Source organism: Streptomyces sp. NPDC002886 (assembly GCF_042888445.1).
Lineage (GTDB): Bacteria > Actinomycetota > Actinomycetes > Streptomycetales > Streptomycetaceae > Streptomyces.
In genome coordinates this window covers 220850-270739 of record NZ_JBIAPV010000014.1, presented here as the reverse complement: position 1 = coordinate 270739, position 49890 = coordinate 220850, and the positions used below count along the sequence as shown (strand labels likewise).

Here is a 49890-nt window from a genome sequence, read left to right as displayed (position 1 = left end):
AGGGGGGACCCTGTGGGAGAGTAGGACGCCGCCGAACAATCATTGTGGAAAGCCCCGTACCAGGGAACTGGTACGGGGCTTTTCTGCGTTTACGGGCCAATTAATGTGTGGTGTGGAAACTCGGGTGAAGTCGCGGCGGCCGGCTGGTTAGGATCCCGGGCTATGAACGAGTACGTGATACGGCCGATTCGGGCTGAAGAGTGGGACAAGGTGAAGGAGCTGCGTCTCGCGGCCCTGCGGGATCCTGCCGCGCCGGTGGCCTTCCTGGAGACCTTGGAACAGGGCGAGGCAAAGTCTGACGATTCCTGGCGGGAGCGGGCTGCCGGGGGTGCGACCGGGCGGCACATCCGGCAGTTCATCGCCGAGGGACCCGACGGGGAGTGGGTCGGCACGGTGAGCATGATCGTCGAGGCGGCCGGCACAGCGGACTTCTTCGACGGGGAGGTCGAGCAGGACCAGGCACACCTCGTGGGTGTGTTCGTCCGGCCGGCGCAGCGGGGGATCGGGCTGACCGAGGAGCTGTTCGGCGCCGCGCTGGAGTGGGCCTGGGGGCTGGAGGAGCCCGTACTGGCGCGCGTACGGCTCTTCGTGCACGAGCAGAACGCGCGGGCCGAGGCCTTCTACCGGCGGTTCGGGTTCGTGCCCAGCGGGAAGGTCGTGCCGATGCCGACCGACCCGTCCGCGAAGGAGCTGGAGTACGTGTTCCCGCGGCCTGCCTAGCGGGCGGCTACGGGGAGGTCCGCCTCCGGCCAGCGGGAGCGGGCCTGTTCGCGGCTGCGGCACAGGGCGAGGAGCGGGAGCGTCGGGTCCTGCAGGAGCTGCGGCAGTTGGGGGATCGGGGCCACGGCGGCGACGTCCTCGAAGACCAGGGTCAGTGGTGGGTCGAGCCGACCGTCGGATGACCGTGCGGCCATGCGGCGGCCGTGCTCGACCACGCTGGAGGCGAGTGCGGTCAGCAGCGGCATCGCACCCGGGTGGGCCCGGGGGTCTTCAAGGGGTTCGCCCACCACGTAGAGGGTGCCCCCTTCGGAGACGAACGATGCGAGGGAGAGGGAATCGGTTCGGTTCGGGGTGCAGGATTCCCGGATGTGGATCGAGGAGAGAGCCGTCAGGGCGCGGGCCGTGAGGTGTTGGGCCTGTTCGCGGCGGTCCGGGTGGGCGGTGAGGGCGCTCTCGAGCTCGCCGGCCGCGCCGGGGGCGGCCGTTGCCGCCTGGGGGTGGGTGCGGAGGATGCGGACCGGCTCCTGGGCGTTGGTGCCCTGGGCCCAGCGGTGCAGCTGCTTGAAGGGGCGGTTGTCCAGGGCGGCGGCCTGGAGCCAGCTGCGCAGGAGCGTTTCCGCGGTGTCCGCGAGGGCGGAGTCCATACGGGCCTGCGGACGGACCGGGGCGAGCAGCGCGATGGCGCGGGCCGCGGCGGTGGCGCGGTCCGCGCAGCCTTCTGTGGGGCTCCAGTGGATGCGGGCCGGGGTGTCGCAGAGGTGGGAGGGGTCGTAGAGGAGGACGGGGCCCAGCTTGGAGCGGGCGTCCTTGGTGTCCGACCAGAGGGTGGGTGAGGACGTGATCACCAGGACGGCGCCCTGGGCCTCCGCGATGGCCGCTGTGGCGGCCGTGGTTCGGGCCTCGGGTGCCGCGTAGGCGAGGCGGTGGCCTTGCGGTGGGATGGCCGCCGGGGTCGGGATCCTGGTCGGGGCGTAGCCGAAGCCGTAGCGGTAGGCCTCGTCCGTGGGTGCGGCGCCGTTGCCGGGAGTTCTGCCCCCGGGGCCCTGCGCCTCGAACGCCGGCGAGGCCGGGATGGGGTGACCCGCCGGGGAGGCCGGGATCGGTGAGGCCACCGGGTGGGGTTTGGTGGGGATGGGGACCGTGGACGGGTGCGGGGCCGGTGCCGGGGGCCGGACCCCGGACCCCCGCTCCTCGAACGCCGGAGGGGCCGAGTATGCCTGCGTCGTCGGCGGGGACGTGGGGGGCTGCGCCGATGCGGGGGCCGGGACGGGGTGACTCGGCACGGGAGTCGGGGCTTGCCGGCCTGACTGGTCGGGCTGCCCTGACTGGTCGAGCTGCCCCGACTGGCGGGCCAGTCGGCGGCGGGATTTCGTGCGGGCCACGACGCCGAGGGTGAAGATGGTCAGGACCAGGAGGACCAGGAGCTGGCTGATGAACAGGCCCCAGAAGAGGCCCCAGTTGGAGAGGGCCTCGGGGGGTGTGTCCGGCCAGGCGGCCGGGATGTCGTGGGGTTGAGCTATCAGCGAGCGGACCGCGGTCGGGGTGCGGGTGAAGGTGACCTTGCTCGGCCAGGCGCCCTTCGTGAAGAGCGCCGCCAGACCGGTGGCCGTCCAGGTGAGGACGGCCAGGCCGAGGAGGAAGGCCAGGAGGCCTACGAGGAGGCCGTCCGGGATGCCGCCCTGGGGGCGGGGGGCCGGGTGGTCCGTGCGGTCGGGCATGTCAGGCCACCGTGGTGGCCGAGCCGCCGGCGTTGCGGTGGCGTTCCATCAGGAGGGCCCGCTCTTCTGTCTCCAGTTCGGCTGCGAGGAGGTCGTCGGGCAGGCGGTGCTGGACCGAGGATTCCGTCATGGCGCGGTCGGTGAAGACCAGGGGGCGTTCGGCTTCGGTGATCAGGTGTTTGACGACCTGGACGTTGCCGTTCACGTCCCACACCGCGATGCCGGGAGTGAGGGTGGGGATGATTTCCACCGCCCAGCGGGGGAGGCCCAGGACGCGGCCCGTGGCGCGGGCCTCGTCCGCCTTTTGAGCGTAGATCGTGCGGGTCGAGGCCATTTTGAGGATGGCTGCCGCTTCTCGGGCCGCCGCGCCGTCCACGACGTCCGAGAGGTGGTGGACGACCGCCACGAAGGACAGGCCGAGGCGCCGGCCGAACTTGAGGAGGCGCTGGAAGAGCTGGGCCACGAAGGGGCTGTTGATGATGTGCCAGGCCTCTTCGACCAGGAAGATGCGCTTCTTGCGGTCCGGGCGGATCCAGGTGTGTTCCAGCCATACGCCGACGATCGCCATCAGGATCGGCATGGCGATGGAGTTGCGGTCGATGTGGGAGAGGTCGAAGACGATGAGGGGGGCGTCGAGGTCGATGCCCACCGTGGTCGGGCCGTCGAACATGCCGCGGAGGTCGCCGTCGACCAGGCGGTCGATGACGAGGGCGACGTCCAGGCCCCAGGCGCGGACATCGTCTATGGCCACGTTCATGGACTGGGCCGATTCCGGTTCCGGGTGTCGCAGTTGTTCCACGATGTCCATCAGGACCGGCTGGCGGTCCGTGATGGTTTCCACCACGTAGGCGTGCGCGACCTTGAGGGCGAAGCCGGAGCGCTCGTCCAGGCCGTGCCCCATGGCCACTTCGATGATGGTGCGGAGCAGCGCGAGCTGGCCCGTCGCGGTGATCGCCGGGTCGAGGGGGTTGAGGCGGATCCCGTCGTCGTTCGCGGCGATGGGGTCCAGGCGGATGGGGGTTATTCCCAGCTGCTGGGCGATGAGGTTCCACTCGCCGACGCCGTCCTCGCCCTGGGCGTCCAGGACGACGACCTGGCGGTCCCGGAAGCGGAGCTGGCGCAGGACGTAGGTCTTCTCCAGGGCCGACTTGCCGTTGCCGGATTCGCCGAGGACCAGCCAGTGGGGGGCCGGGAGTTGCTGGCCGTACAGCTGGAAGGGGTCGTAGATGTAGCCCTTGCCGCTGTAGACCTCACGGCCGATGATGACGCCGGAGTCGCCGAGACCGGGGGCGGCGGTGGGGAGGTAGACCGCTTGTGCCTGTCCCGTGGACGTGCGGACGGGCAGGCGGGTGGTTTCTACCTTGCCGAACAGGAAGCTGGTGAAGGCGTCCGTCAGGGCGGACATGGGATCTCGCATGGGCGGCCATTCCCTCCAGCTAGCGTCGGATGCCGGTGGCGAACGGCAGGGTGTTGACGAAGGCGCGGTGGTGCTCGCGGTCGCACCACTCGAGCTTCAGGTAGGACTTGCCCGCCGAGGCGCGGATGGTGCGCTTGTCGCGGGCGAGGGCTTCGGGGGAGCGGGAGGAGACCGTGATGTACCCGACCAGGTTGACGCCGGCGGCGCCGCTCGCGAGGTCTTCGCCGCGCTGGTCGAGCCGGCCGTGGGCGGCGATGTCCCGGGGGTCGACGGTGCGGTTCATCTTGGCGGCGCGGCTGGCGTCGGCCTCGTCGTTGGTCTTCTCCGTGAGCATGCGCTCGATGGCGATCTCGGTGGGTTCCAGGTCCATGGTGACGGCGACCGTGCGGATGACGTCGGGGGTGTGGACGAGGAGCGGGGCGAGGAAGTTCACGCCGACCGGGGTCATCGGCCATTCCTTCACCCAGGCCGTGGCGTGGCACCAGGGGGCGCGGGTGGAGGACTCGCGGGTCTTGGCCTGGAGGTAGGTCGGTTCGACGGCGTCCAGTTCGGCGGGCCAGGCGTTGCGCTTGGTCATGGCCTGGATGTGGTCGATGGGGTGGTCCGGGTCGTACATGGAATGCACGAGGGAGGCGAGGCGGCCCTGGCCCAGCGGCTGGCGGACGCGGATGTCGGCCTCGGCGAGGCGGGCGCAGATGTCGGTGAGCTCGCGGGCCATGACGATGGCGAGGCCGGCGTCACGGTCGACCCTGCGGCCCTTGTGGGGGGCCGCGGCGCGGGCGATGGTGTGGGCCTCGGCGGCGAGTTCGCGGGTGAAGTGGATGCAGGCGACGAGGTAGGCGCGGTGCTGCTCCGAGGAGGTCGACACCATCGACTGGAGCTGGTCGTACGAATCGCGCAGCCAGACGGGGGCGTGGGTGTCGCCGCGGGCGGCGACGTCCTTGTCGTGGGCCTCCGGGTCGGCGGGCAGGGTGCGTACGAGCATCTGGAGGCGGGTGACGAAGCCGTCGCCGTTGGCCACGTGCTTGAGGAGGGTGCCGAAGCGGTCCACGAGGGCCTCTTGGTCCTCGCTGTCGCGCAGGCCCACGCCGGGCCCCTCGATCTCGATGGCCGCGGTGACGGTTCTGCGGTCCGCGTGGAGCAGGACGGCGATCTCGTCGGGGCCGAAGGGGGCGGCGAGCCAGTTGATGCGGCCGATGCCGGGGGGCGGGCCGACCTCGACCTCGCGGCCGTCGCCGGCGCGGATGCCGGCCTCCATGGCGCCGGAGCGGAACGTCGTGCCGCGGCGCAGGGTGCGCTTGAAGCTGCGGTTGATCTCGAACCAGCGGTAGAAGGTGCGGCCGCGGTAGGGGACGTACACGGCGGCGAGGGCGAGCATGGGGAAGCCGGCGAGGGAGACGATGCGCAGGGTGAGGGAGGGGACGAGCAGTCCGCTCATCATGCCGAGGAACGCGCCGACGATGATCAGGGCGATCTCGCCGGTCTCGCGGTTCTTGCCGACGATCGCGTTCGGCCGGGCCCGGCCGATGAGATACGTGCGGCGGGGCGTGACCGGGTGGAGCTGGTGGGACTGGGTCGTCACCGCCCGTCACCTCCTGTGTTCCTCGTGCTGGAGCCCGTACGGGGCGGGGGTGCGGCGGCGGGGCCGCCGCTGTTCCCGCCGCCGGAGCGTCGGCTGCTGTGTGCGGCCATGCCTCCGGAGATCTGGTTGTCGCCGCCGGCGCGGTGGGCGCCGCCGCCGCTGCTTCCGCCTCCGCCGCCGCCGCGGCTGCTGTGGGTCTTGATGCCCTGGGAGACGAGGGAGGCCGGAGAGCTGATGACGGCGGCCGCCTGGGCGCCGTCGGTGGCCTTGCTGCGGTTGGTGCGGGCGGAGGCGATCTCGTCGCCGAAGCCGGGGACGAAGCGGTAGATCATCGCGGAGGCGAAGATCGCCAGGAGGATGATCGAGAGGCCGGAGACGACGGCGGAGAAGGCGTTCGGGCCCTTCTCTCCGGCGAGGGCTCCGGCGAGTCCCAGGACGATGACGATGACCGGCTTCACGAGGATGACGGCGATCATGATGCCCGCCCAGCGGCGGACGTGGCCCCAGAGGTTGCGGTCGACGAGGCCGGCGTAGACGACGGTGCCGAGCAGGGCGCCGACGTAGAGGAGCGCGGCGCGGATCACGAGCTCCAGGCAGAGGATGCCGGCGGCGAGGACGGTGACGAGGGCGACGACGATCAGCATGATCGGGCCGCCGCCGATGTCGTCGCCCTTTTTGAGGGCTTCGGCGAAGGAGCCGAAGAAGACGTCGGTCTGGCCGCCGGTCGCGGAGGCGATGACCTCGGTGACGCCGTCGGTGGCGGAGACGATGGTGTAGAGGATGAGGGGGGTGAAGGCGGAGGCGAGGACGGTGAGCCAGAGGAAGCCGATGGCTTCGGACATGGCGGTGGTGAAGGGGACGCCCCTGATGGCTCGTTTGGCGACGGCGAAGAGCCAGAGAACGAGCGTGAGGATGGTGGAGGCGGCGAAGACGATGGCGTACTGCTTGAGGAAGGCGCCGTTGGTGAAGTCGACGTTGGCGGTGCCGTTGACCGCCTTGCTGAGTTCGCCGACGATCCAGGCTGCGGCGTCGGCGCAGCCTCTCGCCAGCGACGTGAGCGGGTTCAGCGCATCGGCCGGGTTGCCGGAGACGCCGGAGCCGGATGCTCCGCCAGTAGCCGCTTCGTCGCCGAGCTCGCAGTACTGCCGGGCAAGCCCGCTGAGCGCGGAACACGGGTCTGCGCTGGGCTGTGGCAATGTCGATGCCGAGGGCGTCGGTGTGGGCGCGGCATGGGCAGCGGATGCTGTGGCTACGAAGGCCAGAAGGGACGAGGCGACGGCGCCGACCCGGAGCCGGAGGCTAGCGGGCATAGGTGAAGCCTCCGAACTCCTTGACGGCCTTGCTGATGTCCTCGGAAGGTGACGCGACCGCATCGCCGGGAACCGGTGCGGGGCCGTCCTGCTGGGTGTCGGAGAGGACCTTCCAGTCTCCGTCCGTCCAGACCAGTTCGAACGTCCAGGTCTTCCACGTCGTGCGTACCGGGTCGGTGGACTTCGGCCCGGACATGCCGATGAGGCCCGTGTACCAGACGGAGACCTTCGCGTTGGCGGGCGTGTAGCTGTCGGTTCGGGTGCCGACGGGGACGGCGCGGGTGACGAACGTGCTGCCTTGTGGAGGGTTGCCGTTCGCGTCGAGCCCGAGCTTGGCGAGGAAGGCGGCCGAGTAGGCCTCGTCCTGAGGGCTTCTCAGTTTCGCGGCCGCGTCCGGTGTGTAGATCCCGTCTACGAGCGTGTGCCGGGTGTTCTTTCTGAACATGCCGTCAGAACCCAGTGCCACCGCGTAGTTCGCCGCTGCCGATTGGGCGCCCTGTTCGGTCTGGGCGTAGCCCTTGGGGATGCCCGCGGACTTGCCGTCCACCGGGGGGACGCCTGTGGCTGCCGTCGGGTTGGTGGTGGTGGTCGGGGGCTTGTCCGCTGTTGGGGGGGCTTCGGGGGTGCGGGACTGGTTGGCGAAGGCGATGGCCGCGATGAGGAGGACCACCACGCCGACGACGGTGATCAGGCCTCGGGGGGTGCGGCGGGGTGGGGCGTACGGGTCCGAGGGCTCCGGGAAGCGGGTACGGGTCTGGCCGGTGCCGCCGACCTCGCCGCCACCGTATTGGTCGTCGGTGCTCATTCGGTGTTCGCCCCCTCCGCGTCGTACGACGGTAGCGCTGGTATCCGCGCAGTGGCGGCGTGGTGAGTCCTCATCAGGGCTCGGGCTAGACGGCCATTCCGTAGACGATCGTGAAGAGGGTGCCCAGTGAGCCGATGATGAAGACGCCCGTCAGGCCGGCCACGATGAGGCCCTTGCCCTGTTCCGCGCTGAAGGTGTCGCGCAGTGCGGTGGCGCCGATGCGCTGCTTGGCCGCGCCCCAGATGGCGATGCCCAGGCAGAGCAGGATCGCTACGGCCATGACCACCTCGATCATGACCTTCGCTTCGTTGCCGAGACTGCCGAACGGCCCCCAGTTCGGGGCGATTCCGCCGATGATGGTGGTGATGTCGCCCTTTTCGGCTGCCAGGATCATGTAACTCACCGCCCCTGTATGGGTAGTTCCGGTAGCCCGTGCCCGGACGGCAGGGGTCACGCCCTATCTTCCCTGATGAAACCGCCGTCGTATGTCGACTTCGCTGCTCTCTTTACCCGATCTGTCGCCCCGGGCGTCGTCCGTATGTCCTGACCTGGGGTCGGGCGGCGTGTGGGGGAAAGAACGTATGGTCACTCTGTGTATCACGAGGTGTGACCGCGGGCAATGATTGTCGTCTCGGTGCGGTGGTGGCTCGGATGGGGCCGCGCCGTTTGGCGCAACGGGTGCCGCGCCCGGGGCGTGAGCGGGCCGGGGGCGGCACCCGTGAGGGTGTGGGCTACGGGACGAGGATGTTCGCGGCGAACGGGGCGAAGCGGGTCTCGCCGGCGTGGATGACGGCGATGGCCGTGCCGGTGCACCAGCGGCCGCTGGTGATGAAGACCGGGCTGTCGGTGTGGTTCGTGACCGCGGCGGGGCCGTTGTGCAGGACGCAGCCGGACGGGTCGTGGATCGGTTGGCCGTTGATGACCAGTTCGCCCGTGGACGCGTGCGCGGAGCCGCCGAGGCCGAGGGTGAGGACGGCGGCGGCCGCGAGGGTGCCGAGGGTCGTGGTCGGGCGTCGCATGGTGGGGGAGCCTCCAGGGGGGTCGGAGCCGGAGTCGGCTCGGATGGCCGGCCTCCGGTTGTGTGGCTCACCGTAGGGCTTTGGTTTCGGGCGGTGGCGTCCGTGGAGGGGCGGATGGATGCGCCGGGGGCGCATGGGTGGGCGGTGTGCGCCGCCGCCGTCCCCGGCGGGCGGGCCCGGACCGCCTCCTACGCGAGCCAGTGCGCGGGGCGGGTGAGGGAGGGCGGGATGCGGGTCGCGGGGTTGCCCCGGGCCGCGTTCAGCTGGGGCTGGGTGAGGAAGAGGGCGCCGGTGAGGTCGGCGTCGCGCAGGTCGGTGTCGCGGAAGTCCGCGCCGATCAGGTCGGCCGTGCGCAGGTCGGCGCCCCTGAGGTCGGCGGCGATCAGGTAGGCCCCGCGGAGGTTGGCTCCGCGCAGGTTCGCGCCGGGGAGGCGGGCACCCATCAGGTCGGCGCCGCGGTGGTTCTTCTTGCGGCCCGCCACCTTGGCCCGTACGAGCTCGCTGGTCTGGAGCAGGAGGGTGTTCGCCTCCTGGCGCAGCGGGGTGATGTCGAACTCCGCGAGGGTTTGGGGGGTGGCCCCGGTCCATCGGGTGGTGTCGGCCAGTGCGGTGCGCAGTTGGGTGCGGAGGGAGTGTTCGGCGGGGAGCGGGAGGGCCTCGGTGAGGGTGAGGGCCTCGGCGAGGTAGAAGAGGAGCTCGTGCAGGTTCCGCATCACCGGGAAGACCGTGAACATCGTGGCCTTGGTGGCGGGGTGGGAGCGCCAGTCCCGGCCGCCGAAGGTGATCTGGGAGACCTGCTGGCCGGCGCCGAAGCAGTCGAAGACGGTGCAGCCCGGGAAGCCCTTGTCGCGCAGCCCGGTGTGGATGCCGCAGCCGAAGTCCTGCCGGAGGTTCTTGCAGGGGGTGCCGGCGGGCTTGTTCACGGCGAAGTCGGTGGATTTGGAGAAGGGCAGGGCTACGCAGCAGAGCGCGAAGCAGTTGGCGCAGTCCGCCCGCAGGAGGGGGAGCGGGGCGGGGGCGCCGGGGCGGGCGGGGCCGGACGGGCCGGCGGGCTGGGGCTTGGGCACGTCCCCATTGTCTCCCCGTGGGGGAGTTGGGTGGTGCTCGGGTGGCGGAAAGGCCTTGATCGCCGTGGGTGGGTCCGGCGAGCATCGCCGTATGACCGAAGTGATCGCAGTAGCCGTCATCACCTTCCTCGCCGTCATCAGTCCCGGCGCCGATTTCGCCATGGTCGTCCGCAACAGCTACCTCTACGGGCGGCCCACCGGCCTGTTCGCGGCGGCGGGGGTCGCGGCCGGGGTGCTGGTCCACGTCTCGTACACGATGCTCGGGGTCGGTCTGCTGATCGCCTCCTCCGCCGAACTGTTCACGGTGATCAAGCTCGCGGGCGCCGCGTACCTGGTGTGGATCGGGATACGGACCTTCCGGGCGCGGACCGAGGTGGCCGTGGACCTGGAGGAGAAGGGCGGGCTGACGCCGTTCGGGGCGCTGCGGAGCGGATTCCTGACCAATGTGCTCAACCCGAAGACCACGCTGTTCGTCGTGTCCACCTTCACGCAGGTGGTCGGGCCGGGGACCCCGGTGTGGCAGCAGGCCGGGTACGGCCTGTTCATGTCGGCGGCGCACCTGGGCTGGTTCGGTGCGGTCGCGCTGTTCTTCTCCAACTCGCTTCTGCGCGACCGGATGCTGAAGGCGCAGAAGACGCTGAACCGGGCCATCGGCTCGGTCCTGGTGGGGCTCGGGGTGGGGCTGGGCTTCGCCCGCTGAGTGCCGCTCGGCGGGCGCCCTGGGGAGGGGAGCGGGGCTGGCGTCGGTGGATTACCAGTCGGTAGCGTGGCCGGCATGGGTGCCGGGAGTGGTGTCGAGAGCGGTGTCGAGGGGTTCTACGAGCGCGTCGACGGGGGGCGGTTCCTGGCGAGCGGTTACACGCGCGGGCCGTGGGATCCCGGGTCGCAGCACGCCGGGCCGCCGGCCGCGCTGCTCGGGCGGGCGATCGAGGAACGGCCGGGTGGGCGCGCCGACATGCGGATCGCCCGGATCACCTACGAGATCCTGCGCCCGGTGCCGATCGGCCCGTTGGAGCTGACGACCAGCGTGCTGCGGGCCGGCCGGGGCACCGAGGTGGTCGAGGCCGCGCTCGCGCCCGCCGGGGCCGCGCCCGTGATGCTGGCGCGGGCGCTGCGGATCCGGGTGGCCGAGGACTCCGTACCGTCCGTGGTGCCCGCGCCGGAGCTGCCGCCGCCGGGTGAGGTGGGGCCGGCGCCGTTCTTTCCGGTGCCGTGGGAGAAGGGCTACCACTCGGCGATGGAGACCCGCTTCGCGCGGGGCGCGTTCGTCGAACTGGGTCCGGGGACCTGCTGGATGCGGATGCGGGTGCCGCTCGTCGCCGGGGAGGAGCCCCGGCCCCTGGATCGAGTGCTGGTCGCGGCGGACTCGGGGAACGGCATCAGCGCGGTCGTGGACTTCGGCCGGTACCTCTTCGTCAACGGCGATCTCACCGTGCACCTGCACCGCCATCCGGTCGGTGAATGGGTGTGCGTGGAGGCCCGTACGAGCGTGGACGCGGCGGGCATCGGGCTGGCGGACGCGCGGCTGCACGACGAGAAGGGCCCGATCGGGCGGAGCGCGCAGAGCCTGTTCGTCGCCCCGAGGGGGTAGGGAGGGGGAGCGGGGCCGAATACTTCGTATCGTCCTATGAGTTCACCCGTCCGCCGGGGTCTGTGCTCCAAGTGCCCCGGCTGCGTTGGTTCCTGTGCCGCCTTGCCGGCGGGATGATTCGACACGGGGTGGCGGGAGCGCCGGGAAAAGCCGTTCGATGGGGGAAGGTTGGCGGGTGCGCAGACTCTGGGTGGTCGGTGGAATCAGCTTCGGGGCGTGCCTGTGCTTTCTCGCCCTGCTCGTGATCGGTACGTACTCGGCGGCCGCGGGCATCGCGACCGGCGTCGGCGGGCGGGCCTCCGGGCTCGCCAAGGGTGCCGTGCCGGGGAAGTACCAGTCCCTCGTGCAGAAGTGGGGAAACCTCTGCCCGACGCTCACCCCTGCGCTGCTGGCCGCCCAGCTCTACTCGGAGAGCGGCTGGAACCCGGGTGCGGTGAGCCCGGCCGACGCGCGGGGCATCGCGCAGTTCATCCCGGGCACGTGGGCGACGCACGGCATCGACGGCGACGGCGACGGCGACCGTGACATCTGGGACCCGAACGACGCGATCCCGTCGGCGGCTTCGTACGACTGCTCGCTGGCCCGGTACGTGTCCAAGGTGCCCGGGGACGCGGTGAAGAACATGCTGGCCGCCTACAACGCGGGTCCCGGCGCGGTGAAGCAGTACGGGGGCGTCCCGCCGTACCGGGAGACCCAGGGGTACGTGAAGACGATCACGACCCTCGCCAAGAGCTTCGAGGCCCCCGTCGGACGGGTCGCGCCCTCCCAGCAGGCCGCCGGGGCGATCTACTTCGCGCAGAAGCAGCTGGGGACCCCGTACTTGTGGGGCGGGAACGGGACGCCCGAGCAGGGCGGGCGCTTCGACTGCTCGGGTCTGACCAAGGCGGCGTACGAGTCGGTGGGCGTCGACCTGCCGCGCGTGGCGAACGACCAGTACAACGCCGGTCCGCATCCCTCGCGCGCGGAACTGCTGCCGGGGGACCTGGTGTTCTTCTCCGACGATCTGACGAACTCCCGGGAGATCCGGCACGTCGGGCTCTATGTGGGCGGCGGATACATGATCAACGCCCCGTTCACCGGGGCCGTGATCCGCTTCGACAAGATCGACACGCCCGACTACTTCGGTGCGACGCGGGTGACGAAGGACGGGGCGGAGGCCCTGCCCCGGCGCGAGGGCGTCGGCAACACAGTGTGAAGCGAAGGCCCTGAGCTGCAACGATGAGTCACTCTTCGATAACGTTGGGGTGATCATTCCGTGGAGAGCGGAACGTAGCCGCCAGAACGAGCGTTCCATGGTCACTGGGGGCAGGACGAGTACGAGGCCGGATTGATCACCGGGGGGCGAAGGGCCGCACACAGGCGTGCGGCCGTACGGGTACCAAGGCAAGGGCAAGGGGCCGCATCACCATGGCTGGACTCACAACAGGTGGGCCGAACGTGGATGTAAGCCTGCTGTACGAGATCAACGGACTGGCGCGCCAGGCCCCCGGCTGGCTGGACCGGACGGTCGCGGTCGTCGGGGAGTACGGGATCCTGCTGGCCCTCGTCCTCCTGGTGCTCTGGTGCTGGCGCGGAGCGCGCCGGCAGGACGAGCCCGCCGCCGTCGAGACCTTCACCGCGCTCGTGTGGGCTCCGCTCGCCGCCTCGGCCGCGCTGCTCCTCAACATCCCGCTGCGCGAGTTCGTGGGCCGGCCGCGGCCGGCCGCGCAGCACGGCGGGGTCGAGGTGCTGGAGCCCGGCGCCGGGATCGGCCACAGCGCCTTCTCGTTCGTCAGCGACCACGCCACGCTCGCGATGGCGCTCGGCGTCGGCCTGTTCGTCGCCCACCGCAAGCTCGGCTTCATCGGCATCGGCCTGGCCCTGGCGGAAGGGTTCACGCGGGTCTACATGGGCTTGCACTATCCGACCGACGTCATCGGCGGTCTCGCCCTGGGCACCGCGGTGGTGCTGCTGCTCGCGCCGCTCGCGATGGCGCTGCTGACCCCGGTGGTACGGGCCGTGGCCCGGTCCCCGCGCCTGGGCGTACTGGTCCGGGCACGCGAGCGGGTGGTACCCCGCCCGGTGGACCTCGCGGCGACCGAGCCCGCGGCGCGCGGGCACGAGAGCGACCTCGCGGCCTGACGCGGCCCTCCGGGGGGTGCCGGCGGAGTCAGCCGATGCGGTACGAGTCCCAGACGCTCAGCACCACGGCCGCCAGCAGGCACAGTGCCGCGGCCCCGAAGCAGACCCGGACCGCGGCCGGGCGGGACCGCGGGGGCGGGGTCACGGATCGCCGCCGTGGTCCGCGGCGTCCGCCTTCGCGTCGGAGCGCCGGTAGCGGGAGCGCAGCCACAGCCCGGTGCCGGTGGCCGCGGCGGCGGTGAGGCCGATGGCCAGGGCGACGTCGCCGGGCCCGTCGGCCGTGCCCACGGGGCTGGCCCGGGCCGGGGTGGCGGGGGCGAACGCGATCAGCAGGGCCCAGGTGAGGGCGGCGAGTCGTGGCGCGGGTCCGGGCATGAGTCAAGGGCAACCGCTCCCGGGCGCGTCGGCCAGCCGGGCCGTCCGATCGGGCGACTCGTGGGCGGGCGACCCGCGGGCGGACCGGATCCGGCCGGGTCGGTGGCGGGCGGGCTTTCGGGCGAGTGCCGTGCCGGTGCCCCCGGCTACTCCGGGGCGTGGCCGGTGGCGTCCTTGCGGGCCAGGTCGCGGGAGCGGCGGGCCGGGCCGCGCCAGCCGCAGGTACAGACGGCCAGGCTGAACGAGCCCCGCTCGGAGGTGCTCGTGGCGTGAGCGGCGTGATCGGTGGAGGGTGCCGGCGCCGGGCCCGAGGGATCGCGGGGCAGCGGCACTGCGGCAAGCGGAGGGGCGAAAGTCGCTTCGGTGTGCGGTTCCACTCCACCAAGGTACCGGGCCGGGGGCGGGTGGGGCACTGGCCCGGGGCGGGGAGGCCGCGGCCGTGACGGGAGGCCCGGGACCTCGTTAAGCGGAGCGGGTGGGGCCTCGGGCAAAAAGCGGTCACGCGTTGGGGGTTGGCAGGCGATGGTGGTGCACCAGCACAGGCGAGGGCGCGCGGGTCGGGCTGCGGTCGCGGTCGGCCTGGCCCTGGCGGTGGCGGCGTTGAGCGGGTGCGGCGGCGACGCCGTCGCGGGCGATGACGGCCGGTCCGCCGCGGGCGGCGGGGCCGGCGACGACGGCCGGGCCTCCGGCGACCCGGCGGCCACGGTCCGCGCGGCCGCCGACGCGCTGGCCAGGACCGGGAGCGCGCAGGCCCGTACGGCCATGGAGATGGCCACGGGCGGCACCCGGGTCACGATCCGGGGCGAGGGCGGGGTCGACTTCAAGAACCGCATGGGGCAGCTGCTCGTCATGCTCCCCGACGACGCCAAGGGCAAGGCCGAGCACCGGCCGATCACCGAGCTGCTGGTGCCCGGCGCGCTCTACATGAAGAACCGGGGCGCGGGCGTCCCCGCCGACAAGTGGGTCCGCGTCGACACGACCGCCCTGGCCGACGGGAACCTCGTCACCGGCGGGGCCACCGACCCGATGGCCGCCGCCGAGCTGCTGCGCGGGGCGCAGGAGGTGACGTACGTCGGCGAGACCGAGGTGGGCGGGACCAAGGTGCGGCACTACCGGGGTACGACCGATATCGCGCGGGCCGCGGCGCAGGCCTCACCGGCGGTGAAGGGGGCGCTGGAGGCGGCGGCGAAAGGGTTCGGCAAGGACGCGGTGCCGTTCGACGCCTACCTCGACTCCGAGGGACTGCTGCGGAAGGTCCGCCACCGCTTCACCTACGTCAACGATGGCGTGATCGATGTGTCCTCCACCACGCTGCTCTACGGCTTCGGGACCCCGGTCACCGTCGTATTGCCCGCCGAACGGGACATTTACGCCGGGAAGATCGCCGATTAGCCGGCCGGGGCCCCCGGGGGCGGCGCGATCGGGTCATGGCGCGGTAGCCGGAAATGGTCCATCCGTGTCATGCGCGCCGCGCCGCGCGCTCCCTACGCTGAGAAGCCGAGCGCCGGCGACCGGACGACGGCAGATTGAGGTGACTCGCGTGACTCCCGCAGGCGGTTCGACGGTGCAGGACCTCGTGGCTCTCGCCGAGATCGAGCTGTGCGGAGAGTTGATCATCGCGGCGTCGGCCGTGGCCGAGGAGAGGCTCAGCCAGGACCGGATCGACGAGGTGCTGATGGGCGTGTGGTCCGGCTGACCTCCCCTGTTCCCCGGGCCGGGGCCGGGGCCGCCCTTCCTGCGCATCGGTCAGGTGCGCAGCAGCCGGGCGATCGCCTTCGTCGCTTCCTCGACCTTGGCGTCGATCTCTCCCCCGCCCTTGAGGGCCGCGTCGGCGACGCAGTGCCGCAGGTGCTCCTCCAGTAGCTGGAGCGCGAAGGACTGGAGCGCCTTCGTGCTCGCCGAGACCTGCGTGAGTATGTCGATGCAGTAGACGTCCTCGTCGACGAGGCGCTGCAGCCCGCGGATCTGGCCCTCGATCCGGCGCAGGCGCTTGAGGTGCTCGTCCTTCTGGTGGTGGTAGCCGTGCACCGGGGCGGCGGCCGTGTCGGCAGCCGTGTCCGTGGTGGCTCCGGAGCCCTCCGCCTGGATGGCAGTCATGCGTCCTCCCGTGGTCCGGAATGGGGGACCTATACCCCTCATGGGTATAGGGTACCGGCCCCCGGCCGAAGGGGCGGGGGCTCGTGGTCCTCACTCTGCCTGATGGAGGACACTGGGGAACGGCCGGTTAGCCGTGGCCGGGGGATGCGCCTAGCATCAGCCTGACCGAATCCAATGCACCCCGAGGACCTCACGTGCGATTTCGTCTGACCCCCAGGGAGACGAGCTTCTACGACATGTTCGCCGCATCCGCGGACAACATCGTCACGGGCTCGAAGCTCCTCATGGAACTGCTCGGAGCGGACTCCTCCGCCCGGGTCGAGATCGCGGAGCGGATGCGGGCAGCGGAGCACGCGGGAGACGACGCGACCCACGCGATCTTCCACCAGCTCAACTCCTCCTTCATTACGCCGTTCGACCGCGAGGACATCTACAACCTGGCGTCCTGCCTCGACGACATCATGGACTTCATGGAGGAGGCGGTCGACCTGGTCGTCCTCTACAACGTGGAGGAACTGCCCAAGGGCGTCGAGCAGCAGATCGAGGTACTGGCGCGCGCGGCCGAGCTGACCGCCGAGGCCATGCCCCACCTGCGCACGATGGAGAACCTGACCGAGTACTGGATCGAGGTCAACCGCCTCGAGAACCAGGCCGACCAGATCCACCGCAAGCTGCTCGCCCAGCTCTTCAATGGCAAGTACGACGCCATGGAGGTGCTGAAGCTCAAGCAGATCGTCGACGTGCTCGAAGAGGCGGCCGACGCGTTCGAGCACGTCGCGAACACGGTGGAGACCATCGCGGTCAAGGAGTCCTGAACCTCGTGGACACCTTCGCTCTGATCGTGACCATCGGTGTCGCGCTCGGCTTTACGTATACGAATGGTTTTCACGACTCCGCGAACGCGATCGCGACCTCGGTCTCGACCCGTGCGCTGACCCCGCGCGCGGCGCTGGCGATGGCCGCGGTCATGAACCTCGCCGGTGCCTTCCTCGGCAGCGGGGTCGCCAAGACGGTGAGCGAGGGCCTGATCGAGACGCCCCACGGCAACCGGGGCATGTGGATCCTCTTCGCGGCGCTCGTCGGCGCGATCGTGTGGAACCTGATCACCTGGTACTTCGGCCTGCCCTCGTCCTCCTCGCACGCGCTGTTCGGCGGCATGGTGGGCGCGGCGCTGGCGGGCGGTACGGAGGTGCTCTGGTCGGGAGTGGTCGACAAGGTCGTCATCCCGATGTTCGTCTCGCCGGTGGTCGGCCTCGTCGTCGGTTACCTGGTGATGGTCGCCATCCTGTGGATGTTCCGCCGGGCCAACCCGCACAAGGCCAAGCGCGGTTTCCGCATCGCGCAGACGGTGTCGGCGGCCGGCATGGCCCTCGGCCACGGTCTGCAGGACGCGCAGAAGACCATGGGCATCGTGATGATGGCCCTGGTCATCGCCGACGTGAACAGCGCGGGCGACGAGATCCCGGTCTGGGTCAAGATCGCGTGTGCCGTGATGCTCTCGCTGGGTACGTACGCGGGCGGCTGGCGCATCATGCGCACCCTCGGCCGCAAGATCATCGAGCTGGACCCGCCGCAGGGCTTCGCGGCGGAGACCACCGGTGCCTCGATCATGTTCGGATCGGCGTTCCTCTTCCACGCGCCGATCTCCACCACCCACGTGATCACCTCGGCGATCATGGGCGTGGGCGCGACCAAGCGGGTGAACGCGGTCCGCTGGGGCGTCGCCAAGAACATCATCCTGGGCTGGTTCATCACCATGCCGGCCGCGGCGCTGGTCGCGGCGCTCAGCTTCTGGGTGGTCAACCTCGCCTTCGTGTGACCGTAGGCGCTTTGCTCGTCGTACACGAGCACCCCAGTGCGCCCCGCCGGATCGGCTGATCCGGCGGGGCGCACTGGCATGTGGGGGCGGGCGGCTCGGGTCAGCCCTCGAAGCGGTAGCCGAAGGTGGAGGCTCCGGCGGCGCCGCCGAGGTGGGTCAGGCCGAAGCGGGTGGCTCCGGTGCCGGTGAGGCCGGTGGCGGGCGCGGTGGCGAGGTTCCAGACGCGGCCGGTGTAGCCGTCCTCGCCGTTGCCGCCGACGTAGACCTCGGGCTTGCCGTTCTTGTCCGTGTCGATCGCGGCGATCGCGGAACCGAAGTGGTCTTCGTTTTCGGAGGCGCTGGGGATGCCCACGGTGTTCTGGGTGAGGGTCTTCGCGCCGGTGGTGGTGATGCCGGTCTTGCTGCCGCGCAGCACGGTGAGGGCGCCGGCGTGAGCGGTGGTGGCCGCGTCGTCGCCGGTCTCGTACGAGGCGCCGATCAGCAGGTCCGCGAAACCGTCGCCGTTGAAGTCCGCCGTGTCCTCGGCCAGGGGCTTCGCCGGGGCGGCGGGTGCGGCCGTGGCGGGGGACAGTCCGGTGACGGCCGGTACGGCCGCGGTGCAGGCGGCCGCCGTCAGGTAAGTGGTGCTACGCAAAGGATCCCCCCGGTGTCCGGCGGCGGCCTCAAGGGCCGCATCCGGTACGCGACTCGTTGTTGGCGTACGTATGACCGACGAGCGGGGGACAGGGGTGATGTGATCCGGGCCACTCGCCGCGGTGGGGGTGCGGGGCCGGGAAAAGGAAGCGGGCCGGTTCCCCCCACCCAGGGGGAACCGGCCCTTTTCTTTCTTTCGCCTTGCGGTGGCACCGCCATGCAGCACCGCAGGACGCTTGTTCACATCTCGGTTTAGCCGAAGCGGCCCGAGATGTAGTCCTCGGTCGCCTGCACGGACGGGTTCGAGAAGATCCGGTCCGTGTCGTCGAGCTCGATCAGCTTGCCGGGCTGGCCGACCGCGGAGAGGTTGAAGAAGGCCGTGCGGTCGGAGACGCGCGCCGCCTGCTGCATGTTGTGCGTCACGATGACGATCGTGAAGCGCTCCTTGAGCTCGCCGATCAGGTCCTCGATGGCGAGGGTGGAGATCGGGTCGAGGGCCGAGCAGGGCTCGTCCATCAGGAGGACCTGGGGCTCGACCGCGATGGCGCGGGCGATGCACAGGCGCTGCTGCTGGCCGCCGGAGAGGCCGGAACCGGGCTTGTTCAGGCGGTCCTTGACCTCGTTCCAGAGGTTGGCGCCCTGGAGGGACTTCTCCACGATGTCCGAGAGTTCGGACTTCTTGAAGGAGCCGTTCAGGCGCAGGCCCGCCGCCACGTTGTCGAAGATCGACATGGTGGGGAAGGGGTTCGGGCGCTGGAAGACCATGCCGACCGTGCGGCGGACCGCGACCGGGTCCACGCCGGGGCCGTACAGGTTCTCGTCGTCCAGCAGCACCTTGCCCTCGACGCGGCCACCGGGGGTGACCTCGTGCATGCGGTTCAGGGTGCGCAGGAAGGTGGACTTGCCGCAGCCGGAGGGGCCGATGAAGGCCGTCACGGAGCGGGGCTCCACGGTCATCGAGATGTCGTCGATGGCCTTGTGGGTTCCGTAGAAGGCGGACAGTCCGCTGACGTCGATTCGCTTCGCCATGGTGGTCACTTCGCTTTCAGTGGTCGCGTCAGCGACCGGTCTTGGGGGCCTTCCAGCGGGCGATGCCGCGAGCCACCAGATTGAGGATCATGACGAAGGCGATCAGGACGAGGGCTGCGCCCCAGGCCCGGTCGTAGGAGGCTTCACTGCCGACCTTGTACTGCTCCCAGATGTAGAGGGGGAGCGAGGACTGGGCGCCTTCGAAGGGGTTGTTGTTGATCAGCTGGGTGCCGAAGACCAGCAGCATGATCGGGGCGGTCTCACCCGCGATGCGGGCCACGGCCAGCATCACGCCGGTGGCGATGCCGCCGATGGCCGTGGGGATCACGACCTTGAGGATCACGCGCCACTTCGGCACACCGAGGGCCAGGGCGGCCTCGCGCAGCTCGTTCGGGACGAGCTTGAGCATCTCTTCGGTGGAGCGGACCACGACGGGCATCATCAGGATCGACAGGGCCAGGGATCCGGCGAAGCCGGAGGGGCCGAAGCCGAGCATCAGGGTCCACGTCGTCAGGATGAACAGACCCGCGACGATGGAGGGGATGCCGGTCATGACGTCGACGAAGAAGGTCACGGCCTTGGCGAGCGGGCCCTTGCCGTACTCGACCAGGTAGACGGCGGTCAGCAGGCCGATGGGGGCCGAGATCGCGGTGGCCAGGGCGACCTGCTCGATGGTGCCGAGGAGGGCGTGGTACACGCCGCCGCCGGGCTCGAAGGAGGTCACGCCGTTCATCGAGTGGCCGAGGAAGTCCCCGTTGAGGACCTTCATGCCGCGGCTGATCGTCGTCCACAGCAGCGAGAGCAGCGGGACGAGGGCGAGGGTGAAGCAGACCCAGACGACGGAGGTCGCGACCCGGTCCTTGGCCTGGCGGCGGTTCTCGACGATCGAGCTGGCCGTGTACGTGATGACCACGAAGAGGAGGGCTGCCAGCAGACCCCACTGGATCTTGCTGTGGAGCCCGAGGACGGCGCCGAGGGCGCATCCGAGGGCGACCGAGAGGACGGCGATGCCGGCCGGGGCCCAGCGGGGCAGGTGGCCCTGCGTCAGGCTGCTGGGGGCGACGGACTGGCGGTCCCGGGAGGGGCGCGGGTCCTGGAGTGCGTGGCTCATCAGGCGTTCGCCCCCGAGAAGTCCTTGCGACGGGCGATGATCAGCCGGGCGGCGCCGTTGACCAGCAGGGTGAGCAGGAAGAGCACGAGACCGGAGGCGATCAGGGCGTCGCGGCCGAACTCGTTGGCCTCGTCGAACTTCGCGGCGATGTTCTGCGCGAACGTGCCGCCGCCCGGGTCCAGGATGTGGCCGGAGATCAGGAAGCTCGGGGAGAGGACGGTCGCGACGGCCATGGTCTCGCCGAGCGCGCGGCCGAGGCCGAGCATCGAGGCGGAGATGACTCCGGAGCGGCCGAAGGGCAGGACCGACATCCGGATGACTTCCCAGCGGGTCGCGCCGAGGGCCAGTGCGGCCTCCTCGTTCATGCGCGGGACCTGCAGGAAGACCTCGCGGCTGACGCTGGTCACGATCGGCAGGATCATGATCGCGAGCAGGATGCCGACGGTGAAGAGCGAGCGGGCGACGCCGACCTGGGTCTTGTCGAAGACGTAGGTCCAGCCCATGTACTCGTCGAGCCAGAGGTTCAGGCCGGCGAGCTGCGGGACGAGGAAGAGAGCACCCCAGATGCCGTAGATGATCGACGGCACGGCGGCCAGCAGGTCGATCACGTAGGCGAGCGGGGCGGCCAGCTTGCGCGGCGCGTAGTGCGAGATGAACAGGGCGATGCCGACAGCGATCGGAACCGCGATGGCCATCGCGATGATCGAGCTGACGACGGTGCCGAAGAGCAGGACGGCGATGCCGAAGACGGGAGGGTTGGCCGACGCGTTCCAGTCGAACGTGGTGAGGAAGTTCCCCTCGTTCTTCGACAGTGCGATCGAGGCGCGGTAGGTGAGGAAGACGGCGATCGACGCCATGATCACCAGGAGCAGGATGCCGGAGCCCTTGGAGAGGCCCGCGAAGATCTTGTCACCGGCGCGGCCGGTGGACCTTCCGCTCTTGGAGACCGGCGGAGCCGTGTCTATCTGGGTGGGTGTGGTGGAAACCATGATCTTTCCGGTCTGAATGGGGGGCAGGCCCCCTGGCGGCGGTGCACCGGATCCCCTGGGTGGAGGGGAGGGTCCCCGGGCCGGTCCGCTCCCCGGACGGGGGGAGCGGACCGGTGGTCCCGGGGGTCTGGATCAGGCGAGCTTCGCGATGACTTCGCGGACCTTGGCGTTGATCTCGGCCGGGATCGGCGCGTAGCCGTTCTCGGAGAGGACCTTCTGGCCGGCGTCGGAAGCGGTGTAGTTCAGGAAGGACTTCACGGTCGGGAGCGTCTCGGCCTTGTTGCCCTTGTCGCAGACGACCTCGTAGGTCACCAGGACGATCGGGTAAGCACCCTCGGCCTTGGTGGCGTAGTCGAGCTTGAGGGCCAGGTCGTCGCCGGTGCCGGAGATCTTGGCGGCGGAGATGGCCTTGGAGGCGGTCTCGGAGGAGGCCTTGACGGGAGCGGCGGCGCCCGTGTTCAGGTCGACCGTCTTGATGCTCTGCGCGGAGGCGTAGGAGAGCTCGAAGTAGCCGATGGCGCCGTCGACGGCCTTGACCTGTGAGGCGACACCGGAGGAGCCGGAGGCGCCGAGGCCACCCGGGGCCGGCCACTTCTTCGCGGCTTCGTACGTCCAGGCCTCGGGAGCGGCGGCCTTGAGGTACTTGCCGAGGTTCTCGGTGGTGCCCGAGTCCTCGGAGCGGTGGAAGTGCTGGATGGGGGTGGCGGGAAGCGTGACGCCGGGGTTCAGCTTCTTGATCGCCTCGTCGTCCCACTTCTTGATCTTGTCGTTGAAGATGTTGGCGATCGTGGTGGCGTCCAGCGTCAGCTTGTCCACACCGGCGACGTTGAAGCCGAGGGCGATGGGGCCGCCGACCATCGGAAGGTCGATGCCCTGACCGCCGGTGCAGATCTTCTTCGACTCGACGACGGCCTCGGGCTTCAGCGCGGAGTCCGAGCCGGCGAAGCCGACGGTGCCCTGGTTGAAGGCGACGATGCCCTCACCGGAGGAGGAGGACTTGTAGTTCACCTCGACGCCGGGGCAGGCGGCCATGTACGCCTTCACCCAGAGCTCGATCGCGTTCTTCTGGGCGGAGGAGCCCGAGGCGAGGAGCTTGCCCTTGGCGCCGTCGCACTTGATGTCGCCCACGGCGGCGGAAGGCTTGCCCGAGGCGGTCGCGTCGGTCTTGGTGTTGTCGTCCGAGCCGCACGCCGTGAGGACCAGGGCGCCGGACACGACGAGCGCCCCGAGGGCGGAGGCACGAAGCATGTTCTTGCGCTGAAGCTTCACTTTCGGGTGTTTCCTTCCAGAAGCCGCCGGCCGCTTTCTGAATCGGGGCGGCGTGCGAAGAGGACTACGTCGGTTGCCCGGAGGAATCGTCCGCCTTCGCGGTGACTCGCTCCCTGCATCTCCGAAGTTAGGCAGATCAGGTGAAGCGGCCGACCGGGGTAAGTGAACGGATGGTGAACCGTGGCGGGCGGGGTGGTGCGTCGGGGTGGTTTCGGCATCCGGCGTCATCTCCCGTTATCCCGCCGTTACCGATGCGTGACCGTCGGGGGGCGTGCGGTGCCGCAGCCCCGGTCCGTCCGAGTCAGACCCCGGCGTGGCTGGAACCGGCCGGTTGCCACAGGTGCTGGAAGGTGGCGCGGGAGGCTTCGACCTCGTGGCGCTGGTCCGCGTGCAGGACGCCCAGGGCATACGCCGTGGCCGGGGCGATGCGGGGGGTACGGGCGGCCGTGGCCGAGGCTGCCGCCGCCTCGGCGGCGTCGCGGTGGCGGGTCAGGGCCTCGCCCGCGACCGTCAGGCGGGCCACGTCGCCGCCCAGGGCCTCCTGGGCGTAGCGGTGGACGCGCAACAGGCGGCGCACCTCGTTCCAGGCGCTGTCGTGGTCCGCGTCGTACGGGTGCGAGGGCGAGGGGGCCGGCAGGGAGTGCACCGCCGTGGACAGGCGGGAATGAGCCACCTCGGCCAGGGGCACCAGGACCTGGTCGACCCGCCCCCGGGCCGCTACGGGGTCCAGCGGGACCTCGGAGGCCAGCACCGCCACCGCGTCCGCGACCGCGTGGAAGCGGGAGGAGCCCAGCGCCTGCAGGGTCGCGGAGTGGGCCCGGGTCCGGGCCAGGGTCAGCTGGCGTTCCAGCAGGGCGCCCGCGCGGGCCGAGCCCACGGTCAGCGAGCCCGCCGTCCCGCGCGGAGCGGGTACCTCGGGACTTCCCGACAGCCGCTGCAGGGCGTCCATCAGCCGCAGCAGCCGGGCCGCGTACGCGTGCTCGTCGGCCAGGGTCGCCGAGAGCCACACCAGCTCGGTGCGCAGCGAATCCGCCCAGGAGGAATCGGCCGCGGCCCTGAAGGTGGACAGGGAGCAGGAGATCCGGCGCGCGGCCCCCCGCAGGCTGCGCGCCGCCTCACTGCCCTCGGCACCCCCGTTCGCGGAGCCCTCCTCGTGCAGGCGCAGGCCCCGCAGGAAGGCGGTGGCCTGCGCGCGCAGGTACGTACCGAGTACGGTGCCTGCCGTCGTCGCGGTCAGGTCATGGTTTGGCTGAGCCACGCCGGCGCCTCCGGGCGTCAATGAGCATCTCCTGAACGTGCCGCAGCGGCTGGCCCTCGCTGTCCGTGCTGTGCCGGGTCCATTCGCCGTCCGGGCCCAGGTGCCAGGAGGTGGTGGCGTCGGACATGCCGGTTTCCAGCAGCCGGTCCAGTGCCGCGCGGTGGGCCGGGTCGGCGACCCGGACCAGTGCCTCGATACGGCGGTCGAGGTTGCGGTGCATCATGTCTGCGCTGCCTATGTACACCTCGGGTTCGCCGCCGTTGCCGAAGGCGAAGACCCGGGAGTGCTCCAGGAAGCGGCCGAGGATCGAGCGGACCCGGATGTTGTCCGAGAGCCCGGGGACACCGGGGCGGATCGCGCAGATGCCGCGGACCCAGATGTCGATGGGCACGCCCGCCTGCGAGGCCCGGTAGAGGGAGTCGATCAGTGCCTCGTCGACGATCGAGTTCATCTTGAGGCGGACGTACGCGGGGCGGCCCGCCTTGTGGTGCGCCGCCTCCTTGTCGATCCGGGAGATCAGGCCGTCGCGCAGCGAGCGCGGGGCCACCAGCAGCCGGCGGTAGGTCTCGCGGCGCGAGTAGCCGGACAGCCGGTTGAACAGGTCCGAGAGGTCGGCGCCGACCTGCGGGTCCGCGGTGAGCAGGCCGAGGTCCTCGTAGAGCCGTGCCGTCTTGGGGTGGTAGTTGCCGGTGCCGACGTGGGAGTAGCGGCGCAGCGTGTCGCCCTCCTGGCGGACGACGAGCGACAGCTTGCAGTGGGTCTTGAGGCCGACGAGGCCGTAGACGACGTGGCAGCCGGATTCCTCGAGCTTGCGGGCCCACTTGATGTTGGCCTGCTCGTCGAAGCGGGCCTTGATCTCGACGAGTACGAGGACCTGCTTGCCGGCTTCGGCGGCGTCGATCAGGGCGTCCACGATCGGGGAGTCGCCGGAGGTCCGGTACAGCGTCTGCTTGATCGCCAGGACGTCCGGGTCGGCGGCCGCCTGCTCCAGGAAGGCCTGCACGGAGGTGGAGAAGGAGTCGTACGGGTGGTGGAGCAGTACGTCGCGTTCGCGCAGCGCGGCGAAGATGTCGGGCGCGGACGCGGACTCGACCTCGGCCAGGTCGCGGTGCGTGCCGGCGACGAACTTCTTGTACTTCAGCTCCGGGCGGTCCAGGGAGGCGATCCCGAAGAGGGCCGTGAGGTCGAGGGGGCCGGGGAGCGGGTACACCTCGGACGGGTTGACCTTCAGCTCCTGCACGAGCAGGTCCAGGACCCCGGGGTCGATGGACTCCTCGACCTCCAGGCGCACCGGCGGGCCGAAGCGGCGCCGCATCAGTTCCTTCTCGAGGGCCTGGAGGAGGTTCTCCGCGTCGTCCTCCTCCACTTCGAGGTCCTCGTTGCGGGTCACGCGGAACATGTGGTGCGCGAGCACCTCCATGCCCGGGAACAGCTCCTCCAGGTGCGCGGCGATGACGTCCTCCAGCGGGACGTAGCGCTGCGGGGAGGCCTCCAGGAAGCGGGAGAGGAGCGGCGGGACCTTGACGCGGGCGAAGTGGCGGTGGCCGCTGACGGGATTGCGTACGACCACGGCCAGGTTCAGGGACAGGCCGGAGATGTACGGGAACGGGTGCGCGGGGTCCACGGCCAGCGGGGTGAGCACCGGGAAGATCTGGTTGCGGAACAGGGTGAAGAGGCGCGCCTGCTCCTTCTCGGTGAGGTCGGGCCACCGGATGAGGTGGACGCCCTCCTCGGCGAGCTGGGGGGAGATGTCCTGCTGGAAGCAGGCGGCGTGGCGGGCCATGAGCTCGCGCGAGCGGGTCCAGATCTGGTCCAGCACCTCACGGGGCTGGAGGCCTGAGGCCGAACGGGTGGCGACGCCGGTCGCGATGCGGCGCTTGAGGCCGGCGACGCGGACCATGAAGAACTCGTCGAGGTTGCTCGCGAAGATCGCCAGGAAGTTCGCGCGCTCCAGGAGGGGCGTCGTGGGGTCCTCGGCGAGCTCCAGGACCCGCTCGTTGAAGGCGAGCCAGCTGCGCTCCCGGTCGAGGAAGCGGCCCGCGGGCAGCTCGCCGGTGTCCTTGTCGTCGTAGGCGTCCAGGTCCGCGTCGAGATCCGGTTCCAGGTCGACGTGCGGGCGGTGGGCGGCTATGGACCCCAGGCGGGCGTGGGCGCCGGTGGCGGCGCGCGCGGCCACGGCCTCGGGGGTCGCCGCGCGGGCGGCCGCGGCGGCGGAGATGTCGGCGGCCGACGGCGCGGACGGGGACGCGAACTTGTTCGGCGGCTGCTGGGTGGGTACCTCGGAGGGGGCTGCGCTGGGCTTGTGGCTCATGACTCCATTCTTCCGCGTACGCGGAAGGACAGGCGCGTCGGACGGGTCGGCCGTCAGTCGGAGTCGGGGCTGCATTGCGTCAGCTTCGCGACCGCGCATTAATGCCCGGTTAATGGCGTATGGCTTCCAGGGTCCGGGCTGGGGTCGTCTGATGTCGTCCGTGGGCGGGAGGGCCCGCGGCCTGCGGGTGCGTGGGGGCGGGGGGTGATCTAGCGTCGGTAGGAGGGAGGGATGTCCTGCCGAGCCGGTCCGGTACGGGGACCGGGCCCGGGCCGTACGCCGGCCGCGGGTGCTCGGCGCCGTTCCCGCGGGCAGGTCCGTGCCCGGGCCGCGCGGTGATGCCCGAGAGCAGGTACCTCCCATGCGCACGTCGACCCGTATCGCCGGTGTCCTCGCCGGTCTGTCCCTCGCCCTCGGTGGCGCCTCCCTGGCGGCCCCGGCCGTGCACGCGGCCCCGGCCGTCCACGCGGACGTCTCGGCCTGCATCAACCAGGTCGAGCGGGAGCTGCACGGCGGTGAAGCCCCGGCGTCCGTCCGCGCGTCCTGCTCCATCGCGCTGAGCGGCGACCAGGACGCATGCGTGTCCGGTCTGACCGGGGGCGCCGGTGTGACCAAGGGGACCGCGGAGACCGCCTGCAAGCTGGGCGCCGAGTAGGACCCCGCCTCTGGCCCGACGGGGGCGGGCCAGAGGCGCCGGTCAGCTCTCCGTGCGGTACATCAGGTCCACCTCGTGCGTGGAGAAGCCGAGGCCCTCGTACACGGCCAGGGCCGCCGGGTTGTCGGCGTCCACGTAGAGCATCGCCGTGGGCAGGCCCGCCGCGGCCAGGTGGCGCAGCCCGATCTCGGTGAGGGCCTTGCCGAGGCCGCCGCCCTGCGCGCCGGGGCGTACGCCGAGGACGTAGACCTCGCCCAGCTGCTGCTCGGCGTGCACCTTCGTCCAGTGGAATCCGATCAGTTCGCCGTCCCGCTCCGCGAGGAAGAAGCCCGCGGCGTCGAACCAGGGCTGCGCGATGCGGTCGTTGAGGTCCCGCTGCGTGAGCGAGCCCTGCTCGGGGTGGTGGGCGAAGGCCGCCGCGTTGACGGCCAGCCAGGCGGCGTCGTCGGCGCCGGGCACGAAGGTGCGTACGGTCACGCCGGCGGGCAGGACGGCCTCCGGCAGGGGGGCGGCATCCGCGCCGAGCGGGCGGCGGAGCTGGCGCAGTTCGCGGAACAGGGTCAGGCCGAGCACCTGCGCGAGGTGCCGGGCCGCTGACTTGCCGCCGTGCGCCCACACCCGGATCCGCTTGCCCGAGGCGGCCAGCAGGGCGGTGCCCAGCGCCCGCCCGTGGCCGCGCCCGCGCAGCGCGGGGTGGACGACGAGCTCGGCGGCGGGGGCCTCCACCGGGTCGGTGTCCTCCAGTTGCCCGTACCCGGTGAGCCGCCCTTCGGCGGTGAGGAGCAAGTGGCGGATCCCCTCCCTGGCCCCGCCGCGCAGCTGGAGCCGGCCCTGCTCGGACACGGCGGTGGTGCCGTCGGTGCGGGCCGCGTCCTCGATCAGGGCGAGGACGGCGTCGGCCTGTTCGTCCGTCAGTTCGTCGAGGGTCTGGATCTGCCGTCCCGGCTCCAGGATCACTGCTGCGTCGTCAGTCATGGAACCGAGCCTACGACCACGCCGGGGGCCCGGCGGGGTGCGGCCCGGACGGGTGGCGGGACTGCCGCGCGGTCGGCCCCGCCGACGGCCTGCCGGCAGGGCGGTGAGCGGCCGCGCCGACGGTGTGCGAACCGTCTCGTCGAGGCCTCGGTCGTCGGCTCCCCGTCGGTTGTGTGTAACCAGCTCGATACCCGGTACCCCTGTCGCGCTACGCGCGTTGACTCTAGGCTCGGGCAGACCTCCCGAGATGTATCGCTGTCCGCAAAGGGGAACAAATGTCAGCGACGCCACAACGGCACCGCCGAAACCGCCGGTTGGCCCTCTCCGCCCTCGCCGTGGCCACGGCCGGCGGTGCGATGATCGCCGCCGCCCTTCCGGCCGGAGCCGCGAGTGGTGACGGATACGGCCAGGACCACGGCCGCACCGTCGACGTACAGCTGCTGTCGTTCAACGACCTCCACGGCACCCTGGAGCCCCCGCAGGGCTCCTCGGGCAACGTGACCGAGCGTCAGGCCGACGGCACCACCAAGGCCATACCCGCGGGCGGTGTCGAGTACCTCGCCACCGGTCTGCGCGAGGCCCGCAAGGGCCACAAGTACTCCGTCACCGCCGCGGCCGGTGACATGATCGGCGCCAGCCCGATGGTGTCGGGGCTCTTCCACGACGAGCCTGCCATCGAGGCGCTCAACGACCTCGACCTGGACGTGACCAGCGTCGGCAACCACGAGTTCGACGAGGGCAAGACCGAGCTGCGCCGCATGCAGTACGGCGGCTGTCACCCGGTCGAGGGCTGCTTCGAGTACGGCAAGGAGTTCGGCGGCGCCGACTTCAAGTACCTCGCCGCGAACGTGGTGGACGAGAAGACCAAGCGTCCGATGATGAACCCCACCTTCATCTGGAAGAAGGGGGACGTGAAGATCGGCTTCATCGGCGTCACCCTGGAGGGCACCCCCGACATCGTGACCGCCGACGGGGTCAAGGGCCTCAAGTTCGGTGACGAGGTCGAGACGATCAACAAGTACGCCGAAGAGCTGAACAAGCAGGGCGTGAAGTCGATCGTGGCCCTCATCCACGAGGGCGGCCTGCCCGCGAGCGGCGCGTACAACTACGACTGCAACGTGCCGGGCGCCGGCGCCGGTGTCTCCGGTGCCATCGTCGACATCGCCAAGAGCGTCTCGCCGAAGGTCGACGCCCTGGTCACCGGTCACACGCACCAGGCGTACGCGTGCAACATCCCCGACCCGGCGGGCAACCCGCGCACGGTCACCTCGGCCGCCTCCTACGGCCGGCTGTTCACGGACACCACGCTGACGTACGACCGCGCGACCAAGGACATCGTCCGTACGCCGGTGGCCTCGCCGCTGGTCGTCCAGAAGGTCGTCAACCGGGACCAGCCCAAGGCCCCGGACCTGACCGCGCTCATCCAGCGCTGGAACGCGCTGGCCGCGCCGATCGCGAACCGTCCCATGGGCTACATCTCGGCCGACATTCAGGGCCGCGGCTCGGAGGCGTACGAGAAGCCGCTCGGCGACGTGATCGCCGACGCGCAGCTCGAAGCCCTGGCCCCGGCGGCCAAGGGCGGCGCCCAGCTCGCCATCATGAACCCGGGCGGCATCCGCGCGGACCTGGCCTACAAGGCCGCCGGCGCCGAGGGCGACGGCGTGGTGACGTACGGGGAGTCGTACACGGTCCAGCCGTTCACCAACATGATGACGGTCGTCGACCTGACCGGCGCCCAGCTGATCACCGCGCTCCAGCAGCAGGTCAGCGGCCCGGTCAACGGGGTGAGCCCGAAGATCCTGCAGGTCTCCAAGGGCTTCTCCTACACCCTGGACACCACCAAGGCGGGCGCGGACCGCATCGTCGTGGGCTCGGTGAAGCTGAACGGCGAGGCCATCGACCCCGCCCGTACCTACCGGGTCGCGATGAACGAGTTCCTCGCGGGCGGCGGCGACGGCTTCGGCGTCCTGAAGGAGCACAAGAACAAGCTGGTCGGCGCGTCCGACCTGGACGCCTTCAACGCCTACCTGAGCGCGCACTCCTCGGCGGCGGCGCCGCTGGCCCCGCCGGTGGCGGACCGGATCACGGTCATCAAGTAGCACCTGAGCGAAGAAGGGGCGGCGGGCCACTGGCCCGCCGCCCCTTCGGCGTTCCCGGGGTCCTCAGCGCGTCGCAAGGAAGGCGCGGACGGCCTCGTGGAACTCCGCGGGGTGCGTGAACGGCAGGAAGTGGTCGCCGTCCAGGGGCGTGTACGAGGTCCCGGGCCGCCGGGTGACCATCGCGTCGGCCTGGGCCTGCGGCAGGGAGGTGCTGCGCGTGCCGTGGATCAGCAGGGCCGGGCAGTCGCTCGCGAGCCAGGCGGCCCGGTGGTCGCCGCGGCAGGCCTCGACGGAGTCGAGCATGTCCTGCGGGTGGAACGGCAGTCGCCAGCCCCCCTCGGGCAGCGGGCGCAGGGCCTGGGCCACGAACTGGGCGCCCACCGGCCCCGCCGCCTCGAGGAGTTCCTCGCGGGTGGGGGCGGAGTAGCGCATGGCTCGGAGGAAGGCCATCCAGCCGCTGTCGGCGGGGTCGATCTCCACGGCGGCTTCCGCGTTGACCAGCACCGAGATCCGCTCGGGGTGGGCGGCGGCCAGGTGGACGGCGTTGAGTCCGCCGAGCGAGTAGCCGAGGAGGGCGACGGGTGCGTCCAGGCCGAGGTGGTCGAGCAGGGCGACGGCGTCGGAGACGTAGCCCGCACGGCTGTAGTCGGCGGCCCGGTCGGAGTCCCCGTGGCCCCGCTGGTCGGGGGCGATGACCCGCCAGCTGTCGCCCAGGGCCTCGGCGAGCGGGGCGAAGGCGAGGCCCTCGGACATGCCGCCGTGCAGGGCGAGCAGCGGGCGGCCGGGCCCACCGAAGTCCAGGTAGGACAGGGTGCGGTCGTCGATCTTCAGCTCGTGGCGCATGGCGTTGCTCTCCCCGTGTGTGCTGGTCGGTGGGCGTGAGATCAGCCTGCCAGGATTTGGGCAAGCGCGCAATACGATTGTGTAGCGCGCTTGCCCAAAACTCTGCCGCGGATACGATCCCGGCATGGGAAATCGCGAGGACCTGCTGGCCGGAGCCCGGCGCTGCCTGGAGGAGAAGGGCTACCTCCGGACGACCGTGCGCGACATCGCCTCGGCGGCGCAGGTGAGCATGGCCGCGATCGGCTACCACTTCGGCACCCGCGAGGTGCTCCTCAACCAGGCGCTGTTCGCGGCCATGGACGAGTGGGCCGCGGGCTCGGGCCGGCTCACCGGGCAGGGCGGCACCGCACGGGAGCGCTACGCCGACACCTGGGACCGCAAGATCCGGGACTTCGGTGAGATGCGCTGGCTCTGGACCGCCTCCGTCGAGGCCTTCGTGCACGCGCAGTCCTCACCGGAACTCCTCGCGGTCCTGGCGGAGGGGCAGCGGCAGAACCGGCGCATGGTGGCCGCGCAGTTGAGCGGGGTCCCCGTCGAGGAGGTCGCGGAGGAGGACGTACGGAGCCTCGGATCGGTGCACATCGCGCTGCTGACCGGGGTCATGGTGCAGGTCCTGACCGACCCGGAGCACGCGCCGGACGGCCGGTCCCTCGCCCAAGGCCTGCGCCTGATGGCGGAGTTGCTCGAAAGCTGACGCTACCCGCGGGTAGTAATGCAGGGCTCCGCACGCCATAATCCAGGCCACCACTGGGTCGGCAAAGGGGCGGGCATGGGCGCGGGCGTAGGCGTGGGCGTGGGAGTGGGCACGGATACGGGCGCGGGCGCGCCCACGGGGCTGCGGCGGCGCAGCTTCCTGGCGGGGGCGGCGGCCCTGGGCGCCGCGGGCGCCGTGGCCGGGCTCGGCGCGGCGCCGGCGACCGCCGCGGGACTCTCCACCCAGGACTGGATGAGCGGGCTCGGCGACGCCACCCCCCTCCAGCGGATGACCATCCCCGGCACCCACGACTCGGGCGCCACCAGGGGCGGGCTCTACGTCGCCTGCCAGAACACCTCCATCGCCGACCAGCTCGGCTCCGGGATCCGCTTCCTCGACGTCCGCTGCCGGGTGACCGGCGGATCGTTCGCGATCCACCACGGCGCGTACTACCAGAACCTGATGTTCGGCGACGTCCTCGCCGCCTGCTGGAACTTCTTCGCCGCGCACCCCTCCGAGACCGTGCTGATGCGGCTCAAGCAGGAGTACTCCGAGGAGAGCGACGCCACCTTCCGCGCCGTCTACGACGACTACCTCAACAACCGGGGCTGGAGCCCGCTGTTCAAGGTCGCCGACTCGCTGCCCACCCTCGGCCAGATCCGCGGCAAGGTGCTGCTGCTGCCCGACAACGGCGGCCTGCCCGGCGGCCTGCGCTACGGCGACGGCAACGTCTTCGACATCCAGGACGACTACATGGCCGAACCCTTCGCCAAGCGCGGCAAGATCGAGAACCACTTCCGCAAGGCCGTCCAGCAGCCCGGCAAGTTCTTCATGAACTACACCAGCACCGCCGCGGCCCTGCCGCCCCGCTGGAACTCCGACCGTCTGAACCCCCAGGTGCACGCCTTCGTCGACGGCTCGGAGCTGTCCGGCCGGACCGGGCTCGGGATCGTCCCGATGGACTTCCCCAACACCCGCTCCGGCCTGGTCGCCTCACTGATCCGGCACAACTGACGCCTGCGCGGGCGGCGGAGTCGGCGCCCCCGGGATGCTGAGCAGCGCCTCGGTACCCGGGCCGCCGTCCGCCGGGGCGCGCAGGGCGGCCGTACCGCCCGCGCGCTGCACCGTACGGGCCACGATGGACAGGCCGAGGCCGCTGCCGGGCAGGGCCCGGGCGGACGGGGAGCGCCAGAAGCGCTCGAAGACGTGCGGGAGGTCGTCGGCCGGGATGCCGGGGCCGCGGTCCCGTACGGTCAGCTCGCCCGCGCGCAGCGACACGGTGACCGTGCTGCCCGGCGGGCTGAACTTCACCGCGTTGTCCAGGACGTTGACCACCGCCCGCTCGAGGGCCGCCGCCTCGCCGCGTACGTACCAGGGCGCCAGGTCCGAGTCGAACTCCAGCTCCGGGCCGCGCAGTCGGGCCCGGGACAGCGCCGTCCCCACGATCTCGTGCAGGGCCACCACGCCGAGCGGGCCGGGGGCGGCCGCGTCCGGGCGGGAGAGCTCCTGCAAGTCGCCGATCAGCGAAGCCAGTTCCGTCATCTGCGCCTTGACCGAGGCCAGCAGCTCCTTGCGGTCCTCGGGCGGGATGGCCCGGCCGGTCTCCTCGCTGCGCGCCAGCAGTTCGATGTTGGTGCGCAGCGAGGTGAGCGGGGTGCGCAGCTCGTGGCCGGCGTCCGCGATCAGCTGGGCCTGGCGCTCCTGGGACGAGGCGAGGGCGGCCGTCATGGAGTTGAAGGACCGCGACAGCCGGGCGATCTCGTCGTCGCCCTCGTCGGGGATCCGGACGGTGAGGTCCTCGGTACGGGCGATGTGCTCGACGGCGCCGGTCAGTTCGTCGACCGGGCGCAGGCCCGTACGGGCGACCCACAGGCCGGTCACGCCCGCGCCGAGGACGCCGACGCCGCAGACGAAGAGGAGGACCCAGGCCAGGGTGGACAAGGGTTCGGTGACGTCCGAGAGGGGCTTGGCCACCGAGATCGCAGCGTTCTGCACGTTCGGCCCGGAGGTCAGCTCGACCGGCTGGGTGTAGACGCGTACGGGCGTGCCGTCGGTGGTCTTGCCGTCGTACAGGATCGCCCCGCGCAGCCGCTTGGCCACTTCGAGGTCGTAGTCGGTGACCGGGAGGCTGTTCTTCCCGTCCACCCAGCAGCGGCCGCCCGTGGGGAGCACGATCTGCACCTGCGCGCTCAGGTTGTTCTCGTAGGGGCCGGGCACCTTGTCCTGGCACCTGATCTCGTTCAGCCTCTGGTTGGCCTGTGCTCCGGCGTTGGTGGAGCGCAGGGAGCTGTTCAGCTGGTCGTTCAGCTGCGTGCGGACCATGAACCAGCTCACGCAGGCGACCGCCGCCACGGCCAGCGCCACCGCGACGGTGACCAGCAGGGCGAGCCGCGACCGCAGCGGCAGCCCGCGGAATCTGGCGGCGGGGCTCACTCCGGACCGCCGGGGTGGTCTCCGGCCCCGGCCGCGCGCAGGACGTAGCCGACCCCGCGCACGGTGTGGACCAGGCGGGGCTCGCCCCCGGCCTCTGTCTTGCGGCGCAGGTACATCACGTACACGTCCAGGGAGTTGGAGCTGGGCTCGAAGTCGAAGCCCCATACGGTCTTGAGGATCTGCTCGCGGGTCAGGACCTGGCGCGGGTGCGCGAGGAACATCTCCAGCAGGGTGAACTCGGTACGGGTCAGCTCCACCGGGCGTCCGCCGCGGGTGACTTCGCGGGTGGCGAGGTCCATGCGCAGGTCGCCGAAGGTGAGGGAGTCCTCAGGCGCGCCCTCCCCGGGGGCGGGGGCGGCGTAGGAGCTGCGGCGCAGCAGGGCGCGGACGCGGGCGAAGAGCTCGTCCAGCTCGAACGGCTTGACCAGGTAGTCGTCGGCGCCCGCGTCGAGGCCGGTGACGCGGTCGCCGACCGTGTCGCGGGCGGTCAGCATCAGGACCGGCGTGGTGCTGCCGGCGGCGCGCAGCCGGCGGGCGGCCGTCAGACCGTCCATCCGCGGCATCTGGATGTCCAGGATGATCAGGTCGGGGGCGTACGCGTCCGCCTGGTCGAGGGCGTCGAGCCCGTCGACGGCGGTCTGCGTGCCGTACCCCTCGAAGGCCAGGCTGCGGCGCAGGGCCTCGCGTACGGCCGGTTCGTCGTCGACGACGAGGATGCGCTGCTGGTCGCCTTCGGCGCTCATACGGGGTCCCCCCAGGTGGTGGTCGGTCTCCTACCAGGCTCGCACGGGCGCCTGGAAGTCGGGCTAGAAGGAGGTCCCGAAACCGTTCGCGGTGTTGCCGTTGTTGTTGTTGTTGCTGCCGCTGTTGCTTCCGTCGCCGCCGGGGCCGCCCTTGCGGAGCGAGGGGAGGTCGGCCTTGATGGTGTTGACGGGGATGGCGAAGCCGAGGCCGACGCTGCCGGCGGAGCCGCTGCCGCTGGAGGGGGAGTAGATCGCGGAGGGCATGCCCACGATCTCGCCGTTCATGTTGACCAGGGCGCCGCCGGAGTTGCCCGGGTTGAGGGAGGCGTCCGTCTGGATGGCCTTGTACGAGGTGGTGTCCGTGCCGGTGTTCCCGTTGAACTGCCGGCCGCCGTAGGAGAAGGGGTAGCCGTCCTGGGGGGACTGCTGCTGCTCCGACTTCGGGACCTTCACCTCGCGGTTGAGCGCGGAGACGATGCCGCTGGTGACCGTGCCGGTGAGGCCGTCGGGGGAGCCGATGGCGACGACCTCGTCGCCGATCTTGGTGGTGTCGGAGTTGCCGAGGTTCGCGGGCTTGAGGCCGCTCGCGCCCTCCAGCTTGATGAGGGCGAGGTCCTTGTCCGGGTCCGTGCCGACGATCTTCGCGTTGTACTTCTTGCCGTCGCTCATCGTCACCTGGATCTGGCCGGCGCCGTCGATCACGTGGTTGTTGGTGACGATCTCGCCGTCGGCGGTGATCACGATGCCGGAGCCGGTGCCCTGGCCGGATCCGGTGCGGGTGTCGATGCGGACGACGGAGGGGCTGACGTTCTGGGCGACGCCGGAGACGGTGCCGTTGCTCGACTGGGAGATGGTGCTGCCGTTGACGCCGGTGCCGGCTCCGTTGGTCTTGTTCAGCATCTGCTGGACGGTGGCGGCCGTTCCGCCGCCGACGACGGCGGCCGCGAGGGCCACGGCGGCGAGGAGGGCGACCGGGCGCTTGGCCCGGGCGTGGCCCTGGCCCTGCGGGGCGGGGGCCGCGGGGGCGGCCTCGCCCCAGGTGGCCCAGCCGCCGTCGCCGCTCCCGCCGCCCTGGGGGACGGTCTCGCCCTGGGGGACGGTCTCGCCCTGGATGACCGGGGCGGCGTGGGCCTCGTGCCAGCCGGGGGCAGGGGCCGCCGGGGGGTAGGCGGGCGGCGGCGGGTACGCGGCGTCCTGCGCGAGCCGGTCACGACCGCGCTGCCAGTCCTCACCCCAGGGGGCGGGCTGCTGCTGGGGGCGGTTTTCCTGGGGGTACTCGCCTTCGCGGCGGAGGTTCTCGGTCATGGGTATGACTCTGTCCGCGGATCATGAGAGCTTCCTGAGTCCCGGCTGAGAAGCCCGACAGAACCGTGTATGCCCGATATAAGGCCGGACTGGGCCCGGTTGCCCCGGGTGCGGGTGCGTGAGCCCTGCGGGGCTGTCCCCTACCCGGCCTTCGCCCGTTCCCCGGGCGCTGCCCGGACCCCGGCCAGGCACGATCCCAGCCCTCCGGCGTTTGAGGAGCGGGGGTCCGGGGGCGGGCCCCGGGGAACGGTGGAAGGGCGCGTTAAGAGGGGCGGCAGCCGCAGGAGCGGCGGATGACCAGGGCCGACGGGAACTGCTTCAGGCGTTCGCGGCGGGAGCCCGCCACCCGCAGGGCGTCGTCCAGGACGAGGTCCACCGCCGCGCGTGCCATCGCCGGGCGGTCCGAGGCGACCGTGGTCAGCGGCGGGTCCGTGAGGGCCGCCTCCTTCACGTCGTCGAAGCCGGCGACCGCGAGCTGCTCGGGGACGTCGATGCGGAGCTCGCGCGCGGCCCGCAGCACGCCGATCGCCTGGTCGTCCGTGGCGCAGAAGATCGCCGTGGGCCGGTCGGGCCGGGCCAGGACCTCGAGGGCGACCTTGTACGCGTCGTAGCGGTTGTACGGGGCTTCGATGATCCGGCCCTCGGTCGAGCGGCCGGACTCCTGCATGGCCCGGCGCCAGCCCTCGACGTGGTCGGCCACCGGGTCGCCCACGGACGGGGTGTTCTCGATGCCGCCGATGCAGGCGACGTACTCGTGCCCGTGCTCCAGGAGGTGCCGGGTGGCGAGCTGTGCGCCGCCGATGTCGTCCGTGACGACGGCGACGTCGTCGATGGCCTCGGGGCGCTCGTGGAGGAGGACCACGCGGGCGTCCCACGCCTCGATCTCCGAGGCGGCCTGCTCGCTCATGCCCTGGCTGACCAGGATCAGGCCGGAGACCCGCATCCCGAGGAAGGCCCGCAGATAGTGGACCTCGCGCTCGGTGCGGTAGTCGGAGTTGCCGACCAGCACCATCTTTCCGCGCTCGGCGGCGGCCTGCTCGACCGCGTGCGCCATCTCCGCGAAGAACGGCTGACGGGCATCGGGGACGATCATGCCTATGAGGTCGGTACGGCGCGAGGCCATCGCCTGGGCGACCCGGTCAGGGCGGTAGCCCAGTTCCTTGATCGCGGCGAGGACACGCTCGCGCGTGGCCGGGGCAACCGGCCTGGGTCCGTTGTTGATGACGTAGCTCACGACGGCGGTAGAAGTACCCGCAAGTCGTGCCACGTCATCCCGCGTCACCTTGGCCACGCGCGGAAGTCTACGCGGGGTGACCTACCTCTGGGCAGGGCGTCCGGAGGAGGTCATTCCCACAGCTTCTTTACCGGACCCCTAGTCCATCCGGGTGAGTGCCGCCGCGGCCCGCGCGGAGGCCTCGGCCGCCGCCTTCGTGGCCGCCTGCGCGGCCGCTTCCGCCGCCGCCCGTTCCACCTTCTCCGGGGTGACGAAGCGGTACCCGACGTTGCGGACGGTACCGATCAGCGACTCGTGCTCGGGCCCGAGTTTCGCGCGCAGACGCCGTACGTGCACGTCGACGGTGCGGGTGCCGCCGAAGTAGTCGTAGCCCCACACCTCCTGGAGGAGCTGCGCGCGGGTGAAGACCCGGCCCGGGTGCTGGGCGAGGTACTTCAGGAGTTCGAACTCCTTGAAGGTCAGGTCCAGGACCCGGCCCTTCAGCTTCGCCGAGTACGTCGCCTCGTCGACCGACAGGTCACCGTTGCGGATCTCCATCGGGGAGTCGTCCGAGCCCAGCTGCTGGCGGCCGGTGGCGAGGCGCAGCCGCGCCTCGACCTCGGCCGGTCCCGCGGTGTCGAGGAGGACGTCGTCGATGCCCCAGTCGGCGGTGACGGCCGCGAGGCCGCCCTCGGTGACGACGAGGATCAGCGGACAGCCGGGCCCCGTGGAGCGGAGCAGCTGGCACAGCGACCGCACCTGGGGCAGGTCGCGGCGGCCGTCCACGAGGATCACGTCGGCGCCCGGGGTGTCGACGAGGGCGGGGCCCTCGGCGGGCGCCACCCGGACGCTGTGGAGCAGCAGGCCGAGGGCCGGCAGGACCTCGGTCGAGGGCTGCAGGGCATTGGTCAGGAGCAGGAGTGAGCTCATGCCCGACCACCTGCCCGGGTCGGGCGGAAGTACTGCTGGTGTGCGTGCGCAGGTGCGTGAGCCTGTACCTCTGCCCGCACCTGCACTTGCACGACGGTTCGCTGGTCCATCACGTCGGTTCCTCCTCGGTCCCGTCGAGGACTTTCGCGGCACTGCTTCGTACGACTTGCCGGTGCCCGCCCGGTCCCCGCGCCCTGAGGCCCGGAGGGACACCACTGTTCTCGGTCCGTTCAACGTGCTGAAAGCACAAAAGGACCCGGGGGCTACGTTGCCCGGATCCTCTCGGCAGCAGAATAGCCCACCCGCCCCGGCGGGGCCGAGGCTTCTACGCCTTCCACTTCTGTGGTTCCCACCACCCCCGGGACCTGCATATGCGCCGGTTTCACCGGATCGGTGGACCGGGTGCGGGCCGCCTGGGCGCACGCGGGGCGCGTGGAGGCACGCCGGGATCGGGGGCGCGAGGGGTCATGATGGAGGCCGACGGCAGAGCGCCGACGAGAGGAGCGTGCAGTGGCAACCGGAACCATCCGCTACTGGGCGGCGGCGAAGGCCGCGGCCAAGACGGCGGAGGAGCCGTACTCGGCGCGGACACTGGCCGAGGCGCTCGACGCCGTGCGGGAACGCCACCCCGGGGAGCTGACCCGGGTCCTGCTGCGCTGCTCCTTCCTCGTGAACGAACAACCCGTGGGCAAGCGCCCGCACGATTCCGTCGAGCTGACCGAGGGGGGCACCGTCGAGGTGCTCCCGCCGTTCGCGGGCGGGTGAGCGGACCCCGATGACTACACCGAGCACGCCCGAGGAACAGCAGCGCCTGCAGCAACAGCAGCAGCAAGAGCAGCCCGATGCGTACGGGACCCAGACCTGGCAGTCCCCGACGTGGGACACCTCGTACCAGCCGGTCGTGGCCCCGCTGGACGGCGTACCGGCGCAGTACCCGGTCGCCCCCGAGGGCTGGTTCCGCGAGGAGCCGCAGGGGCAGCAGCAGCCGCAGGGGCAGGAGCCCGTCTCCGGTCAGGAGTGGGGGCAGCAGCAGGCGTACGCCGATCCCTACGCGGACCCGTACGCGGATCCCTACGCCGCGTCGGCGCCCGCCTACCCGCAGACCCCGGCCCCGGCCCCGGACCACTGGTTCCGCGAGGAGGGGCCGGCACAGCAGGCCCCGCAGGCCGAGCCGCAGCAGCCGTGGGGGGAGACGGCCTACCCGGCGTCCTACCCCGGCCCGGCCGACCCGTTCCAGCCGGAGGCCCAGGCCCAGGCTCCCGCCCCCGCCCCGGCGTGGGCCGCGGAGCAGGCTCAGGCCCACGCCCAGGCCCAGGCCCCGTACCTCCCGCAGCAGGCGGCCGAGGTCCCCGGCGGGGTTCCCGCCGCGGAACCGATGGCCGACGGGGCGACGGACGAGGAGGAGCCCGCCTGGTCGCCGCCCACCCTCGCCGGCAACACGCTGCGCGCCGTGGACCCGGCCCAGGCCCGCGCCGAAGGCCGCTCGCCGATCATCGATCCCGGTCCGCAGGCGGCCATACTGACGGCTGCCCTCGGGCTGGTCATCGCGGCCGCTGCCGCGCTGAGCGAGTTCGCTCTGCTCGCGCCGCTGATCGCCCTCCAGGGCCTCACCGCGGCGGGCTGGTTCCGCCTCAACGGCATGTGGCCGGCCCGCCAGGGCATCGCCCTGGCCTTCGCCGGGGCGGTCGTCGCGGACGCGGCCGTGCTCGCGGTGGAGGAGCCGTACGGCCCCGGTGCGATCGTCGGCACCCTCGGCGCCTGGGTGCTGCTGACGCTGGTGCTCCAGCTGCGCAGCCACGCCGAGCCGGACGAGCGGATGTACGGGTTGATGGCCTCGGTGGCCTCGGCCGCGCTGGCCATCGTCTGCGCCGGCTACCTCGCCGCGGACTCCGCCGCCGCGAGCGTGGGCGCCGCCGCCGTGGCGGTGGCCGTCTTCGCCCGGGCGCTTCCGCTGCCCACCGCGCCCTCGGTGGGCGTCTCGCTGGCCGCCGCGACCGGTGCGGGCATCGCCGTGGGCGGGCTGACGTCCGTGGGCGCGGGCGGCGCGCTGATCGGCCTGGCGGCCGGGGTGTGCGCGCTGATCGGGCTGCGCGTGGCGGCGTACGACTACCCGTCGAAGTTCGTCCACATGACGGCCGGTGTCGCGCTGCCGCTGGCCGCGGCGGCCCCGGCGGTCTACCTGATCGGCAGGGTGGTGGGCTGACGGGGCGGAGGCCTCCGCCCCACTCCACGACGCCCGCCCCGGTTCACCGGGGCGGGCGTCGTCACACCGTGGCACGAGCCACCTCACACCCCGTCATCTGACAGCGCCCTCACGGCCGGACATGGTCCACTGGCCCGACGTACCAATCGTCTGGGGGGTGGGCACGTGCGTGTCCTACGTGTCGTGGTGATCATCGGAGTGGTCCTCGGCGGCCTGTTCGTCGGGCTGGACCGCTGGGCGGCCGGCTATGCCGAGGACCGCATGGCGGAGCGGATCTCGGCCCGGCAGGGCCTGTCCGGGGTGGGGGTGGACATCAAGGGGTTCCCGTTTCTGACCCAGGCCCTCTCCCACGACCTCGACCAGGTCGACCTGAAGGTGGCCGGCGCCGACGTGGCGACCTCGGACGGCCGCACGACACACCTGTCCCGGCTGCGGGTCGCCTTCCGCGGGGTGGAGCTGAACGGCGACTACAGCGGCGGCACCGCCCGCTCCGCCACGGGCTCGGCCCTCGTCACGTACGCCGACCTGACCGCGGCCGCCCAGCCCGGGGTGACGGTCGCCTACGGCGGGGCGCCCGGCAAGCTGAAGGTCACCGCGAGCGTGGAGTTCCTCGGCCGCACCCTCAGCCGCAGCGTGATCTCGACGGTCTCCCTGGTCGGCGCCGGAGAGGCCAAGGGCGGGAGCACCGTCCGGGTCCGCGCCGACGAGGTGCCGGGCGAGGGCCTCCCCGGGATCGAGGCCGTGGTCCGCAGGAAGACCGACTTCGACCGCCGGATCGACGAGGGTCTGCCGTCGGGGGTCCGGCTGACGACGCTGACCTCGGACGAGGCCGGTGTGGTGCTCACTCTGGGCGGTAAGAATCTGGCACTGGCCGGATAGTGAGACGAGTGGGTCCGATCCGCAGATGGGAGGGCCTCGCGAGGCCCCGCCCACCCCGCGCCGGAAGATCGGCAAGGGCTCCTATCTCACCATCCGGACGATCCTGTCTCGAAATATGACACGGCGGTGACAGGGCGGCCGATTCGTCCCTACGATCCATGGCTATGAAGCATCAGCAGGCGGATCTCACGAAGCGACGGGCAGTAGACCTGTGTCGCGTCGCCGCCATGCTCTGTCGATCCATGTGACGTGTGAGCGCATCCCGCTCCATTGCCGGACGACGGCCTTCCGATTTCCCGTGTGACCACCTCTGCCTCCCGCCCTCCTGAAGCCTCCCCGCAACAGGATCCGTGAGCGCACCCGGACGCACGCACCCCGCACCACCAGCACCACCCCGCCGCACACTGCCCCGGAGGAGAACACCATGAGCCGCAGCGACGTCCTCGTAGACGCCGACTGGGTCGAGGCCCACCTGAACGACGCGAACGTCGTCATCGTCGAGGTGGACGAGGACACGTCCGCGTACGACAAGAACCACATCACCAACGCCGTCCGGATCGACTGGAAGAGCGACCTCCAGGACCCGGTCCGCCGCGACTTCGTGGACCAGGAGGGCTTCGAGAAGCTCCTCTCCGCCAAGGGCATCTCCAACGACGACACCGTCGTCCTCTACGGCGGCAACAACAACTGGTTCGCGTCCTACGCCTACTGGTACTTCAAGCTCTACGGCCACCAGGACGTCCGCCTGCTCGACGGCGGCCGCAAGAAGTGGGAGCTCGACTCCCGCGACCTGGTCGACGGCACCGAGGTCCCGAACCGCCCGGCCACCGCGTACAAGGCCCAGGCCCAGGACACCTCGATCCGCGCCTTCCGTGACGACGCGGTCGCCGCGATCGGCACCAAGAACCTGGTCGACGTCCGCTCGCCCGACGAGTTCTCGGGCAAGCTGCTCGCGCCGGCGCACCTCCCGCAGGAGCAGTCGCAGCGTCCGGGTCACATCCCGAGCGCCCGCAACATCCCGTGGTCGAAGAACGCCAACGACGACGGCACCTTCAAGTCCGACGAGGAGCTCACCGCCCTCTACCAGGCCGAGCAGGTCGACCTGGCGAAGGACACCATCGCCTACTGCCGCATCGGTGAGCGCTCCGCGCTCACCTGGTTCGTGCTGCACGAGCTCCTGGGCCAGGAGAACGTCAAGAACTACGACGGCTCGTGGACCGAGTACGGCTCGCTGGTCGGCGTGCCGATCGAGCTCGGCGCCAACAAGTAGTTCCGAGCACCCAGCGTTCCGGGCACGCGACGCCCTCGTAGTGATACCTCTCTAGGACAGGACAGAGAACATGTGTGGAGCAAAGATCGGCGGGCCCGACCTCTCGACGCTGAAGCCCGGTGAGACGGCCATCCAGGGTCAGATCACCAAGGACGGCGAGCCCGTCAGCGGTTACGTCCGCCTGCTGGACTCGACCGGCGAGTTCACCGCCGAGGTCCCGACCTCGGCCACCGGTCAGTTCCGCTTCTACGCGGCCGAGGGCTCCTGGACGCTGCGCGCCCTGGTCCCCGGCGGCCAGGCGGACCGCGCCGTGGTCGTCGTCGAGTCCGGCGGCGTCACGGACGTGGCGATCGCGGTCTGAGCACCGCACCTGTGTGAACGTATGACCGTATGACCGGCCGAAGGGCCGCACCCCCGGGGGTTGGACGCCATCGGATCGGGGTGCGGCCCTTCGTGTCGTTCCCGGGCCGTTCCGGTCTGGTTCCGGGCCTCCCCGGGAGCGCGGGGCGGCTCTACTCTGGAGGCATGTACGCCCGGCGCCGGCGCGCCTATTTCCTGCTCATGGGCGGATGCCTGTTCCTCTTCGTCTCCGCCTGGTCCTTCGTGCGCCTGTTCTCGGTCGAGGCCGCCGTGGCGCTGTGCGTGGTCGCCATGGTCATCCCGCCGGTCGCCGCGATGGTCGCGAACCGGCGCGGTCCGGACGACCGCTGGTGGGACGACCCGTCGGGTGACGCGAAGTCCGACGAGTGGTGGGACGAACTGGACGGAAAGCGGCGTCACGAGGATTGAAACCCGTTGAGATAAAAATGTAATAAGGATGATCGCGGTATCTCCCCATGTGAGGGTGTTTTCTGTGTACGCGGGCAATCGATCCGCGACTCCAGTCCTGTGGGGGGACTTCTTTTGGAACACGAACAGACCATCCCTGAGCAGCGGAAAGAGGGGGAGAGTGCCCCGGAACCGGGCACTCCGGACGTGGTTGCGGACGCAACTGCGGACGTGACCGCGACCTCCCCCCGCCGGCGCCGCGGCCGGCCGCTCCTCCTGATCGCGGGCGCCGTCGTCCTCGGCGTCCTGGCGGGCACGGTCACCGGTTACGCGATCCAGTACGACCGCGAACCGACCCCGCTGGCCCCGCTGGCGCAGGCGGACCTGGTGGAGCCGAAGGCGCTCGCGCCCGACGACGCGACCACGCACAAGACGATCAACGCCAACCGCTGGCACAAGACGGACGACGACCTCGCGAAGCTGCTGATCGAGGCGCCGGGCGGGGCGAAGACCGAAGCGGCGGGCTACGAGCCCATCGAATACTTCGCGACCTTCTTCAAGAAGCCGGACAGCCAGCTGGAGTACCTCGCCGAACAGGACATCCGGCGGATCGCCGCGGTGAGCTGGGCGGTGAACGACACGACCTTCGTGTACGTGCGGCTGATCCAGTTCAACGAACGCTCCGGTGCGGACAGCTACCAGACGGGTCAGTCCAGGTACATGCCCGAGGCCGAGTACGCGGGCAACAGCGGCGTTCTCATCCCCGGTCTTCCCTCGGACCTCGGGCGCGTCTGGGTGGACTCCAAGGCCGACGAGAAGCCCGGGTACCTTCCGATGCGCGGAGCCCGTGCCATCGCCCGGCGCGGCGACATCGTGCTCGACATCCACTACACGAACAACCGCGGCAAGGTCAGCGAAAGCGATGTCGTGGACCTGGCAAAGCGACAGCTGGAGCGACTGTGACCGAGCCGCAGAACGACGTGCAGGCGGCGGTTCAGGAAGAGACGCCGGCTCCTGCTCCGGGCCCGGGCCCGGGCCCGGAGCCCGAGGTGGCCGTCCCCCTCGCTCCGCCCGCGAAGCCCGCGCGCAAGCCGAACCGCAAGGCGGTCGCCCTGATCGCCGTCGGCGTGACCGCGGCCGCGCTCGTGGGCGGCGGCGTCTGGGCGTCCTCCGCCATCGCGGACGCCGACCGGGACGCGCCGACCGCCTACTGGGTCCCCTTCGGCGAGGACATCCCGAAGCGCGAGGCCCCCGGCTCCGTGCCGACGAACGCCCTCCTGGGCAAACTGCTGCCGATTCCGGCCGGATTCGTCCTGGGGCCGGACCTGGAGGAGGACGGCAACAACTTCTTCGTTTCCGGCGAGAAGGCGGTCGAGGGCTTCAAGGAGACCCGCAGCGGCCTGACCAGCGCCGAGCGCAAGGACCGCGACAAGATGCTGGCCAACCTGAAGCTCAAGGGGCTGGCAGGGCGCAGCTACGTGAACGAGCGGACCAGCTGGTTCGCCGAGATCCGCATCATGCAGGCCGATCCGAAGGCCGTGGGCGCGTTCTCCGAGGTCAGCAAGAAGTTCCTCGACTTCACGGGTGACGGCCGCACGGCGCCGAAGGTGGACGGCTTCCCGGACGCCAAGTGCTCGTTGGAGGCGATCGGAGAGAAGAAGAAGGAAAAGATCGACTCGATCGACTGCGTGGCCGTCGAGGGCGACGTGATGGTCACCTTCCGCGCGTACGGGCCCAAGCCCTTCGCCACCGCCAACGCCGTCGCGCTCTTCCAGAACCAGATGAACCACCTGAAGTCCCCCGGGGAGTCCGCGTGACCGAGCAGCACACCACCGGACCCGCGTCGGCGCTCCCCGAGGACGCCGCGCCGCAGCCCGCCGTGGACGCCGTACCGCAGCCCGCCGTACCGCAGCTCCCCGAGGACGAGCGGGGGGCCGCCCAGGCCGCCGCGTTCGCCGCGGACCCGCTCGCGGCCAACCCCTTCGCGGCCCCGCAGGCCCCGGAGGTCCCCGCCGCGCCCAAGGACCGCCGCAAGCTGTTCGCCGCGCTGCGCTGGACCGCCGCCGTACTCGTCTTCGCGGCCGTCGGCACGGGTGTCGCGTACGAGGTCACCCAGCCCGAGCGCACCGACATCCCGGGCCTGTCCACCAAGGCCGACGGCCGCTGGACCTTCCCCGCGCTGACCAAGCCGACGCTGCCGCCGGGCGCCGCCCTGCCGTTCGCCGAGGACAACCCGGACGGCATCCACTACGCCGGTCTCACCGAGTTGCTCCTGCCGGCTCCCACCGGCTCGGCCCCCGACTCCACGCTGAAGCTGGGGAAGGACGGGGTGGTGACCGTCGACACCCTCCTGGAGGAGTACGAGGCCACGTCCCGCGCGAAGCTGAAGGAGGACTTCGGGAACGAAGGACTGCGCCAGATCGCCGCGCGCGGCTGGACCACCCCGGACGGCACCCGTACGCGGGTCTACCTGCTGCGCTTCCACACGCCCGAGTTCCTGGGCGCCTTCAAGGGCTGCGGCGTCGACACCAGCATCGGCAGTGCCGCGAGGCTGGAGATCGACACGTCCTGGCGCAATGCGAAGTCCTCGCAGCGGCACCCGCTGGGGGCCCGGACCTCGGGGTACAGCACGCAGGGCAACACCAGCGAGATCATCCTCTACCAGGAGCCCAAGCCCACGGGCGACGAGCAGACCAAGCTGGGCTGCATCCAGTCCGGAGACATCCAGGCCCTCGTCCTTCAGACCCGCAAGGGCGAGGTGGCGACCGTGCCCTTCCACCAGACGGTGATCCTCCAGCACCAGCTGCTCGGCTAGCACGCGGTCGGCGCGTGAGCCCCCGTACGGGCCACCTCACACCGTGCCCCGGTCCCCAGGCCAGTAGGCTTGGGGACCGGCCCCGTAACGCCACCTTGAAACCATTGAGAACACCGAGGAGCACCCCGTGCTTGAGGCAGTCTTCACCTCCCTGCTGGTCCTGGTCTGCGTCGGCGTCCTCGCCTTCTCCGGACTGGCCGTGAAGAAGCTGTACCAGGGCCAGCGCTGATCCCCTCGGATCTGCAGCCGACCGCCCCGGATACCGGAACCCCTCCCACAGATCGCCTGAGCTGAGCAGCCACCCATGATCCAGATCCCGTCCGACCTGAACCCGGGTCTCGTCCCCCTCGCCTTCCTCCTCGGAAACTGGGAAGGCGCAGGCGTCTTCGACTTCCCCGGTGAGGAGAAGTGCAACTTCGGCCAGGAAGTCGTCTTCAGCCACGACGGCCGGGACTTCCTGGAGTACACCTCCCACACCTGGGTGCTCGACGCCGAGGGCAACAAGGTGCGGCCGCTGGAGTCCGAGTCGGGCTACTGGCGCATCGACAAGGACCGCAAGGTCGAGATCGTCATGGTCCGTGACCAGGGCGTCGTCGAGGTCTGGTACGGCGAGCTCGCCGACAAGAAGCCGCAGATCGACGTGGTCACCGACGCGGTCGCCCGCACCGCGGCCTCCGGCCCGTACAGCGGTGGCAAGCGGCTCTACGGCTACGTGAAGAGCGACCTGATGTGGGTCGGCGAGAAGGCCACCCCCGAGGTGGAGCTGCGCCCCTACATGTCGGCGCAGCTGAAGAAGGTCGTCACGCCCGAGGAGGTCGCGGAGATGGCGCGCAACCTTCCGGACATGCCGGACGACGGCATCGCCTTCTTCCGCTAGACAGCCAGACCGCGAGGCCGCCAGGTCGCGCGAGTCCGTGCGCGAGCGTTCGCGGGAGCCCCCGGCCGCCACGGCCGCCGGGGGCTCCCGCACGCCCGGGGGCCTTCCGCCCGTGCCGGCCCTTCCCGCACGGGCTCCCCGCTCCCCTCTCGCGGGCCCGAGGCCTACACTGGCCGGGTGGTGACCACCGACAGCACCGAAAGCACCGAGAGCCTCGCCGCCGCCGAAGGCGGCGACTGGAAGAGCGACCTGCGCCAGCGCGGATACCGCCTGACCCCGCAGCGCCAGCTCGTGCTGGAAGCGGTGGACGCCCTGGAGCACGCCACCCCCGACGAGATCCTCGTCGAGGTGCGCAAGACGGCCTCCGGGGTCAACATCTCCACGGTCTACCGGACGCTGGAGCTCCTGGAGGAGCTGAAGCTGGTCTCCCACGCCCACCTCGGGCACGGGGCCCCCACGTACCACCTCGCCGACCGGCACCACCACATCCACCTGGTCTGCCGCGACTGCACCGAGGTCATCGAGGCGGACGTGGACGTCGCCGCCGAGTTCATCTCCAAGCTCCGCGACACCTTCGGCTTCGAGACCGACATGAAGCACTTCGCGATCTTCGGCCGCTGCAAGACCTGCGCCGCCAAGCAGCACTAGGGCGTCGCCCGGCAGGGTCGTACGCTGGTGGCATGACCAGCAGCCCCTTGCTCCATCTCCCCGGCGCCGTACAGGCCGAAGGCCGCGACGAGGGCGTCGCCGCCCACTACGGCGAGCTCTACGGAGAACAGCGCGCACTCGCCGACGGCCGCGGCTTCGTGGACCTCTCCCACCGCGGGGTGGTCACCGTCACCGGCCCGGACCGGCTGAGCTGGCTGCACCTGCTGATCACTCAGCACGTCACCGCGCTCCCGGCCGGCGAGGCCACCGAGGCGCTGATCCTCTCCGCGAACGGCCACATCGAGCACGCGCTCTACCTCGTCGACGACGGCGAGACGATGTGGATGCACGTCGAGCCCGGCACCCAGGAGGCGCTGATCGCCTACCTGGAGTCGATGATCTTCTTCTACCGCGTGGAAGTCGCCGACCGGACCGCCGAGTTCGCCGTCGTGCACCTGCCGGCCGGCTCCATCGCCGAGGTACCCAAGGAACTCGCCGTACGGCAGACCCCGTACGGCCGCGACGTGTTCCTGCCCCGCGCCGACCTGGAGGCCTTCGCCGCCTCGCACGGCCCGGTCGCCGGGCTGCTCGCGTACGAGGCCCTGCGCGTCGAGGCACACCGGCCGCGGCTCGGTCTGGAGACCGACCACCGCACCATCCCGCACGAGCTCGGCTGGATCGGCACCGCCGTGCACCTACAGAAGGGCTGCTACCGCGGCCAGGAGACGGTGGCCCGCGTCCACAACCTGGGGAAGCCGCCGCGCCGGCTGGTCTTCCTGCACCTGGACGGCTCCGAGGTGCTCCTCCCCGCGCACGGCGCGCCCGTACGGCTGGCCGCGGACGGGGAGGAGGGCCGCCAGCTGGGCTTCGTGACCACCTCGGTCCGCCACCACGAGCTCGGCCCGATCGCGCTCGCGCTGGTCAAGCGCAACGTCCCGCTGGACGCCCCGCTGCTGGTGGGCGGAACGGCCGCCGCCCAAGAGGTCGTCGTAGCGCCTTAGCGCCTTAGCGCCTTAGCGCCTTAGCGGCTCGGCGGCCTGGCGGCTGCCCTAGATGTCGATGACGATGGTGAACGGGCCGTGGTTGGTCAGCGAGACCCGCATGTCGGCCCCGAACCGGCCCGTTTCCACCGTCGCGCCCAGCGCCCGCAGCCGCGCCACGACCTCGTCCACGAGCGGCTCGGCGAAGGCGCCGCCCGCGGCCGCGTTCCACGTGGGGCGCCGGCCCTTGCGGGCGTCTCCGTACAGGGTGAACTGGGAGATCACCAGCAGCGGCGCGTTCACGTCGCTGCAGGACTTCTCGGCCTCCAGGATCCGCACCGACCAGAGCTTGCGCGCCAGCAGCTCCGCCTTCTCCGGGGTGTCGTCATGGGTCACCCCCACCAGGACGCACAGCCCCTCCCCGACGATCTCCCCGACGGTCTCGCCGGCCACCACGACGCTCGCGCCGTCCACCCTCTGCACCACTGCTCGCATGACACCTGTGTACCAGGCGTCCACCGTTGGCATCGATGAGGGCCGGTACCGGCCCCCTCGCCGCCCACCGGCGTTGCCGGTCGTCCCCGTGCCGCGGGCCGCCTCTCTCCACCAACGAAACAGTACGGATGTTCTTCACTGAGACTGGCGTCCCAGTGAAGGCGAGGGCGCCTCGAGCCCTTCCCCTTCACCCACATGAGGTATCTGGTGGGCGGAAGGGGCCGACAAGCGAATCAGTTGGGCCGTCCGGGGCCGATCGGGTGGAGTGGGACTGCGTCGGCACCGTGCGGAGTGGCACGATGCACGCAGGCGGTGCCCCCAGCACCGGTCGAGGGGACGGACACGAACGCATGAATACTTCTGGTACCTCCGCACCTGCATCTGCTCCTGCGCCCATCGGACCCGTCGGACCCGTGGGATCCGGTACGACCGTCGCGTCCGCGGCGACCGCGGTGGCCGCCGAGACCTCGGCGCCGCGGCCGCCCGCGCAGCGGACGGGGGCCTCGGACGTTCCGACGGCGGCGGCCACCGCGCTCGGGCTGCCGGAGCTGCGCGCGCTGCGCCGCGACGCGCAGCGCGACGAGGCCGATCTGAGCTACGTACGCCGGCTGCTCCAGGGCCGCATCGACATCCTGCGCGCCGAGCTCGCGCGGCGTACGGACCCCGAGACGCCGGTGGTGGACCGGCTCTCGGAGATCCTCGCGGACGCCCCCTCCAGCCGTAGCGCCTCCGCCCGGCACGTCACGCTCGGTACCCCGCACGGGGAGGAGTACCGGCTGCTGGCGGCCGAGATGCTCTCCGACGTGGAGCTGTCGGACCTGGGA

53 protein-coding genes (1 of these 53 running past the window's edge) are annotated in these 49890 nt (G+C 71.1%); 27 read left to right on the top strand and 26 right to left on the bottom strand.

Annotated elements, in window-relative coordinates; translation table 11 throughout:
• The first annotated feature begins 162 nt into the window (after nucleotides 1-162).
• Nucleotides 163-720, top strand: a complete 558-nt coding sequence (locus ACFYYB_RS39145; RefSeq protein WP_389442889.1) for a GNAT family N-acetyltransferase — start codon at nucleotides 163-165, stop codon at nucleotides 718-720.
• Here ACFYYB_RS39145 and ACFYYB_RS39140 read toward each other — a convergent pair.
• The 8 genes from ACFYYB_RS39140 to ACFYYB_RS39105 all read right to left on the bottom strand — a co-directional run bounded on the left by ACFYYB_RS39140 (nucleotide 717) and on the right by ACFYYB_RS39105 (nucleotide 9638).
• Nucleotides 717-2438, bottom strand: a complete 1722-nt coding sequence (locus tag ACFYYB_RS39140; protein WP_389442887.1) for a type VI secretion protein — start codon at nucleotides 2436-2438, stop codon at nucleotides 717-719. The genes ACFYYB_RS39145 and ACFYYB_RS39140 overlap by 4 nt on opposite strands.
• A gap of 1 nt (nucleotide 2439) precedes the next feature.
• Nucleotides 2440-3855 carry an ATP-binding protein gene (locus tag ACFYYB_RS39135; protein ID WP_389442885.1) on the bottom strand — a complete coding sequence of 472 codons (1416 nt, stop codon included), beginning with the start codon at nucleotides 3853-3855 and terminating at the stop codon, nucleotides 2440-2442.
• Between the two features lie 19 nt (nucleotides 3856-3874).
• Nucleotides 3875-5437: an SCO6880 family protein gene (locus ACFYYB_RS39130; RefSeq protein ID WP_389442883.1), complete on the bottom strand. Its 1563-nt coding sequence runs from the start codon at nucleotides 5435-5437 to the stop codon at nucleotides 3875-3877.
• Nucleotides 5434-6747: a hypothetical protein gene (locus ACFYYB_RS39125; protein ID WP_389442881.1), complete on the bottom strand. Its 1314-nt coding sequence runs from the start codon at nucleotides 6745-6747 to the stop codon at nucleotides 5434-5436. The genes ACFYYB_RS39130 and ACFYYB_RS39125 overlap by 4 nt, the downstream gene beginning before the upstream one ends.
• Nucleotides 6737-7552, bottom strand: a complete 816-nt coding sequence (locus tag ACFYYB_RS39120) for a hypothetical protein (RefSeq protein WP_389442879.1) — start codon at nucleotides 7550-7552, stop codon at nucleotides 6737-6739. Before ACFYYB_RS39120 ends, ACFYYB_RS39125 begins: the two co-directional genes overlap by 11 nt.
• A gap of 85 nt (nucleotides 7553-7637) precedes the next feature.
• A complete protein-coding gene (locus ACFYYB_RS39115; RefSeq protein ID WP_008742356.1) occupies nucleotides 7638-7946 on the bottom strand; it encodes a hypothetical protein in 309 nt (102 codons plus the stop codon).
• 337 nt (nucleotides 7947-8283) lie between these two features.
• Nucleotides 8284-8571 carry a hypothetical protein gene (locus ACFYYB_RS39110; RefSeq protein ID WP_389442877.1) on the bottom strand — a complete coding sequence of 96 codons (288 nt, stop codon included), beginning with the start codon at nucleotides 8569-8571 and terminating at the stop codon, nucleotides 8284-8286.
• 188 nt (nucleotides 8572-8759) lie between these two features.
• Nucleotides 8760-9638: a pentapeptide repeat-containing protein gene (locus tag ACFYYB_RS39105; protein WP_389442875.1), complete on the bottom strand. Its 879-nt coding sequence runs from the start codon at nucleotides 9636-9638 to the stop codon at nucleotides 8760-8762.
• 91 nt (nucleotides 9639-9729) lie between these two features.
• On the opposite strand from ACFYYB_RS39105, the gene ACFYYB_RS39100 reads away from it, so the two are divergent.
• From ACFYYB_RS39100 to ACFYYB_RS39085, 4 genes are all read left to right on the top strand, one after another.
• Nucleotides 9730-10338: a LysE family translocator gene (locus ACFYYB_RS39100; protein WP_389442873.1), complete on the top strand. Its 609-nt coding sequence runs from the start codon at nucleotides 9730-9732 to the stop codon at nucleotides 10336-10338.
• A 75-nt stretch (nucleotides 10339-10413) separates the two neighbouring features.
• Entirely contained in the window at nucleotides 10414-11229 is an 816-nt protein-coding gene (locus ACFYYB_RS39095) for a thioesterase family protein (protein WP_389442871.1), read from the top strand.
• A gap of 175 nt (nucleotides 11230-11404) precedes the next feature.
• On the top strand, nucleotides 11405-12424 hold the full coding sequence (locus tag ACFYYB_RS39090) for an NlpC/P60 family protein (protein WP_389442869.1): 1020 nt from the start codon (nucleotides 11405-11407) through the stop codon (nucleotides 12422-12424).
• Between the two features lie 212 nt (nucleotides 12425-12636).
• Nucleotides 12637-13350 (top strand): phosphatase PAP2 family protein, encoded by a 714-nt coding sequence (locus tag ACFYYB_RS39085; protein WP_389442866.1) that lies wholly within the window; start codon nucleotides 12637-12639, stop codon nucleotides 13348-13350.
• Between the two features lie 141 nt (nucleotides 13351-13491).
• On the opposite strand, the gene ACFYYB_RS39080 is transcribed toward ACFYYB_RS39085, so the two are convergent.
• Nucleotides 13492-13725, bottom strand: a complete 234-nt coding sequence (locus ACFYYB_RS39080) for a hypothetical protein (protein WP_389442864.1) — start codon at nucleotides 13723-13725, stop codon at nucleotides 13492-13494.
• A gap of 146 nt (nucleotides 13726-13871) precedes the next feature.
• A complete protein-coding gene (locus ACFYYB_RS39075) occupies nucleotides 13872-14057 on the bottom strand; it encodes a hypothetical protein (protein WP_389442862.1) in 186 nt (61 codons plus the stop codon).
• A 190-nt stretch (nucleotides 14058-14247) separates the two neighbouring features.
• Between ACFYYB_RS39075 and ACFYYB_RS39070 the strand changes: the two genes are divergently transcribed.
• Together ACFYYB_RS39070 and ACFYYB_RS39065 are read left to right on the top strand one after the other, a co-directional pair.
• Entirely contained in the window at nucleotides 14248-15117 is an 870-nt protein-coding gene (locus ACFYYB_RS39070; RefSeq protein ID WP_389442860.1) for a hypothetical protein, read from the top strand.
• A gap of 148 nt (nucleotides 15118-15265) precedes the next feature.
• A complete protein-coding gene (locus ACFYYB_RS39065) occupies nucleotides 15266-15421 on the top strand; it encodes a hypothetical protein (RefSeq protein ID WP_250744641.1) in 156 nt (51 codons plus the stop codon).
• A 50-nt stretch (nucleotides 15422-15471) separates the two neighbouring features.
• Here ACFYYB_RS39065 and ACFYYB_RS39060 read toward each other — a convergent pair whose 3' ends face one another.
• Nucleotides 15472-15822: a metal-sensitive transcriptional regulator gene (locus ACFYYB_RS39060; protein ID WP_389442858.1), complete on the bottom strand. Its 351-nt coding sequence runs from the start codon at nucleotides 15820-15822 to the stop codon at nucleotides 15472-15474.
• A 194-nt stretch (nucleotides 15823-16016) separates the two neighbouring features.
• Here ACFYYB_RS39060 and ACFYYB_RS39055 point away from each other — a divergent pair, with 194 nt between their 5' ends.
• Nucleotides 16017-16637 carry a DUF47 domain-containing protein gene (locus tag ACFYYB_RS39055; protein WP_388507743.1) on the top strand — a complete coding sequence of 207 codons (621 nt, stop codon included), beginning with the start codon at nucleotides 16017-16019 and terminating at the stop codon, nucleotides 16635-16637.
• 5 nt (nucleotides 16638-16642) lie between these two features.
• The gene (locus tag ACFYYB_RS39050; protein WP_266878906.1) at nucleotides 16643-17641 is read left to right on the top strand and encodes an inorganic phosphate transporter; all 999 of its coding nucleotides are present in this window, start codon (nucleotides 16643-16645) and stop codon (nucleotides 17639-17641) included.
• A gap of 100 nt (nucleotides 17642-17741) precedes the next feature.
• Here ACFYYB_RS39050 and ACFYYB_RS39045 read toward each other — a convergent pair whose 3' ends face one another.
• The 7 genes from ACFYYB_RS39045 to ACFYYB_RS39015 form a co-directional block, all read right to left on the bottom strand.
• Nucleotides 17742-18275 carry an FG-GAP repeat protein gene (locus tag ACFYYB_RS39045; protein ID WP_389442855.1) on the bottom strand — a complete coding sequence of 178 codons (534 nt, stop codon included), beginning with the start codon at nucleotides 18273-18275 and terminating at the stop codon, nucleotides 17742-17744.
• 251 nt (nucleotides 18276-18526) lie between these two features.
• On the bottom strand, nucleotides 18527-19303 hold the full coding sequence (gene pstB / locus ACFYYB_RS39040) for a phosphate ABC transporter ATP-binding protein PstB (RefSeq protein ID WP_389442853.1): 777 nt from the start codon (nucleotides 19301-19303) through the stop codon (nucleotides 18527-18529).
• A gap of 28 nt (nucleotides 19304-19331) precedes the next feature.
• The gene (gene pstA, locus ACFYYB_RS39035; RefSeq protein ID WP_389442851.1) at nucleotides 19332-20414 is read right to left on the bottom strand and encodes a phosphate ABC transporter permease PstA; all 1083 of its coding nucleotides are present in this window, start codon (nucleotides 20412-20414) and stop codon (nucleotides 19332-19334) included.
• Nucleotides 20414-21403, bottom strand: a complete 990-nt coding sequence (gene pstC / locus ACFYYB_RS39030) for a phosphate ABC transporter permease subunit PstC (RefSeq protein ID WP_389442849.1) — start codon at nucleotides 21401-21403, stop codon at nucleotides 20414-20416. Before pstC ends, pstA begins: the two co-directional genes overlap by 1 nt.
• Before the next feature lie 132 nt (nucleotides 21404-21535).
• Nucleotides 21536-22672, bottom strand: a complete 1137-nt coding sequence (gene pstS, locus ACFYYB_RS39025; protein WP_389442847.1) for a phosphate ABC transporter substrate-binding protein PstS — start codon at nucleotides 22670-22672, stop codon at nucleotides 21536-21538.
• A gap of 301 nt (nucleotides 22673-22973) precedes the next feature.
• Nucleotides 22974-23930 carry a CHAD domain-containing protein gene (locus tag ACFYYB_RS39020; protein ID WP_389442845.1) on the bottom strand — a complete coding sequence of 319 codons (957 nt, stop codon included), beginning with the start codon at nucleotides 23928-23930 and terminating at the stop codon, nucleotides 22974-22976.
• Entirely contained in the window at nucleotides 23911-26241 is a 2331-nt protein-coding gene (locus tag ACFYYB_RS39015) for an RNA degradosome polyphosphate kinase (RefSeq protein ID WP_389442843.1), read from the bottom strand. The genes ACFYYB_RS39020 and ACFYYB_RS39015 overlap by 20 nt, the downstream gene beginning before the upstream one ends.
• Nucleotides 26242-26602: 361 nt before the next feature.
• Here ACFYYB_RS39015 and ACFYYB_RS39010 point away from each other — a divergent pair, with 361 nt between their 5' ends.
• Nucleotides 26603-26896: a hypothetical protein gene (locus ACFYYB_RS39010; RefSeq protein WP_389442841.1), complete on the top strand. Its 294-nt coding sequence runs from the start codon at nucleotides 26603-26605 to the stop codon at nucleotides 26894-26896.
• A 42-nt stretch (nucleotides 26897-26938) separates the two neighbouring features.
• Here the strand turns inward: ACFYYB_RS39010 and mshD are convergent, their stop codons facing one another.
• Nucleotides 26939-27871, bottom strand: coding sequence for a mycothiol synthase (gene mshD / locus ACFYYB_RS39005; RefSeq protein ID WP_389442839.1), 933 nt, complete (start codon nucleotides 27869-27871; stop codon nucleotides 26939-26941).
• Nucleotides 27872-28146: 275 nt separating this feature from the next.
• On the opposite strand from mshD, the gene ACFYYB_RS39000 reads away from it, so the two are divergent.
• A complete protein-coding gene (locus ACFYYB_RS39000; protein WP_389442837.1) occupies nucleotides 28147-29970 on the top strand; it encodes a bifunctional metallophosphatase/5'-nucleotidase in 1824 nt (607 codons plus the stop codon).
• A 63-nt stretch (nucleotides 29971-30033) separates the two neighbouring features.
• Here the strand turns inward: ACFYYB_RS39000 and ACFYYB_RS38995 are convergent, their stop codons facing one another.
• Complete coding sequence (locus ACFYYB_RS38995) at nucleotides 30034-30813, bottom strand: alpha/beta fold hydrolase (RefSeq protein ID WP_389442835.1); 780 nt, start codon at nucleotides 30811-30813, stop codon at nucleotides 30034-30036.
• Nucleotides 30814-30937: 124 nt separating this feature from the next.
• Between ACFYYB_RS38995 and ACFYYB_RS38990 the strand changes: the two genes are divergently transcribed.
• Both ACFYYB_RS38990 and ACFYYB_RS38985 read left to right on the top strand, forming a co-directional pair.
• On the top strand, nucleotides 30938-31507 hold the full coding sequence (locus ACFYYB_RS38990; protein ID WP_389442833.1) for a TetR/AcrR family transcriptional regulator: 570 nt from the start codon (nucleotides 30938-30940) through the stop codon (nucleotides 31505-31507).
• A 75-nt stretch (nucleotides 31508-31582) separates the two neighbouring features.
• A complete protein-coding gene (locus ACFYYB_RS38985) occupies nucleotides 31583-32521 on the top strand; it encodes a phosphatidylinositol-specific phospholipase C (RefSeq protein ID WP_389442831.1) in 939 nt (312 codons plus the stop codon).
• Here ACFYYB_RS38985 and ACFYYB_RS38980 read toward each other — a convergent pair.
• The 5 genes from ACFYYB_RS38980 to ACFYYB_RS38960 form a co-directional block, all read right to left on the bottom strand.
• A complete protein-coding gene (locus ACFYYB_RS38980) occupies nucleotides 32501-33940 on the bottom strand; it encodes an ATP-binding protein (RefSeq protein WP_389442829.1) in 1440 nt (479 codons plus the stop codon). The genes ACFYYB_RS38985 and ACFYYB_RS38980 overlap by 21 nt on opposite strands.
• On the bottom strand, nucleotides 33937-34683 hold the full coding sequence (locus ACFYYB_RS38975) for a response regulator transcription factor (protein ID WP_389442827.1): 747 nt from the start codon (nucleotides 34681-34683) through the stop codon (nucleotides 33937-33939). Before ACFYYB_RS38975 ends, ACFYYB_RS38980 begins: the two co-directional genes overlap by 4 nt.
• 63 nt (nucleotides 34684-34746) lie before the next feature.
• A complete protein-coding gene (locus ACFYYB_RS38970; protein WP_389442825.1) occupies nucleotides 34747-35988 on the bottom strand; it encodes a S1C family serine protease in 1242 nt (413 codons plus the stop codon).
• Nucleotides 35989-36250: 262 nt separating this feature from the next.
• Nucleotides 36251-37279, bottom strand: a complete 1029-nt coding sequence (locus tag ACFYYB_RS38965) for a LacI family DNA-binding transcriptional regulator (RefSeq protein WP_389442823.1) — start codon at nucleotides 37277-37279, stop codon at nucleotides 36251-36253.
• Between the two features lie 81 nt (nucleotides 37280-37360).
• Nucleotides 37361-38131, bottom strand: coding sequence for a response regulator transcription factor (locus ACFYYB_RS38960; RefSeq protein WP_243339450.1), 771 nt, complete (start codon nucleotides 38129-38131; stop codon nucleotides 37361-37363).
• A gap of 510 nt (nucleotides 38132-38641) precedes the next feature.
• On the opposite strand from ACFYYB_RS38960, the gene ACFYYB_RS38955 reads away from it, so the two are divergent.
• The 13 genes from ACFYYB_RS38955 to ACFYYB_RS38895 all read left to right on the top strand — a co-directional run bounded on the left by ACFYYB_RS38955 (nucleotide 38642) and on the right by ACFYYB_RS38895 (nucleotide 48592).
• On the top strand, nucleotides 38642-38896 hold the full coding sequence (locus ACFYYB_RS38955; RefSeq protein ID WP_327305962.1) for a MoaD/ThiS family protein: 255 nt from the start codon (nucleotides 38642-38644) through the stop codon (nucleotides 38894-38896).
• A gap of 10 nt (nucleotides 38897-38906) precedes the next feature.
• Nucleotides 38907-40334 (top strand): hypothetical protein, encoded by a 1428-nt coding sequence (locus ACFYYB_RS38950; protein WP_389442820.1) that lies wholly within the window; start codon nucleotides 38907-38909, stop codon nucleotides 40332-40334.
• 165 nt (nucleotides 40335-40499) lie between these two features.
• The gene (locus ACFYYB_RS38945) at nucleotides 40500-41213 is read left to right on the top strand and encodes a DUF2993 domain-containing protein (protein WP_389442818.1); all 714 of its coding nucleotides are present in this window, start codon (nucleotides 40500-40502) and stop codon (nucleotides 41211-41213) included.
• A gap of 158 nt (nucleotides 41214-41371) precedes the next feature.
• On the top strand, nucleotides 41372-41461 hold the full coding sequence (locus tag ACFYYB_RS38940) for an Ms5788A family Cys-rich leader peptide (RefSeq protein ID WP_350875872.1): 90 nt from the start codon (nucleotides 41372-41374) through the stop codon (nucleotides 41459-41461).
• A 176-nt stretch (nucleotides 41462-41637) separates the two neighbouring features.
• Nucleotides 41638-42483, top strand: coding sequence for a sulfurtransferase (locus ACFYYB_RS38935; protein WP_389442815.1), 846 nt, complete (start codon nucleotides 41638-41640; stop codon nucleotides 42481-42483).
• Between the two features lie 70 nt (nucleotides 42484-42553).
• Nucleotides 42554-42844, top strand: coding sequence for a DUF1416 domain-containing protein (locus tag ACFYYB_RS38930; RefSeq protein ID WP_327305966.1), 291 nt, complete (start codon nucleotides 42554-42556; stop codon nucleotides 42842-42844).
• 164 nt (nucleotides 42845-43008) lie between these two features.
• Nucleotides 43009-43272, top strand: coding sequence for a DUF3099 domain-containing protein (locus ACFYYB_RS38925; protein WP_389442813.1), 264 nt, complete (start codon nucleotides 43009-43011; stop codon nucleotides 43270-43272).
• Nucleotides 43273-43482: 210 nt separating this feature from the next.
• A complete protein-coding gene (locus ACFYYB_RS38920; protein ID WP_389442811.1) occupies nucleotides 43483-44214 on the top strand; it encodes a hypothetical protein in 732 nt (243 codons plus the stop codon).
• Nucleotides 44211-45068 carry a hypothetical protein gene (locus ACFYYB_RS38915; protein WP_389442809.1) on the top strand — a complete coding sequence of 286 codons (858 nt, stop codon included), beginning with the start codon at nucleotides 44211-44213 and terminating at the stop codon, nucleotides 45066-45068. The genes ACFYYB_RS38920 and ACFYYB_RS38915 overlap by 4 nt, the downstream gene beginning before the upstream one ends.
• Nucleotides 45065-46066 carry a hypothetical protein gene (locus ACFYYB_RS38910; protein WP_389442807.1) on the top strand — a complete coding sequence of 334 codons (1002 nt, stop codon included), beginning with the start codon at nucleotides 45065-45067 and terminating at the stop codon, nucleotides 46064-46066. Before ACFYYB_RS38915 ends, ACFYYB_RS38910 begins: the two co-directional genes overlap by 4 nt.
• A 304-nt stretch (nucleotides 46067-46370) precedes the next feature.
• Complete coding sequence (locus tag ACFYYB_RS38905; RefSeq protein WP_250744595.1) at nucleotides 46371-46943, top strand: FABP family protein; 573 nt, start codon at nucleotides 46371-46373, stop codon at nucleotides 46941-46943.
• A 177-nt stretch (nucleotides 46944-47120) separates the two neighbouring features.
• On the top strand, nucleotides 47121-47591 hold the full coding sequence (locus tag ACFYYB_RS38900; protein ID WP_389442804.1) for a Fur family transcriptional regulator: 471 nt from the start codon (nucleotides 47121-47123) through the stop codon (nucleotides 47589-47591).
• A gap of 32 nt (nucleotides 47592-47623) precedes the next feature.
• Nucleotides 47624-48592, top strand: a complete 969-nt coding sequence (locus ACFYYB_RS38895; protein ID WP_327305972.1) for a folate-binding protein — start codon at nucleotides 47624-47626, stop codon at nucleotides 48590-48592.
• 48 nt (nucleotides 48593-48640) lie between these two features.
• On the opposite strand, the gene dtd is transcribed toward ACFYYB_RS38895, so the two are convergent.
• The gene (gene dtd, locus ACFYYB_RS38890; RefSeq protein ID WP_327305973.1) at nucleotides 48641-49066 is read right to left on the bottom strand and encodes a D-aminoacyl-tRNA deacylase; all 426 of its coding nucleotides are present in this window, start codon (nucleotides 49064-49066) and stop codon (nucleotides 48641-48643) included.
• Between the two features lie 350 nt (nucleotides 49067-49416).
• On the opposite strand from dtd, the gene ACFYYB_RS38885 reads away from it, so the two are divergent.
• Nucleotides 49417-49890, top strand: the 5' portion of a protein-coding gene (locus tag ACFYYB_RS38885) for an AmfC protein (RefSeq protein ID WP_389442801.1). The gene runs 168 nt beyond the window's last position; only the first 474 of its 642 coding nucleotides appear in the window; the start codon lies at nucleotides 49417-49419; the stop codon falls past the right edge of the window.

Excerpts from the sequence above, each read along its gene's own strand:
- ACFYYB_RS39140 (WP_389442887.1), bottom strand. The coding sequence starts at position 2,438 with ATGCCCGACCGCACGGACCACCCGGCCCCCCGCCCCCAGGGCGGCATC.
- ACFYYB_RS39135 (WP_389442885.1), bottom strand. The coding sequence starts at position 3,855 with ATGCGAGATCCCATGTCCGCCCTGACGGACGCCTTCACCAGCTTCCTG.
- ACFYYB_RS39145 (WP_389442889.1), top strand. The coding sequence starts at position 163 with ATGAACGAGTACGTGATACGGCCGATTCGGGCTGAAGAGTGGGACAAG.
- ACFYYB_RS38950 (WP_389442820.1), top strand. The coding sequence starts at position 38,907 with ATGACTACACCGAGCACGCCCGAGGAACAGCAGCGCCTGCAGCAACAG.
- ACFYYB_RS38995 (WP_389442835.1), bottom strand. The coding sequence starts at position 30,813 with ATGCGCCACGAGCTGAAGATCGACGACCGCACCCTGTCCTACCTGGAC.
- ACFYYB_RS39120 (WP_389442879.1), bottom strand. The coding sequence starts at position 7,552 with ATGAGCACCGACGACCAATACGGTGGCGGCGAGGTCGGCGGCACCGGC.
- ACFYYB_RS39000 (WP_389442837.1), top strand. The coding sequence starts at position 28,147 with ATGTCAGCGACGCCACAACGGCACCGCCGAAACCGCCGGTTGGCCCTC.
- mshD (WP_389442839.1), bottom strand. The coding sequence starts at position 27,871 with ATGACTGACGACGCAGCAGTGATCCTGGAGCCGGGACGGCAGATCCAG.
- ACFYYB_RS38925 (WP_389442813.1), top strand. The coding sequence starts at position 43,009 with ATGTACGCCCGGCGCCGGCGCGCCTATTTCCTGCTCATGGGCGGATGC.
- ACFYYB_RS39060 (WP_389442858.1), bottom strand. The coding sequence starts at position 15,822 with ATGACTGCCATCCAGGCGGAGGGCTCCGGAGCCACCACGGACACGGCT.
- ACFYYB_RS39085 (WP_389442866.1), top strand. The coding sequence starts at position 12,637 with ATGGCTGGACTCACAACAGGTGGGCCGAACGTGGATGTAAGCCTGCTG.
- ACFYYB_RS39015 (WP_389442843.1), bottom strand. The coding sequence starts at position 26,241 with ATGAGCCACAAGCCCAGCGCAGCCCCCTCCGAGGTACCCACCCAGCAG.
- ACFYYB_RS39100 (WP_389442873.1), top strand. The coding sequence starts at position 9,730 with ATGACCGAAGTGATCGCAGTAGCCGTCATCACCTTCCTCGCCGTCATC.
- ACFYYB_RS39110 (WP_389442877.1), bottom strand. The coding sequence starts at position 8,571 with ATGCGACGCCCGACCACGACCCTCGGCACCCTCGCGGCCGCCGCCGTC.
- ACFYYB_RS38970 (WP_389442825.1), bottom strand. The coding sequence starts at position 35,988 with ATGACCGAGAACCTCCGCCGCGAAGGCGAGTACCCCCAGGAAAACCGC.
- ACFYYB_RS38905 (WP_250744595.1), top strand. The coding sequence starts at position 46,371 with ATGATCCAGATCCCGTCCGACCTGAACCCGGGTCTCGTCCCCCTCGCC.
- ACFYYB_RS38960 (WP_243339450.1), bottom strand. The coding sequence starts at position 38,131 with ATGAGCTCACTCCTGCTCCTGACCAATGCCCTGCAGCCCTCGACCGAG.
- ACFYYB_RS38940 (WP_350875872.1), top strand. The coding sequence starts at position 41,372 with ATGGCTATGAAGCATCAGCAGGCGGATCTCACGAAGCGACGGGCAGTA.
- ACFYYB_RS38990 (WP_389442833.1), top strand. The coding sequence starts at position 30,938 with ATGGGAAATCGCGAGGACCTGCTGGCCGGAGCCCGGCGCTGCCTGGAG.
- ACFYYB_RS38985 (WP_389442831.1), top strand. The coding sequence starts at position 31,583 with ATGGGCGCGGGCGTAGGCGTGGGCGTGGGAGTGGGCACGGATACGGGC.
- ACFYYB_RS39070 (WP_389442860.1), top strand. The coding sequence starts at position 14,248 with ATGGTGGTGCACCAGCACAGGCGAGGGCGCGCGGGTCGGGCTGCGGTC.
- ACFYYB_RS38975 (WP_389442827.1), bottom strand. The coding sequence starts at position 34,683 with ATGAGCGCCGAAGGCGACCAGCAGCGCATCCTCGTCGTCGACGACGAA.
- ACFYYB_RS38930 (WP_327305966.1), top strand. The coding sequence starts at position 42,554 with ATGTGTGGAGCAAAGATCGGCGGGCCCGACCTCTCGACGCTGAAGCCC.
- ACFYYB_RS38935 (WP_389442815.1), top strand. The coding sequence starts at position 41,638 with ATGAGCCGCAGCGACGTCCTCGTAGACGCCGACTGGGTCGAGGCCCAC.
- pstB (WP_389442853.1), bottom strand. The coding sequence starts at position 19,303 with ATGGCGAAGCGAATCGACGTCAGCGGACTGTCCGCCTTCTACGGAACC.
- pstC (WP_389442849.1), bottom strand. The coding sequence starts at position 21,403 with ATGGTTTCCACCACACCCACCCAGATAGACACGGCTCCGCCGGTCTCC.
- pstA (WP_389442851.1), bottom strand. The coding sequence starts at position 20,414 with ATGAGCCACGCACTCCAGGACCCGCGCCCCTCCCGGGACCGCCAGTCC.
- ACFYYB_RS39095 (WP_389442871.1), top strand. The coding sequence starts at position 10,414 with ATGGGTGCCGGGAGTGGTGTCGAGAGCGGTGTCGAGGGGTTCTACGAG.
- dtd (WP_327305973.1), bottom strand. The coding sequence starts at position 49,066 with ATGCGAGCAGTGGTGCAGAGGGTGGACGGCGCGAGCGTCGTGGTGGCC.
- ACFYYB_RS39115 (WP_008742356.1), bottom strand. The coding sequence starts at position 7,946 with ATGATCCTGGCAGCCGAAAAGGGCGACATCACCACCATCATCGGCGGA.
- ACFYYB_RS38895 (WP_327305972.1), top strand. The coding sequence starts at position 47,624 with ATGACCAGCAGCCCCTTGCTCCATCTCCCCGGCGCCGTACAGGCCGAA.
- ACFYYB_RS39010 (WP_389442841.1), top strand. The coding sequence starts at position 26,603 with ATGCGCACGTCGACCCGTATCGCCGGTGTCCTCGCCGGTCTGTCCCTC.
- ACFYYB_RS39125 (WP_389442881.1), bottom strand. The coding sequence starts at position 6,747 with ATGCCCGCTAGCCTCCGGCTCCGGGTCGGCGCCGTCGCCTCGTCCCTT.
- ACFYYB_RS39080 (WP_389442864.1), bottom strand. The coding sequence starts at position 13,725 with ATGCCCGGACCCGCGCCACGACTCGCCGCCCTCACCTGGGCCCTGCTG.